Below are 57671 nucleotides of genomic sequence, written 5' to 3' on the forward strand. Positions count from 1 at the left end.
GAACACAAACCAGCAATCGCTAATCCGCTTGAGTTTCTTTAGAACGAAAGACTTCGTCGCCAGCAGCGCCGCCGCCCTCGTTCAGTGAGTGGGCTTATAGAACTAACCCTCCCAAACAGTCAACAGCCAGCCCGAAAGTTTTTTGACATTTTTGTAACAGGCTGAAAATGAAGGGCTTTTAGCGGCAGTCTCCCAAAACGACGAAATTCGCCGCCCCAAGGGGTGGTTTTTGAGATTCGTTTTCGCCGAATCCCGAAGAATGGCTTCGACGAGGGAGACAAGGCTCATATGGGAAGCCTGATGTGGAATTCCAGGTGCTTGCCTATAACGCGCCTCAGCCGCTAATTTGGCAGCGATAAAAGATCCGCGGAGTGAAGAATGCTTGTCCTCGACGAAGAACAGACGCGCGCGGCCCTGCCCTGGCCGGAACTGATCGAGGCGATCGCCCGCATGTTCCAGAGCGAATGCGTGATGCCGGTGCGCCATCACCATGAGATGGAGGTGCCGGGTGAAGAGAGCGCCACACTGCTTCTGATGCCGGCCTGGCTTCCCGGACATTATGCCGGGGTGAAGACCGTCTCGGTCTTTCCTGGCAATATGCGGCGCGGCCTGCCGGCGATCTTCGGAACCTATCTTCTTTCCTCCGGCGCTACCGGCGAGATGCTGGCTGCGATCGACGGCGGCGAACTGACTGCGCGGCGGACGGCGGCAGCATCGGCGCTGGCGTCCCGTTATCTCGCCCGTGCCGATGCGGAGGAGCTGCTCGTCTGCGGGACCGGTCGACTGTCGCTCAACCTGATGCTTGCTCACGGCACGACACGGCCGATCAAGAAGTACCGGGTCTGGGGCCGCAACCGGCATGCCGCGGAAACGATCGCCGCCGAAGCGCGGGCACTGGGGCTGGATGCCGAGGCGGTTGCAGATATTGAAGCCGCGGCGCGAACGGCCGATATCATTTCCTGTGCCACGCTTTCCGGCGAGCCGTTGATATCGGGCGAATGGTTGAAACCCGGCGCCCATCTCGATCTCGTCGGTGCCTTCAAACCAGATATGCGCGAAAGCGACGACGAGGCGATCCGCCGGGCTTCGGTCTATGTCGATACCCGCGCCGGCGCCGTCAGCGAGGCAGGCGATATCGTCCAGCCGCTGATAAGCGGCGTGCTTAGGGAAAGTGACATCAGAGCAGAGCTTGCGGAACTGGTCAGCGGTGCCCATGGCGGGCGAAGCCATGATGCGGAAATCACGTTATTCAAATCGGTCGGCGCCGCTTTGGAAGATCTCGCCGGAGCGATTCTTGCCTATGAGACAGTGACGGGCCGACAGTGACGATCAGTGCATCATTGCCGGAACTTCCGGTTTCACATTTCCTGCCGGCCGTCGGTGCGGCGTTGGCCAATGAGGGACGCGCCGTCCTTTCCGCGCCGCCCGGCGCCGGCAAGACGACGCTGGTGCCGCTTTACCTGCTTGACCAGGCCTGGTGCGGCGACGGCAAGATCATCCTGCTGGAACCGCGGCGGCTGGCGGCGCGGGCGGCGGCAAGCCGGATGGCGTCATTGATCGGCGAACAGGTCGGTGGCACGGTCGGCTACCGCATGCGCCTCGACAACAGGATATCGGCAGCGACACGGATCGAGGTGGTGACCGAGGGGGTTTTTGCCCGGATGATCCTCGATGATCCGGAACTGACCGGCGTCTCTGTCGTCATCTTCGACGAATTCCACGAGCGTTCGCTCGATGCCGATTTCGGGCTGGCGCTGGCGCTCGACGTCCAATCGGCCCTGCGCGAAGATCTGCGTATCCTGGTGATGTCGGCGACCCTCGACGTCGAACGTGTGGCGGCCCTGCTCGATCATCCGCCTGTCATCGAAAGCCTGGGGCGCAGCTTTCCGATCGATATCCGCTACCAGGATCGGCCGGGCGGCGAGCGCGTCGAGGATGCGGTCACCCGGGCGATACTCGATGCCCATGCCGATGAGACTGGCTCGATCCTCGCTTTCCTGCCCGGTCAGGCGGAAATCACCCGAACGGTGGAACGGCTGCAGGGACGATTCGGGCCCGAAACACTGATTGCGCCGCTCTATGGCAATCTCAGCCAGAAGGAGCAGGATGCGGCAATCCGGCCGACTTCCACGGGAACACGCAAGATCGTGCTTGCGACCTCGATCGCCGAAACCTCGATCACTATCGATGGGGTCAGGATCGTCATCGACAGCGGGCTGCAGCGTCTGCCGGTGTTCGAGGCGTCGACCGGGATCACCCGGTTGGAGACGGTGCGCGTGTCGCGGGCTTCCGCCGATCAGCGGGCGGGCCGCGCCGGGCGAACGGAACCGGGTATCGCCGTCAGGCTGTGGCACCAGGGACAGACCGCGGCCCTGCCGGCCTTCACGCCGCCGCAGATCCTTTCCAGCGACCTTTCCGGACTGGTGCTCGATCTCGCCCATTGGGGCGTTCAGGATCCGGCATCGCTTGCCTTTGTCGACCAGCCGCCGGAGACGACGCTCAGGGAAGCGCGGGGGCTGCTTGGCCAGCTCGGCGCGCTCGACAAGGATGGGGCGCTGACACTACGCGGCAAGGTGATGCGTGATCTCGCTTTGCCGCCGCGGCTTGCCGCCATGGTCGTTTCTGCAGGCGAATCAGGGCACGCCCGCGATGCGGCAATGATCGCCGTGCTTCTGACCGAACAGGGACTCGGCGGAACGAACCTCGATATCGAGGAACGGCTGCGACGCTTCAAGGCCGAGCGCGGCGAAAGAGCAGAAGCCTCGCGGCGACTGGCGGGGCGGCTGGCGAGCGGCCTCGACAGAGTTGCCGCAACGGCGCCGGCGCTTGCGGGGCAGCTCTTGCTGCATGCGTTCCCGGATCGGATCGCGCTTCAGCGCGGCGGGCGCGGCCGATTCGTGATGGCGAACGGGCGCGGCGCTGAGCTGCCGGAAACCGAGAGGCTGGCCGGCAGCCAGATGCTGGTTATCGCCGATCTCACCGGGCGGGCGGCGCGGGCGCGGGTATTGGCGGCCGCCGAAGTGACGCGCGGCGATATCGACGCCGAGCTGCCCGGCGAGATCAAAACCGGCGATCAGATTTTTTTCGACCGGCAAAGCCGGCAAATACGAGCGCGGCGGGCAACCCGGCTCGGTGCGATCGTCTTCGAAGAGACGCCCTTGCCGCGGCCTTCCGGCGCCGCGGTTACCCAGGCACTGGTGGAGGGCGTGCGCGAACTGGGGCTCGATCATCTCGCCTTCTCCAAGGAGGCCGTGCAACTTCGCGAGCGGATCGGTTTCCTTCACAGGACGATCGGCGCGCCCTGGCCCGATGTCAGCGACGATGCCCTGCTTTCGCGGCTGGACGATTGGTTCGGCCCCTTTCAAACGGAGGCTCGCGGCCTTTCCGAGATTTCCGCCGCCGGGCTTTCGAACGGGCTGATGTCGTTGGTGCCGCACGAGGTGCAACGCGACCTTAGCCGACTTGCGCCGACCCATTTCGAAGCGCCGACCGGCCAGAGGCACCCGATCCAATATGAGGGCGAGGAGCCGGTGTTGACGATCCGCGTGCAGGAGCTGTTCGGGCTGAAGCAGCACCCGGCCATTGCCGGCGGCCGTCTGCCGCTGCTGCTCGAACTGACCTCGCCGGCGCATCGGCCGATCCAGACGACCCGCGACCTGCCGGGCTTCTGGGCCGGTTCGTGGAGAGACGTGCGTGCCGATATGCGCGGACGTTATCCCCGGCATCCCTGGCCGGAGCGGCCGGAAGAGGCGTTGCCGACGACACGGGCAAAACCGCGTGGTACATGAGCGCCATCCAAGGAGACTCCGGCATGATCGACACGCCCGGCATGATTGACAAGACGCAAAGCCTTACACTGGAGGACCGGTACAGCAGCCGCAGGCTGCGTCTGCAGACGCTGGTGCGGCTGCGTTGGCTTGCCGTCTGCGGACAGGCGCTGACGGTGTTCATCGTGGCCTTCTGGCTGAAATTTTCCTTGCCTCTGATTGCCAGCTGTTCGCTGATCGCTGCCCTTGCCTGGGTGAATTTCTACCTGACGATCCGCTATCCGCCGACCCATCGGCTGGGACCGCCGGCCGCCTTTGCGCTGCTCGGCTTCGATCTTCTGCAGCTGTGCGCGCTGCTCTTCATCACCGGCGGCCTCGCCAACCCTTTCGCAGCCCTCGTCTGCGTGCCGGTCATCATTTCGTTTGCCTCGCAGCCGATCCGTTACAGCACGGCGCTGATCGGCTTTGCGATGGTGTGCATCACGGTGCTTGCCTTTTCGCCTTTTCCGCTGCCCTGGTTCGACGGTGTCGAGATCAATGTCCATAACGTCATGCAGTTCGGGGTCTGGTGCTCGATCGCCTCGACGATGGCCTTCGCCGCCTTCTATGCCTACCGTGTCTCGCTGGAAGCGAGCCAGCTTGCCGATGCGCTGGCTGCGACCGAACTGGTGCTGCAGCGGGAAAAACACCTTTCGCAGCTCGACGGGCTGGCGGCCGCCGCTGCCCACGAGCTAGGTACGCCGCTTGCGACGATCAGCGTCGTCGCCAAGGAAATGGAGCGGGAGCTCAAGGACGACGATCGTTTCCGCGAGGACGTGATGCTGTTGCGTAGCCAGAGCGAACGCTGCCGTGACATCCTGCGGCGGCTGACGACGCTTTCCTCCGAAGGCGAAGCGCATATGCGCCGCCTGCCGCTTTCCTCGATGATCGAGGAGGTCGTCGCGCCACACAGGGAATTCGGCATTATCTTGGAGCTGATCGAAAAGAGCCCGCGCAAGGACGAACCGGTCACCGATCGCAATGCCGGCATCATGTACGGGCTCGGCAACCTGATCGAAAACGCCGTCGATTATGCCCGGGAGAAAGTGATCGTCACCGTCGAGCATGATCACGACAAAGTGCTGATCGTCATCGAGGATGACGGCAACGGCTATGCGCCCGATATTCTGACCCGGATCGGCGAGCCATACATGACCAAGCGGCAGAAAGAGGATACGGCGGGCGGGCTCGGCCTTGGGCTTTTCATCGCCAAGACGCTGCTGGAGCGCTCGGGGGCATCACTGATTTTCGAGAATCGCGACCCCGAAAGTGTGGGCGCGCGCATCCGAATCGAATGGCCGCGCATGCTGATCGACGCAAATTCGACAAAGTGACTTTGTCGGCATAAGTAGGATATAAGCGGTTGACGCAGATCGGGCGTTCAAGCGCCAGGACGAAGACGATGACAGAACAAAATCACGAAAATTTCGCCGCGGCGGATGAAGACCATATCGGTCCCGATGCCAGCCTGCTGATCGTCGACGACGACGGGCCGTTCCTGCGCCGGCTGGCCCGGGCGATGGAGATGCGCGGCTTCCAGGTGGAGACGGCCGAATCAGTGGCGGAAGGCGTTGCGAAATCGAGAGGCAGGCCGCCGAAATATGCGGTGGTCGACCTTCGGCTTGGCGACGGCAATGGGCTCGACGTCATCGAGGCTATCCGCCAACGGCGCGACGATACCAGGATCATCGTGCTGACCGGCTACGGCAATATCGCAACGGCGGTCACCGCCGTGAAGCTCGGCGCCGTCGACTACCTGGCAAAACCCGCGGATGCCGACGACGTCTTTTCGGCGCTGACGCAGCGGCCGGGTGAAAAGGCCGACCTTCCCGAGAATCCAATGTCGGCCGACCGGGTGCGCTGGGAGCACATCCAGCGCGTCTATGAAATGTGCGAGCGCAACGTGTCGGAAACGGCGCGCCGCCTCAACATGCACCGGCGCACGCTGCAGCGTATCCTTGCCAAACGGGCGCCGAAATAGAAGAGACATCCGTCAAACATCATCGACGGTATACGGCTTTCCGTTGGCCCATTCGGCCATCATCAACCTCTGCGCGGCGGCACGTGAGAAATTGAGTGTGACGGATTTTCGCGTGGCCGGGGCCAAACGGTGTTCCGGCGCCTCGCGAATCATATGAGCGCCATAACCATCCGAGAGGAAAAGCCCGCACTCCTCGGGAAAGATGTCGAGCGGCACACCTTCGTGAGTCGCGAAGAACAGGCGGTCGCAATGCTGCCTGTATTCCGGCCATTTGCGATCCACCCTGAAATCCTCGATCGACGTCTTGATTTCGACAATCCAGACCTCGCCCTTTTCCGAAACCGTGATCAAATCGGCACGGCGGCCGCTGGCGAGCGGCAGTTCAGGCAGCACGGCGTGGCGCATTTCATGCAGTAAAATCTGCGTTCCGCGCCGCACCATCATGGCTCTGTCCGATTGCCGGCCATCGATTAACGGATTGTTATTGTAAACGCTCAAAATCGTCATGGATAACCCTAGCAGGGGCTGGCGTGTTGTTGCAAAAAAACCATGCGCTTCTAATTTGCGCCGCAGATGGATTTGTCGCGCAGCAGTAGCCTTGCAAAGCGCAAGTTAATCGAAAATAAACCATAATCAACGATGGTCGAAAGACTGTTCTCCTTGCCCCAAAACTTCAAGAGTCATCTATGCGCATCCGCAATGCATTCCCGGTATTTGGCCTGCTGACGACGCTGGCACTGGCCGGTTGCTCCTCGACATCAGACAGCGCATCCGTCGACGACAAGGGCGCAGGCCCGACGGTACAGACAGCCCAGATCTTCAATGACGCCTATGGCGTGACCAAGGATGCCGGATACTCTCTGCCGGCGATCCCGATCGACAGGGTCAAGCCGCAGTTCCGCCGCCAGGTCGTCAGCTACCAGACCACCGAGCGTCCCGGTACGATCATCGTCAACACGCGCGAGCGCTTCCTCTATTACATCCTGGCCAACGGCAAAGCGATGCGCTACGGCATCGGCGTCGGCAAGCAGGGCTTCGCCTGGGCCGGCACGGCTTACGTCGCCTGGAAGCAGGAATGGCCGACCTGGCACCCGCCGAAGGAAATGGCCGCTCGCCGGCCTGACGTCGCCAAGTATGTCGAAGACGGCATGGGCCCGGGTCTCAGCAATCCGCTCGGCGCGCGCGCCATGTATCTCTTCAACGATGACGGCAAGGACACGTTGTTCCGCCTGCACGGCACACCGGAATGGGCTTCGATCGGCACCGCCGCTTCCTCGGGCTGCATTCGCTTGATGAACCAGGACGTCATTGACCTCTATAGCCGCGTCCGTCCCGGCAAGGGCACGTCCAAGGTCGTCGTTATCCAGTAAGCTAGATATCGAATTCGGTATAAAAAAGGCCGCTGGACTGTCGTTCCGGCGGCCTTTTCGTATTCTCAGCTATGCTCTCACCCGGCCTGCTTCGCCTTGAGTTCAAGGCGGCGGCGGTGTAGCGCCGGCTCGGTATAGCCGTTCGGCTGCTCCCTGCCCTTCAGGACGAGATCGAGGGCGGCCTGGAAGGCGATCGAGCCGTCGAAATTGCCGGCCATCGGCTGATAGGCCGGGTCCTGCTCGTTCTGCCGGTCGACGACAGCGGCCATGCGCTGCATCGTCTCGACGATCTGAGCCTCGGTGACGACCTTGTGGTGCAGCCAGTTTGCCATGTGCTGGGCCGAGATGCGCAATGTCGCACGATCCTCCATCAGGCCGACATTGTTGATATCGGGCACCTTCGAACAACCAACGCCCTGATCGACCCAGCGCACGACATAGCCGAGGATGCCCTGGGCATTGTTGTCGAGCTCGCGCTGGATTTCCTCCGGCGTCCAGTTCGGCCGCACCGCAACCGGCACGGAAAGAATGTCGGAGAGCTTGGCGCGGGCACGGTCCTTCAGTCCCTGCTGAACCCTGGCAACATTGACCCGGTGATAATGGGTGGCATGCAGGGTGGCGGCCGTCGGCGACGGAACCCAGGCGGTGTTGGCGCCGGCCTTCGGATGGGCGATCTTCTGTTCCAGCATCGCCGCCATCAGATCCGGCATCGCCCACATGCCCTTGCCGATCTGCGCATGGCCGGCAAGACCGCATTCGAGGCCGATGTCGACGTTCCAGTTTTCATAGGCCGCGATCCAGGCCGCCTGGCGCATGTCGCCCTTGCGAATCATCGGGCCGGCTTCCATCGAGGTGTGGATCTCGTCGCCGGTGCGGTCGAGGAAACCGGTATTGATGAAGACGACACGCTCGCGGGCAGCACGGATGCATTCCTTGAGATTGATCGTCGTGCGGCGTTCCTCGTCCATGATGCCCATCTTGATGGTGTTGCGCGTCAGGCCGAGCGCCTCTTCGACCCGCGAGAAAATCTCGACGGCGAAGGCCACCTCTTCGGGCCCATGCATTTTCGGCTTGACCACATACATGGAACCGGCGCGGGAATTCTTCCTGCGGCCGGCCGGGCCGATATCGTAAAGCGCGATCAGGCCGGTGATGACGGCATCCATGATGCCCTCCGGCACTTCGGTGCCGTCGCGGTCGAGGATCGCCGGATTGGTCATGAGGTGGCCGACATTGCGCACCAGCATCAGCGAGCGACGATGCACCTCGAACGAAGCGCCGTCTGGGCCGGTATATTGCAGATCCGGATTGAGCTTGCGGGTGAAGCTCTTTCCGCCCTTTGCCACCTCTTCCTGCAGATCGCCCCTCATCAGGCCAAGCCAGTTGCTGTAGACGACGACCTTGTCCTCGGCGTCGACGGCGGCGATCGAATCCTCGCAGTCCATAATCGTCGTGATCGCCGACTCCAGCCAGACATCGGAGATATGAGCCGGATCGGTCTTGCCGATCGCCGTCGTCGCATCGATGACGATCTCGATATGGATGCCGTTGTTCTTCAGGAGAATATGCGTCGGTGCGGCCGCATCGCCGCGATAGCCGGCAAAATGCCCGCCATCCCCCAGCATCGCCTGCTCGCCATCGGTCGATCTGATCTCCAGCGCTCCATCCTTGACGGCGAAACTGCCGACATCCTTCCAGCTGCCATCTTGCAGCGGCGCTGCGATATCGAGGAAATCGCGCACCCAGGCGATGACCTTCTCGCCGCGCTTCGGATTGTAGCCCTTGCCCTTTTCAGCGCCGTCGGTCTCGGGAATGGCGTCCGTGCCATACAGCGCATCATAGAGCGAGCCCCAGCGGGCATTGGCGGCGTTGAGTGCATAACGGGCGTTCATGACGGGAACGACCAGTTGCGGGCCGGCGATCGAGGCGATCTCAGGATCGACGTTGTCGGTCGAAACCTGGAAATCCGAGCCCTCAGGCAGGAGATAGCCGATTTCGCGGAGGAAGGACTGGTATTCGTCCATATCCGCAGGCGAGCCATGCCGGCGATACCAGTCGTCGATCTTGACCTGCAGGTCGTCGCGTTTTGCCAGCAGCGCCCGATTGCTAGGGGCGAGATCGTGGACGATCGCCGAAAAATCGGCAAAGAACTTGTCCGCATCGATCGCCAGACCCGGCAGCACCTCCTTGACGAGGAAATCATGAAGGACGGCTTCGACGGCAAGACCGTTCTTATCAATGCGGCTCATGCGACATACTCCCTGGCAACGACTTTGATTGCTGCCACTTTGCCCGGCTTTCATTCACAGTCAATTCCGCAATAATTCGAAAGATTTATGCTTATCGGGAAATTATGCGCGGTGTTACCCGCATCGGCAGGCCGTTCTGCGGCTGCGTCGTCAGCTTCTGCACCGGCCAGGGATTGGTCTCATCGGTGGAATCGAAGCGATAGCGATGCATCAGCACGGCAAGGGCGATCACCGCCTCCTGAAGCGCAAAGGTTGCGCCGATGCAGACCCGCGGACCGGCGCCGAAAGGCAGGAACTGGAAGCGGCCGATAGAGCCGCGATTTTCCGGCAGGAAGCGCTCGGGCATGTAGGCGCGGGGCCTGTCCCAATAAAGTTCGTGGCGATGCAGCGTCCAGGGCATGATGAGCACCGTGATCCCGGCCTCAAGCTCGACCCGCTCGCCCTTGGGGCTTGTCCAGGAATCATCCGAGATGGCGGCGCGATTGATGGATGGCGCCGGCGGATAGAGACGCAACGTCTCCTCGAAGGCAGCGCGCGTGTGCGGCATCATATCCAGCCATTCCACAGGTTCGGCCTCGGTGGCGAGCACCGCGTCGATTTCTACCTCCATCGCCTCGCGGATATTCGGGCTGTTCGAGACGCAATAGAGCGTCCAGGCCAATGCCCGCGCCGTGGTCTCATGCCCGGCGCCGATAAAGGTCAGAATATTGTCTTCGATTTCTTCCTTCGTCAGCCCGTCAGGGCCGGCCTGTTCCAGCAGCAGGGTGAGGAAATCTTCGGGGGCCGTGGCGCGATCGGCCTTCATCTTTGCGGTTCGCATATCCATCGTGTCGCGCACGATGGCACGGAATTTCTCCAGCACTTTCTGACCGCCGATGCGTGTCACACGTGGAACCCAGGAGGGAGCGCGCATCAGATCCATCGGATCGACGCGGCCCATGCGATGCAGGAGAGCATTGACGTCATCGGCGAAATGGCCGCTCGAGGTGACGATTTCACCCGAAAATAACGTGTCGGCGAGAATCGCGAAGGTCAGCTCGGTCATGTCCGTGCTGATATCGAATATTGCCCCCGTCTCGCCCGCGCTCTGATATTTGCCGGCATAGTCTTCCGACTGGCGCAGCATCTGCCCGGCGAATCCTTGGGCATGGCGGGGCGTGAAAACAGGCGCCACCGCCTTGCGTGATCTTTTCCAGACCGAGCCTTCTGCCGTCAGCAGGCCGTCCCGCAAGATCGGGCGCAGCACCAGCTGGCGTATATCGGACATGCGGTAATTGCCAGCATTGTCGACCAGCACATGCTTGATCAAGCCGGGATCGTTGACGATCACCGTGTGCTGACCGAAGAAGCTCGTCTTGATCCAGGGCAGCGTATAGGAAGGCTCACCCCAGAGTTCGAGCGGATTGCGCAGGATGGTGCGGATGATTTCCAGCCGGCTCGGCGGCACGGTACGCGGCAACGGTGCCGGCGGAACGAAGGGTTCAGGACGCATGTCCATCAGAAAAGCCTTTTGGGGAAGATCAACGCTTCCCGTCAGGCTTGAAGCTAGAGCAGGCCCTTCAGTTCGTCCAGCTTGTCGTTGATCAGCCAGCCGTAATAATTCTCCTCCGGCCAGACAGTCGCACCCGAAGAGCGGTTTTTCGCAGCGAGTGCGGCGGCGCGCTGGCGTGAGTTGCCGACATTATAAAGCGTCGCCGTCAGGCCGGGATTGCCCGAGATGTCCATGCCGGCGATCTCCTTGTAATCGTCGATCGACCGGCGGATAGAGGCGGCGACAAAGGCGAGCGAGATATCGGGATCCATGATGGACTTGTAGACGGCGCCGGCATTCTTCTCGTTCAGCTTCGGATAACCGGAGACGCGGGTCACCAGATCGGAGAGCATCAGCGCCGTCAACGGATTGACCTGGCCGAGGCCGAAGGTCTGCCCGGCATAGAAGGGCTGGAAGAAGACCGCGCTGAAGCGGTTGTCGGGGAAGCTCTTGCCGCCCACGGTCTTGCCGCGGAAGTCACTTTCCCAGACATCTTCGCGGCAGGACCACAGTGTGTAGGCATCGCTCTTGCCTTTGCACTCGGTAAATTGCGGCCGCGCCACGAAGTCGTCGACGTTTTCGCCGTCATAAGCGAAGCGGAAGCTTTCTCCAGCGTAAGAAGCCGCCTTGACATAATAGGACTGCAGCCTGTCGTAGGCGTCGACATTATAGGTGTGTTCGCCAACGATCGCGCCGACGACATGGATGGGATTGATGCCGTAAGCGCTGGAGACCTTGCGGATCTTGCCCATCAGTTCACGATCGGTGGCCAGCAGCTCGTGGACCTTTTCATACTTCAGATCGAAGCTGCTCTTGGTTCCCTTGGTGCGCCTGACGGACGCGCCCGGAATATCCGGCTGCTCGGCATGGCGGTTGCCAGCCGGCACCGTCTGCATAGCGAAGGCGGGCGCCGAATTCACCAGGGCAACGGCAATCAAAAGGCTTGTCAAAAGGCGTCGCACGATTCGCTATCCCGTCCGGTTCCATCGTCCTGTTTGCGATGCGGCTGACTGGACCAGAATCTTGGCCGAATAAAGCCGCAGTGCTAAACAAAGCGGGCCTTCACTAAAAAGTAAAAGGCCCGCTGTCGAGAGTGGAGTTCGTCACAATCCGGCATTCACATCGGGAAAGACATGCACCGGTGCGCCGAAATCACAGAATGAAGCGCGAGAGGTCGGTATTCTGGGCGAGATCGCCGACATGTTCGCGCACATAGGCGGCATCGATCGTTACGGCCGTTCCGCCCCGGTCCGGCGCGTTGTAGGAGATCTCGTCCAGCACCCGCTCCATCACCGTCTGCAGACGGCGGGCGCCGATATTTTCGACTGAGGAGTTCAGATGCACGGCGACATCGGCAAGCGCGTCGATCGCGTCATCGGTGAATTCGAGGCTCAGGCTTTCGGTTTCCATCAGCGCGCGATACTGGCGGATGAGGCTTGCTTCCGTCTCGGTCAGGATCCGGCGGAAATCCTCCTTGTTCAGCGGCCGCAATTCGACACGGATCGGCAAGCGGCCCTGCAGCTCCGGCAGAAGATCCGAGGGTTTGGAGACATGGAAGGCGCCGGAGGCGATGAAGAGGATATGATCCGTCTTCACCGGCCCATATTTGGTCGAGACCGTTGTCCCTTCGACAAGCGGCAGGAGGTCGCGCTGAACGCCTTCGCGCGAAACGCCGGCGCCCATGCCGCCGTCACGGGCGGCGATCTTGTCGATTTCGTCGAGGAAGACGATGCCATCATTCTCGGTGGAGCGAACGGCCTCGCGCTGGATAACCTCATTGTCGACCAGCTTGTCGGATTCGTCGCGGATCAGGTCGCCGTATGAAGCCTTGACCGTGGTGCGGACCTTCTTGGTGCGTCCGCCCATCGCCTTGCCGAACATTTCCGACAGGTTGAGCACGCCGATATTGGCGCCCGGCATGCCGGGTATTTCGAAGCCGCCCATGCCGGAACCGGCATCGGCCACCTCGATATCGATTTCCTTGTCGTCGAGTTCGCCGTCCCTCAGCTTCTTGCGGAAGTTTTCGCGGGTGGCGGGCGACGCGGTGGTGCCGACCAGCGCATCGAGAACACGCTCCTCGGCGCTGACATGCGCCTTGGCCTGGACCTCGGCCCGCTTCTTCTCGCGCACCAGGCCGATGCCGACCTCGACCAGATCGCGGATGATCTGCTCGACATCGCGGCCGACATAGCCGACTTCGGTGAATTTGGTGGCTTCGACTTTGATGAAGGGCGCGCCGGCGAGTTTTGCCAGGCGGCGGGAGATTTCGGTCTTGCCGACGCCGGTCGGGCCGATCATCAGGATATTCTTCGGCATGACTTCGTCGCGCAGGCTCGGATCGAGCTGCTGACGACGCCAGCGGTTGCGCAGCGCAATCGCGACGGCGCGTTTGGCGTCATGCTGGCCGATAATGTAGCGGTCGAGTTCGGAAACGATCTCGCGGGGGGAAAAAGTCGTCATTGCGTGTCATTCTCCTGGCGGTCCGGGGCAATCAACAACGCCCGGCCGTAATTCGTCTTGCTCGCCGCCGCGGCGGCCGGGAGGCCCGAGGTTCAGCCTTCGACATCCAGCGATTCGACCACGATATTGTGGTTGGTGTAGACGCAGATGTCGGCGGCGATTTCGAGAGCGCGGCGCGCGATCTCTTCGGCCGATTTGTCGGTATCCATCAGCGCGCGGGCGGCGGCTAAGGCAAAATTGCCGCCCGAGCCGATCGCCGTCGTGCCATGCTCGGGCTCGAGCACGTCGCCATTGCCGGTGATCGCCAGCGTGATCGACTTGTCGGCGACGAGCATCATGGCTTCGAGATTACGCAGGTATTTGTCGGTGCGCCAGTCCTTGGCGAGCTCGACGGCGGCGCGCATCAGTTGTCCTGGATATTGCTCCAGCTTCTTTTCAAGCCTTTCGAGCAGGGTAAAGGCATCAGCCGTTGCGCCGGCGAAACCGGCGACGACTTCACCCTTGCCGATGCGGCGCACCTTGCGGGCATTGCCCTTCATGACGGTCTGGCCGAGGCTCACCTGGCCGTCGCCGGCCATCACCACTTTGCCGCCTTTTCGAACTGTAATGATCGTTGTCATCAAACACCTGTCTGCCCACGACGCGGGCGTTTACGCGAGACCACACATTGGCCCTGTTGAGCCCTATGTAAGAGGGCCGGCGCCGTTTGCAAATGGGCCGGCTTTTCTCTTGCCCGGCTTCTGGATATTTGCCGATGCGCCTGATAAGGAACGGCCTTATTCCGATGGAGGGCCATATGGCCGAGACCGCAACAAGCCGTACGGGCAGCGTTTCCCGCAAGACCAACGAAACCTCGATTTCCGTCTCCGTCAATCTCGACGGCACCGGCAAATCGAAGATTTCGACCGGCGTCGGCTTCTTCGACCATATGCTCGACCAGCTTTCGCGGCATTCCCTCATCGACATGGAGATCGAGGCCAAGGGCGACCTGCATATCGACGACCACCACACGGTCGAAGATACCGGCATCGCCATCGGCCAGGCGATCTCCAAGGCGCTCGGCGACCGGCGCGGCATCACGCGCTATGCTTCGATCGATCTCGCCATGGACGAGACGATGACCAAGGCCGCGGTCGATCTTTCCGGCCGGCCGTTCCTCGTCTGGAACGTTGCCTTCAGCGCCCCAAAGATCGGCACGTTCGACACCGAACTCGTGCGCGAATTCTTCCAGGCGCTTGCCCAGAATGCCGGCATCACCTTGCATATTCTCAATCATTATGGTGCCAACAACCACCATATTGCCGAGACGTGCTTCAAGGCCGTTGCCCGCGCATTGCGCACGGCGACAGAGATCGATCCGAGACAGGCGGGCCGTGTTCCCTCGACCAAGGGCACGCTCGTCTGAGCCCTTCAAGGGAGCGGCGACAATGACATCAAGCTATATTTTCCTGACACCGCCCGGCAGCGCGAGCGCCGCGGTCAACGAGACGCGAACCATCCGCGATGGCTTCACGCTGCTCGGCTTCTTCTTTCCCTGGCTGTGGCTGCTGGCCCATCGGCTTTGGCTGCCTGCGGCCGCGGCCTTTCTGCTGCAGGGCCTCGGTGGTGCGCTGATGGAAGAGCCGGGTCTCGGGCTGGCGGGAGCGGCCATGATGCTGGGCGTGAATGTGCTGGTCGGCCTCGAGGGTCAGAATTTGCGCATCCGCACGCTCGCCGCCAAAGGCTGGAACGAAGACGCACTGATATCAGCCGATACGATCGGCATTGCCGAGCAGGTCTATTTTTCAGACAGGCCGGCGACCGCAAACAGCGATGACACCGTGGCACCGGACTGGGACAACAAGACCCGGCCAAAAAGCCCACCTGGTCATGCCACATCGCTTGGTCTCTTTGGTTTTGATGGAGGACGCTGACGATGCGCGTCGCGATTATCGACTACGGCTCCGGTAACCTTCGCTCGGCGACCAAAGCGTTCGAGCGAGCCGCCCGCGAGGCAGGCATCGATGCGCATATCGATCTCACCGACAGGGCAGACGATGTTGCCGCGGCAGATCGTATCGTGCTTCCCGGCGTCGGCGCCTATGCCGATTGCCGGCGTGGCCTCGATGCCGTGCCCGGAATGGCCGAGGTGTTGATCGAGGCCGTCGAGAAGAAGGCGCGGCCGTTCCTCGGCATCTGCGTCGGCATGCAGCTGATGTCCTCGCGCGGCCTCGAGAAGACCGTAACGCACGGTTTCAACTGGATTTCCGGCGACGTCGTCGGGATGACGCCCGATGATCCGCAACTGAAGATCCCACAGATCGGCTGGAACACGCTCGACCTGAAGCGCGACCATCCACTCTTTGATGGCATCGCGACCGGCCCGGAAGGACTGCATGCCTATTTCGTGCACTCCTACCAGCTTGCCGCCGAAAACGACGACGACGTCATCGCGACCGTCGACTATGGCGGTGCGATGACTGCCGTCGTCGGGCGCGACAACATGGTGGGCGCCCAGTTTCACCCGGAAAAGAGCCAGAAGCTCGGGCTGGCGCTGATCACCAATTTCCTGCGCTGGAATCCGTGATACCTCCGCCTTATTTCCCCTTTAAGGAAACGGCGGAACAGGAGTGCGCTCGATGCCGGCTTCGCGGAAATCAGGCAAGGTAATCTACACATTGCGGCCTTCCAGAGAGGGCCTGCCTGCTTTTTCTGATATCAAGCTTCCCGGCGGCACGATCATTCGCCGTGTCGATGAGGCCCTTCACAGGAGGGCGCTTTCCAATGCGACCAAGGCGCTGAAAGAAAGGCTGGACCGATGATCCACGAATTCCTAGCCGGCAACGAAAATTCGCAGCTGCGCGCCAACGGGATTAATGCCGGCGACCTCGCCGAGGCCGTGCTGGAATTCTATATCGAGGGCGAGGACGATCTGATCGGCCTGCTAGCCTACGCCCTCTACGAGCGGCAGAAGCGCGATTTCGTTGTCAGCCATCGCAAGCGCAACGCCGGCCGTTCTCCCAATGAGGCCGAGCTTGCCGCCGTCACCGGCAATTATCTCTCGGCCGACCTGCGCAATACGCTGCGCGACCGGGCCTCGCAGATTCTTTCGAGCTATGCCGAAACCTATGTGGAGGCGATGGAGCCGGAAATCCGCTTCGCCGCCGTCAACAGCCAGGCGCTGCGAGAAATGCGTGACATCGAAAAATCGATGAAGCGGCGCCTCGGCTTCTGGCGCCAGGTCCGTGCCGGCTTTACCGTCGCCCTGCTGCTGCTTCTGCTTTTCGGCGCGGCCACCTTTGCCGCTGTCTTTTTCCACTCGGATATCGTAGATGCGTGGAATGCGCTGATGGTACCGCCCACTCTACGGACGTAAGACGACATGATCCTTTTTCCCGCAATCGATCTGAAGGGCGGCCAATGCGTCCGCCTGAAGCTCGGCGACATGCAGCAGGCGACGGTCTACAACACCGATCCGGCCGCCCAGGCGAAATCCTTCGAAGACCAGGGTTTTGAATGGCTGCATGTGGTCGATCTCGACGGCGCTTTTGCGGGACATTCGGCCAATGGCGATGCCGTCGAGGCGATCCTGAAGGCGACGAAAAATCCGGTGCAGCTCGGCGGCGGCATCCGCACGCTCGACCATATCGAAGCCTGGCTGTCGCGCGGGCTGCGGCGCGTCATTCTCGGTACCGTTGCCGTCAGAAATCCTGATCTGGTCATCGAGGCCTGCCGGAAATTCCCGGGCCATGTCGCTGTCGGCATCGATGCCAAGGGTGGCAAGGTCGCCGTCGAGGGCTGGGCTGAAGCTTCCAAACTTGGTATCATCGAGCTCGCCAGGAAATTCGAGGGCGCCGGTGTCGCCGCGATCATCTACACCGATATCGACCGGGATGGCATCCTTGCCGGCATCAACTGGAGTTCGACGCTGGAACTTGCCGACGCCGTCTCCATTCCGGTCATCGCCTCCGGCGGCCTTGCCTCTCTCGATGACGTCAGGCGCATGCTGGAGCCGGATGCGCAGAAGCTCGAAGGGGCAATTTCAGGCCGGGCGCTTTATGACGGCCGTATCGACCCCGCGGAAGCACTGGCGCTGATCAAGGCCAGTAGGGCAAAGGAGACTGCGTAGTGACCCTCAAGGCCCGTGTCATCCCCTGCCTCGACGTCAAGGACGGCCGCGTCGTCAAGGGCGTCAACTTTCTCAATCTCGTCGATGCCGGCGATCCGGTCGAAGCGGCGAAGGCCTATGATGCGGCCGGCGCCGACGAACTTTGCTTTCTCGACATCACTGCGTCCTCGGACAATCGCGAGACGATCTTCGATGTCGTATCGCGCACGGCCGACCAATGCTTTATGCCGCTGACGGTCGGCGGCGGGGTGCGCACCATCGCCGATATCCGCAAGCTCTTACTGTGCGGCGCCGACAAGGTCTCGATCAATTCGGCAGCCGTCAGCAATCCCGACTTCGTCGCTGAAGCGGCCGACAAGTTCGGCGACCAATGCATCGTCGTTTCGATCGACGCCAAGCGCAGGCGTAGCCAAGCGGTCGGCGGCGACAATCTCAGCGCCTGGGAAATCTATACACATGGCGGCCGCAACGCGACCGGCCTCGACGCCGTCGAATTCGCTCAGAAGATGGTAGAGCGCGGCGCCGGCGAGCTGCTGGTCACCTCGATGGACCGCGACGGCACCAAGGTCGGCTATGATCTGGAACTGACGCGGGCGATCGCCGATGCGGTGCGTGTGCCGGTCATCGCGTCGGGCGGCGTCGGCGACCTCGACGATCTCGTCGCCGGGGTGAAGGAAGGTCATGCCAACGCGGTGCTCGCCGCCTCAATCTTCCACTTCGGCACCTATACCGTCGGCGAGGCGAAACACTATATGTCGAAGTGCGGCATCGACATGCGTCTCGACTGAACCTTGAAAGCGGACATATGAGCGGATTTTCCCTTTCCGATCTCGAAAGCATCGTCGCAGAGCGGTCGAAAGTTTCGCCGGAGCAATCCTGGACAGCGAAGCTCGTGGCCGCCGGTCAACCGAAAGCGGCAAAGAAGCTCGGCGAAGAGGCGATCGAGGCCGTGATGGCGGCGGTGACCGGCGACCGCGACAATCTGACCTATGAAGCCGCCGATGTGCTCTATCACCTATTGGTCGTATTGAAGATTGCTGAAATACCGTTAGAAAATGTCATGGCCGAACTCGAGCGCAGAACCGCGCAGTCCGGCCTCAAGGAAAAGGCCGGCCGGCAGAGTTCATGAGTATCGCGACTGAGATCATCGGGGTGCCGGAAACGTTGGATCATTTCCAGTCGGACTCCTATTCGCCCTACCACTTCTTCTCTTCCGAACAATGGGCGAAATTCCGCGCCGATACGCCGTTGACGCTGACCAGCGACGAGGTCAAACGGCTGCGTTCGATGGGCGATCCGATCGATCTCGACGAGGTCCGGCGGATCTATCTGTCGCTGTCGCGGCTGCTGTCGGCGCATGTCGAATCTTCGCAGATGCTGTTCGAACAGCGCAACCGCTTCCTCAGCCTGTCCGATGTGACGAAGACGCCCTTCGTCATCGGCATCGCCGGCTCGGTCGCCGTGGGAAAATCGACCACGGCCCGTATCCTCAAGGAACTCCTGAGACGCTGGCCTTCCAGCCCCAAAGTCGATCTCGTTACGACCGACGGCTTCCTCCATCCGAACGCCGTGCTGCAGCGGAAAAAGCTGATGCAGCGCAAGGGTTTTCCGGAGAGTTACGACACGGCGGCGATCCTGCGCTTTCTCTCGGCGATCAAAGCCGGGCAGCCGGATGTGAAGGCGCCCAGCTATTCGCACCTCGTCTACGACGTGCTGCCGGACGAATACAAGATCGTCGACCGGCCCGACATCCTGATCTTCGAGGGCATCAACGTATTGCAATCGCGCGACCTGCCGGCCGGCGGCAAGATCGTGCCGATGGTCTCCGACTTCTTCGACTTCTCGATCTATATCGATGCCGCGGAAGACCAGATCCACAACTGGTATGTCGCCCGTTTCATGCGGCTGCGCGAGACCGCCTTCCGCGATCCGAACTCTTATTTCCATCGCTACGCCTCGATCAGCGACGCGGAAGCGCTCGAAATCGCCGGGGATTTGTGGGCGAACATAAACCTGAAAAACCTGCGGCAGAACATTCTGCCGACGCGGCCGCGTGCCGATCTCATCCTGAAAAAGGGCAAGGATCATCTGATCGAACAGGTCGCGCTGCGGAAACTATAGCAGGCGATTCTATTCCGGCGATCAGTCTTGGGGATTGACGCGGCGCAGCGTCAGATTGATACGGCCGCCATTCTTCAGCAGCGTCGAGGTCGCCGGATGAATGCGGTCGACGCCGTGGAAACACAGTCTCCCCTCCCCGCCCAGAACCACCAGATCGCCGCTTGAAAGCTTGAAGGATAGCGTGCGATCATTGCGGTTGACGCCACCGACGCGGAACAGGCAGCTGTTGCCGAGCGAGATCGACACGACCGGCGCCTGCAAATCCCTCTCGTCCTTGTCCTGATGCAGGCCCATGCGCGCGTCGTCGGCGTAAAAATTCACCAGACAGGCTTCGGGCGGCTTGTCGTAGCCGGCAACATCATTCCAGATATCGAGCAACTCCTGCGGCATATCAGGCCAAAGCCTGCCGGTTGCCGGATGCGTCGGCTGGTAGCGATAGCCACGCTCCTTGTCGGTCACCCAGCCGAGTGGCCCGCAATTGGTCATGCGCACCGACATCGGCTTGCCCGTGCCGGGCATGACGGGCACATAAAGCGGCGCCTCGGTGACAATCGTGCGGATCACCTCGACCAATGCCTCCTGACGCGCCCGGTCGAGGTAGCCGGGGAGATGGCGAATGCCGCTCAAGAGCCCCGGCATGTCATTCGCCTCCGCTGCCGCCAGGGCGGCCCCGCATTTTCTTGACTTCCGAGCGGCCGGATTTTTCCTTCAGGCGGCGCTCGACCGAACCCTTGGTCGGCCTGGTCTTTTTGCGCGGCGGCGGCGGCGGCTTGGCGGCCTCCAGAATCAGATCCTTCAGCCGTTCGCGTGCATCCTCGCGGTTGCGGTCCTGGCTGCGAAACCGGCTCGCCTCGATCATCAGCACGCCTTCCTTCGAAAGGCGGCGGCCGGCGAGTTTGACCGCATTGGTTTTGACGCGATCGTTGAGGGACGGCGAATTCAGAATATTGAAGAACAGCTGGACCGCGGTCGAAACCTTGTTGACGTTCTGCCCGCCGGGACCGCCCGCCAGAACGAACTGTTCCGTCAGCTCCCATCCGGCGATGGTGATTCTGTCGTCGATATAAAGTGCGTCGCTGGCCATACGCCGTTCTATCTCACATCGGCAGCCAGTTGAAAATATCGGCTGCAATCAAAGAAAACCCGGCAATCCTGCGATGCCGGGTTTCACGTGAGTCAGAGATTTTGTTGTTCTTACTCGGCGGCGACCTTTACGCCCGGAGCCGCATCGCGGACGCCACCGTCGACGTGACCTTCGAACTTGGCGAAGTTGGCGATGAACATCGAGACCAGCTTTCCGGCCTGCACGTCATAGGCCGATTTGTCGGCCCAGGTCGAGCGCGGGTCGAGAATGCTGCCGTCGACGCCATTGACGGAGACCGGCACGGCGAAGCCGAAGTTGGTATCCGCACGGAACTCCACCTGGCCGAGTTCGCCGGTGAGAGCCGCGGCGAGAAGCGCGCGCGTCGCCTTGATCGGCATGCGCTTGCCGGTGCCATAGGCGCCGCCGGTCCAGCCGGTATTCACCAGCCAGCACTGGACGCCATGGCGGCCGATCAATTCCTTGAGCAGATTGCCGTATTCGGCCGGATGCCGCGGCATGAACGGGGCTCCGAAGCAGGTGGAGAAGGTCGCTTCCGGCTCAACCACACCCTTTTCGGTGCCAGCCACCTTGGCGGTGTAGCCGGAGAGGAAGTGATACATCGCCTGATCGGGCGTCAAGCGGGCGATCGGCGGCATGACGCCGAAGGCATCGGCGGTCAGCATGATGATCGTCTTCGGATGCCCGGCCCGGCCGGTTTCCGAGGCGTTCGGGATGAAATTCATCGGATAGGCGCAACGGGTGTTCTCGGTCAGCGAGCCGTCATTGAAATCCGGCTCGCGGCCTTCGTTCAGAACGACGTTTTCGAGCACGGTCCCGAAGCGCTGGGTCGTGGCATAGATTTCCGGCTCGGCTTCGGCCGACAGGCGGATAGTTTTGGCGTAGCAGCCGCCTTCGAAGTTGAAGATGCCGTTTTCGCTCCAGCCGTGTTCGTCATCGCCGATCAGCGTGCGGGCCGGATCGGCCGACAGCGTCGTCTTGCCGGTGCCGGAAAGGCCGAAGAACACCGCCGCGTCACCGTCCGGACCGACATTGGCCGAGCAGTGCATCGGCATCACGCCCTTGGCCGGCAGCAGGTAGTTGAGAACGGTGAAGACCGATTTCTTCATTTCGCCGGCATAGGAAGTACCGCCGATGAGGACGAGACCGTTGGTCAGATCGCAGGCAATCACCGTTTCCGAACGGCAGCCGTGGCGGGACGGATCGGCCTTGAAGCTCGGCAGATCGATGATCGTCAGCTTCGGCGCGAAGCCGGGCAGCGCTGCGGCATCAGGGCGGATCAGCAGATTGCGGATGAACAGCGAATGCCAAGCAAATTCGGTGACGACGCGGGTCGGCAGCGCATGACCTTCCTCGGCACCGCCGACGAGATCCTGGACGAACAGGTCCTTGCCGGCGGCATGCGCCAGCATATCCTCACGCAGCAGCGCGAAATGTTCCGGCGAGAGCGGCTTATTGTTGTCCCACCAGATTTCGCCATCGGTATTGCTGTCGCGAACGACGAACTTGTCGCGCGGCGAACGGCCGGTGTGCTGGCCGGTGATAGCGCGCAGCGCACCCTGAGCAGTCAGTTCGGCTTCGCCCCGGCGGATCGCTTCTTCATAGAGCGCGGCGGCGGAAAAGTTGTAGCGAACGCTGGCTGCGCCGCCCAATCCAACCGTTGCCAGCTCTGTTGCCGGGTTATGAACTCCGAACATTTCCATGGCTAATTCCCTTCGCTCAGGCTCGATGCCGTTAAACTAAGCGCGAAAATACGGGCAGGATTTTTAAAACACAAGACGCTAAATTTGATAAAATGTAGTAATATCAGATATTTAATCGATTTAAATTTATTGCTTCTATTTTAAATCGTTTTAAATACCGCGTTGAAACATTTTGCCGCACTACTCCAGATTGCTGGAGAATTTCACGACAATCTTTCCCTTTATCTTTGCCACAATTTGTTCCACCTTTATCCTCCATAAGCGCATCCGGTCACTGAGACCGCCTGGGGAGAGCAAATCCGGGAGATTGCGCACTGATGACGGAGACCAACACCATGCCGACAATCGCGCTCGTTGATGACGACCGCAACATCCTCACCTCCGTGTCGATCGCGCTGGAGGCCGAAGGATACAAGGTCGAGACTTATACGGATGGAGCTTCGGCGCTCGACGGCCTTCTGGCGCGGCCACCGCAGCTGGCGATCTTCGACATCAAGATGCCGCGCATGGACGGCATGGAATTGCTGCGCCGTCTGCGGCAGAAGTCGGATATTCCCGTGATCTTCCTCACCTCCAAGGATGAGGAGATCGATGAACTCTTCGGCCTGAAGATGGGCGCCGACGACTTCATCACCAAGCCCTTTTCGCAGCGCCTGCTGGTCGAGCGCGTCCGCGCCGTGTTGCGCCGCGCCTCAAGCCGTGAAGCCGCCGCCGCCGGCACCAGCCCCGCCGGCGCGCCGAAGAACGGCGCTGTGCAGCAGGCCCGCTCGCTGGAGCGCGGGCAGCTGGTCATGGACCAGGAACGCCATACCTGCACCTGGAAGGGTGAGGCCGTAACCCTGACGGTCACCGAATTCCTGATCCTGCATTCGCTGGCGCAGCGCCCCGGCGTCGTCAAAAGCCGCGACGCGCTGATGGACGCCGCCTATGACGAACAGGTCTATGTCGACGACCGGACCATCGACAGCCACATCAAGCGGCTGCGCAAGAAATTCAAGATGGTCGACAACGACTTTGATATGATTGAAACGCTCTACGGAGTGGGATACCGCTTCCGCGAAGCGGCCTGAGCCCACGCGGCGCAGCGCGACTGCATAATTCCCTAGAGTGAGTTATGCAGCAGTTTAAAGTGTTACAGCCTCCTTTGCGCGTCTTTAAACGACGCGCGGCGCTGTCGGAATGGTTGAGGGCTGCGGGCCGATTTATCTGGCCCCGCCCTTCGAAAGGGCCTGTCGTTGGCACAGTTGGTGCAGGAAAGGGATCTCGACGATGCGGAGGGCGTGACCACCCGTCGCGTCAAAGGCCGCCGTTGGTCGCATCCCTTCACGCTGATCCGCCGTATCTTCGGCAATGCCGTGTTTTCGAGCCTGACGCGACGCATCCTGTTCTTCAATCTCGTCGCGCTGGTCGTGCTTGTCTGCGGTATCCTCTACCTCAACCAATTTCGCGAGGGACTGATCGACGCCCGCGCCGAGAGCCTGTTGACGCAGGGCGAAATCATCGCCGGCGCCATTTCGGCTTCCGCATCGGTCGATACCAACTCGATCACCATCGATCCGCAGAAGCTGCTGGAGCTGCAGGCCGGCCAGAGCATCACCCCGGTGCCGAACGACGAGGACCTCGAATTCCCGATCGATCCGGAGAAGGTCGCGCCGGTTCTGCGCCGGCTGATCTCTCCGACGCGCACACGCGCCCGCATCTTCGATGCCGACGCCAACCTGCTGCTCGATTCGCGCCATCTTTATTCGCGCGGCCAGGTGCTGCGTTTTGACCTGCCGCCGGTTGAAGAGGAGAAGCAGACCTGGAGCGAATGGTTCGCGACCCTGTTCAACAAGGCGCTGCAGCCCGGCAACCTGCCGCTCTACAAGGAAGCGCCGGGCGGTGACGGCTCGATCTATCCAGAGGTGATGAATGCACTCACCGGCGTACGCGGCGCCGTCGTGCGCACGACCGAAAAAGGTGAGCTCATCGTTTCCGTCGCCGTGCCGATCCAGCGTTTCCGTGCCGTGCTCGGGGTGCTGCTGCTGTCGACACAGGCCGGCGACATCGACAATATCGTTCATGCCGAGCGGCTTGCGATCATGCGCGTCTTCGGCGTCGCGACGCTTGTCAACGTGCTGCTTTCGCTGGTGCTCTCGTCGACGATCGCCAATCCGCTGCGCCGCCTTTCGGCCGCCGCCATCCGGGTGCGGCGCGGGGCCAAGGCGCGCGAGGAAATTCCCGACTTCTCCGCCCGCCAGGATGAAATCGGCAATCTTTCCATTGCATTGCGCGAGATGACGACAGCGCTCTACGACCGCATCGATGCGATCGAGAGTTTCGCGGCCGATGTCAGCCACGAGCTCAAGAACCCGCTGACTTCGCTGCGCAGCGCGGTGGAAACGCTGCCCCTTGCCAAATCCGACGATTCCAAGAAGCGGCTGATGGACGTCATCCAGCACGATGTCCGCCGCCTCGACCGGCTGATCAGCGATATCTCCGACGCCTCCCGCCTCGATGCCGAACTCGCTCGTGTCGATGCCGGTTCCGTCGACATGGAGGTGCTGTTGCGCGACCTCATCGAGGTTTCACGCCAGGTCAGGAGCACCAAGAAGCAGGTGGAGATCGAATATGCGATCGAACGCAAGCCGAACGTCAAGACGCGCTTCGTCGTCAACGGCCACGATCTGCGCATCGGCCAGATCATCGCCAACCTGATCGAGAACGCCCGCTCCTTCGTGCCGGAAAAGGGTGGCAAGATTACCGTGCGGCTGGTACGGACACGGTCACGCTGCGTCACCACGATCGAAGACAACGGTCCCGGCATCCAGGCGGAAAATATCGACCGCATCTTCGAGCGCTTCTATACGGATCGACCGGAATCGGAAGGTTTCGGACAGAATTCGGGGCTCGGCCTGTCGATCAGCCGCCAGATCGCCGAAGCCCATGGCGGCTCGCTGAGAGCAGAGAACATCACCGATGCCGAAGGCGGACAGGTGCTGGGTGCCCGCTTTATCCTCGCTTTGCCTGTCGGCGCCGCCGCATGACGACGGCTCCGAACATCCATGCGACGGCGATCATCGTCGGCAGAACGGGGCTGCTGTTCAGCGGACCTTCCGGCTGGGGAAAATCGATGCTGGCCTTCACCTGCATGACCGAGGCACGACGGCTCGGCCTGTTCACGGCGCTGGTTGCCGACGACCAGGTTCTTTTGTTTAAAGAGGCCGGCACGGTGATCGCGGCATGTCCGCCCTCGATTGCCGGGCTGATCGAACTTCGCGGCACCGGCATCGTCCAGCAGGATCACATTCCACGGGCGCCGATGCACTACGCCGTGCTTCCGGGCAGCGCCAGTGGTGAAGATCGCGTGCCCCCCGAAGGCGAAATCGTTAGCCTCGCGGCCGGTTTTTCGCTTCCCGCATTGCGGTTGCTCACTGGCGTTTCGTCACCCCTTGCAATCCTGATGGCGAAAGCAGCCGATATCGGGCATTGAAGCCTTCCGGATTGATCAATCTGCCTTATATATTCGCATTTTTATCTTGCACTTCGGCTTTTCATGGCCAAGATGTGCCCCCACCGGTGGACGTAATTGCTGCATTGCGATATTGGGGCCACCGTTGGCGTATATGGGAGCAGTAATATCATGATCGGACTTGTGCTTGTCACTCATGGCAAGCTGGCTGAAGAGTTTCGTCATGCTGTCGAGCACGTCGTCGGTCCTCAGAAATTCATCGAGACGGTCTGCATTGGCCCCGAAGACGACATGGATCAAAGACGGCAGGACATTCTCGAAGCTGTTTCCGGTGCCGATGATGGCCATGGCGTCGTCATTCTGACCGACATGTTCGGAGGCACGCCGTCCAATCTTGCCATTTCAGTCATGAGCAGCGGCCATACCGAGGTCATTGCCGGCGTCAACCTGCCGATGCTGATCAAGCTCGCCGGCGTGCGTGGCGAGAACAACATGGAGAAGGCGCTGGTGGAGGCTTCCGAAGCCGGGCGGAAATATATCAATGTCGCGAGCCGCGTGCTCAGCGGAAAATAACGGCCCTCCATGACATCGCTCTCCCGAGAACTCCTGATCATCAACAAGCGCGGTCTCCACGCCCGCGCCTCGGCCAAATTCGTGCAAATGGTCGAGACCTTCGATGCCGCCATCACCGTTTCCAAGGACGGAATGACGGTCGGCGGCACCTCTATCATGGGCCTGATGATGCTTGCGGCCAGCCCCGGCTCGAGCGTCGTCGTCTCGGCAAGCGGCAGCCAGGCCGAGCAAGCGCTGGAGGCCCTGGACCAACTGATCCAGAACCGGTTCGGCGAAGAGATGTGATCGCCAACAGCGATCATATAAACATATAAAGACTTCTTTATATCCTTATTGCCTTCGCATCCGAAGCCTGCTAAACGGCGGATATGCCGTGCGCTAAGGTGCGGTGCATCGAACTTGCTTCATGCGGACGCGCTTTAGCTCTCTGTCCTTGTGCATGTCGTTATCCCGGAGCCGCTGCACACGTCCGGGCGATATACATGAACACACGGCCCATCCGTCGCGCGGCTATCTTCGCGCCTGCACCAATTTTTGAGACGTTTTTCAGCCTGGAGACCCCTATGAGCACTGAAAAAGATTATGTCGTCGCCGATCTCGGGCTTGCGGATTTCGGCCGCAAGGAAATTACGATCGCCGAAACCGAAATGCCGGGGCTGATGTCCTGCCGCACCGAATTCGGCCAGGCAAAGCCGCTGAAGGGCGCGCGCATCACCGGCTCGCTGCACATGACCATCCAGACAGCCGTGCTCATCGAGACGCTGGTGGCGCTCGGCGCCGAAGTCCGCTGGGCCTCGTGCAACATCTTCTCGACGCAGGATCATGCCGCTGCCGCGATCGCCGCCGCCGGCGTGCCTGTCTTCGCCATTAAGGGCGAGTCGCTCGAGGATTACTGGGTCTACACCGACAAGATCTTCCAGTGGGCCGATGGCGGCCTTTCCAACATGATCCTCGATGACGGCGGCGACGCCACCATGTACATCCTGCTCGGCGCCCGCGCCGAAGCCGGTGAAGATGTGCTGTCGCATCCGCATTCCGAGGAAGAAGAAATCCTCTTCGCGCAGATCAAGAAGCGCCTTGCCGCATCGCCTGGCTGGTTCACCAAGCAGCGCGACGCGATCAAGGGCGTCACCGAGGAAACAACGACCGGCGTCAACCGCCTCTATCAGCTCAGCCAGAAGGGCCTGCTGCCCTTCCCGGCGATCAACGTCAACGACTCGGTCACCAAATCGAAGTTCGACAACAAATACGGCTGCAAGGAATCGCTGGTCGACGGCATCCGCCGCGGCACCGACGTGATGATGGCCGGCAAGGTTGCCGTGGTCTGCGGCTACGGCGACGTCGGCAAGGGTTCTGCCGCTTCGCTTTCCGGCGCCGGCGCCCGCGTCAAGGTGACCGAAGCCGATCCGATCTGCGCATTGCAGGCTGCAATGGACGGTTATGAAGTCGTGCTGCTCGAGGACGTCGTTTCCTCTGCCGATCTCTTCATCACCACCACGGGCAACAAGGACGTCATCCGCATCGACCACATGCGTCAGATGAAGGACATGGCGATCGTCGGCAATATCGGCCACTTCGACAACGAAATCGAAGTTGCAGCACTTCGCAATCTCAAGTGGACCAACGTCAAGCCGCAGGTCGACCTGATCGAATTCCCCAAGGGCAATCGCATCATCCTTCTTTCCGAAGGCCGCCTGCTCAACCTTGGCAACGCCACGGGCCACCCGTCCTTCGTGATGTCGGCTTCCTTCACCAACCAGACACTGGCGCAGATCGAGCTCTTCACCAAGCCCGGCCAGTATTCCAACCAGGTCTATATCCTGCCGAAGCATCTCGATGAGAAGGTCGCACGCCTGCATCTCGACAAGCTCGGCGTGAAGCTCACCGAGCTTTCCGAGGAACAGGCTGCCTATATCGGCGTCTCGCCCAAGGGTCCGTTCAAGGCCGACCACTACAGATATTGATCTTATCGTTAATATCCACAAGATGTAGAAGCCGCGGCATTGACAAGTGCCGCGGCTTATTTTTTGGGCGCTCCCTTCCCGCCGATTCCCATCCGAAGTATTGTTTTAAGACTTGATTCGGGACGCCGGACCCTGTCCGGCCGCCCCGAAAATGGGATGTCTTGTCGTAATGCGGCACATTGAAGGACGGAGACATACCGCGGATGTCGGAAAGAAAAAGCAGCCTGCCCGGTCAGGCGGATGACGGCGTTCGCGCCGGTCGCCGCCCGCTGATGGCGGGCCAAAAGCACAAATCTGCAGCGGCACACGAGGCCGCCAAGCAAGAGCATGGATCATTGGCGCGCTTCCTGAAGGCTTGCGCGGCCGGCACGGCGCTGGCGGCGCTGGCGCAGCCGGTTCTGGCACAGACGGAGCAGCGGGCGGCAGCTTCGGCTCACCTCTTCACATCCTCGCAGGTCGTCGGCGTTTCCGTCGTCATCGGCGTCATATCGGCAGCACTGCTTTCGACGCTGTGGCTGGTGCGCCAGCGCGGCAATCTGGAAAGCGAGAGCCGGGAAATCCGCTCGGCGCTCTCCGATGCCCAGCAGCGCATTTCGCAATACCAGGCGTTGATCGCCGACAAGAATCGGCGGATCGTCATCTGGGACGGTAATGCGCGCCCCGAACTGCTCGGCCAGCTTCCGCCCGAAACCGGCGCACCGCAGGACGGCGAATTCCTGGCCTTCGGCCTCTGGCTGAAGTCCCGCTCGGCCTCCGAGCTGGAAAAGGCCATCGACTGCTTACGCGACGGAGCGCAGAGTTTCGACATGGTGGTCGAAACCATCCGCGACGAAATCCTCGAGGCGCAAGGCCGGGTGTCCGGCGGGCGCGCCTTCGTCCGTTTCGTGGCGCTCAACAATCTACGCGCCGAGCTGGCAGAGATCAGGATCGAGCGCGACCGGCTGATGACCTCGATCTCGGCCTTCCAGACCATGCTCGACGCGATCGACATGCCGGCCTGGCAACGCGACCCGGCGGGCCGTCTCACCTGGGTCAACCAGGCTTATGGCGAGGCAGTCGAAGCGCGATCGCCGCAGCAGGCGATCAATGAAGGCCGCGAAATGCTGACCACCGTGGCGCGCGAACGCATTCGCGCGACGACGACGCCGGAATCGCCCTTCCACGACACGATCTCGACGGTCGTGCGCGGCAACCGCACATTCTTCGACGTCGTCGACGTCAGGCTGCCCAGCGGCTCGGCCGGTATCGCGATCGACGTGTCCGACATCGAGGCGGTGCGTGCCGAGCTGGAACGGACGCTGAAGAGCCACGCCGAAACCCTCGACCATCTCGCCACGCCCGTTGCCATCTTCGACGGCGACCGCCGCCTGCAATTCTACAACCAGGCTTTCGTCGCGCTCTGGGAGCTGGATATCGCCTTCCTCGAAGGCCGGCCGGACAATAGCGAGCTGCTCGAGCGGCTACGGGCTGCCAAGAAGCTGCCGGACCAGCTCAACTGGAAAAGCTGGAAGGAAGCAGCCCTTTCGGTCTATCGCGCGCTCGACACCCAATCCGATCTCTGGCACCTGCCGAACGGACAGACATTGCGCGTCTTCGCGACTGCCCATCCGCAGGGGGGCGCCACCTGGGTATTCGAAAACCTGACCGAGCAGGTCGATCTCGAAACGCGCTACAACACGCTGGTCAAGGTGCAGGGCGAAACGATCGACCATCTTTCCGAAGGTGTGGCGGTGTTCGGCCCGGATGGACGCATCCGTCTGTCAAACCCGGCCTTCCGCGCACTCTGGGGGATCACCGAAACCGAAGCCAAGCCGGGCACCCATATCCGCGGACTGGGCGAGGCCTGCGCGCCGTCCTATGACCGGCCGGACGGCTGGAAGGCGTTCGCGGAACTGATCACCAGCTTCGACGACGAACGCCGCTCGGGCCAGGGAACGCTGGAACTCTTCTCCGGGCTCGTGCTCGACTATGCCGTCATCCCGCTGCCGAATGCGCAGACCATGCTGACCTTCGTCAATATGACGGACAGCGTGCGGGCCGAGCGGGCGCTGACCGAGAAGAACGAAGCGCTGCGCAAGGCCGACGAGCTGAAGAACGACTTCGTCCAGCATGTGTCCTACGAGCTGCGCTCGCCGCTGACCAATATCATCGGCTTCACCGATCTTCTGCGCACGCAGGGCGTCGGGCCGCTGAACGAACGGCAGGCCGAATATATCGACCACATCTCGACCTCGTCCTCCGTTCTGTTGACGCTCGTCAACGATATTCTCGACCTTGCGACCGTCGATGCCGGCATCATGCGCCTCAACTATGCCGATATTGATCTCAACGACCTGCTCGACGACGTCTCGATGCAGATCGCCGATCGCCTGCACGAAAGCGGCGTCGCGCTCGAAATCACCGCGCCGGCCTACCTCGGCTCGATCGTCGCCGATCCGCAGCGGCTGAAGCAGATCCTGCTGAAGCTGCTTTCCAATGCGGCGAATTTTTCGCCGGAAGGCACCTCGATCGCGCTTGAGTGCCATCGCGAAGGCACGGATTTCGTTTTCTCCGTCAGCGATCGCGGCCCCGGCATCTCGCCTGACATGATCGCCACTGTCTTCGACCGCTTTGCGACGGGTGCGAAAAGCGGCAAACGCGGCGGCGCCGGTCTCGGCCTGTCGATCGTCGACAGCTTCGTCAGTCTGCATCACGGCGACGTGACGATCGACAGCGAGCCGGGCAAGGGCACAACCGTCGTCTGCCGTATCCCCTCGATCAATGTCCCGCATACCGCGGCCGCCGAATGACGACCAGCGATACCATCTCGCTTTTCCTGAAAGACGAGGCGGATACATCTCGACTGGGCGAAGACCTGGCGTTGGCCTTGAAGGCCGGCGATTGCCTCGCCCTTTCCGGCGATCTCGGCGCGGGGAAATCCTCGCTGGCACGGGCGATCCTGCGCGCCATCGCCGACGACGAGGAGCTCGAGGTCCCGAGCCCGACCTTCACCCTGGTGCAATCCTACGATCTGCGCTTGCCCGTTTCACACTTCGATCTCTACCGGCTCGGCCATCCCGGCGAACTGACCGAACTCGGCTTCGACGAGGCTTTGGAGAACGGCATCTGTCTCGTCGAATGGCCTGAGATGGCCGATGGCGAACTGCCGGCCGAGCGCATCACGCTGCGGCTCGCACATGAAGGCAGCGGCCGCCGGGCAACGATCGATGCCGCCGGCGCACAGGCCTTGCGCATCCATCGTGTCCTGGCGATCCGCGATTTCCTCGACAAAGCCGGCTATCCCGAGGTTAAGCGCCGCTTCCTGACCGGCGATGCGTCGTTGCGCGCCTATGAAGCGATCTATCCGAACGCTGCTCCGCGAAAAATACTGATGGATTGGCGCCCGCATCCCGAGGGACCGCCGGTCTATGACGGCAAGCCCTATCCCAAGGTCGCGCATCTGGCGCAAAACGCCTATCCTTTCGTTGCGATTGCCGATGCCTTGCGCGAGCGGGGTTTTGCGACGCCGGAGATTTATAAGGTCGATTATGAGCAGGGCATCCTGCTGATCGAGGATCTCGGCACCGAAGGCGTGCTCGATGACGACGGGCGGCCGATCGCCGAACGTTACCGGCAAAGCGTCGCCTGCCTCGCCCATCTTCATTCCATGCAGATTCCGCAGGATATCCCGGTTTCGACAGCGCATACGCATCACATTCCGGACTTCGATCGCATGGCGATGAAGATGGAAGTGCAGCTTGTGCTCGATTGGCATATTGCCTGGAAGCGCGGGACGCCGCCCACAGATGCCGAACGTGCGGAGTATCTGGCGATCTGGGACTCGCTGATCGACGCGCTCGCGACAGCTGAGAAAAACCTGCTCCTGCGCGACTTCCATTCGCCGAACATCATCTGGCGCGAAGAGGAAAGCGGTATCGGCAAGGTCGGCATCATCGATTTCCAGGACGCGATGATCGGCCCGACCGCCTATGATCTCGCCTCCATCGTCCAGGATGCACGGGTGACGATCGAACCGGATCTCTTCCGGCAGTTGATGGACGATTATCTCAGCCTTCGCCGGGCGCAAGGCGGCTTCGACGAAGCCGGATTCATGAAGGCCTGGGCGATCATGTCGGCGCAGCGCAATTGCAAGCTTGCCGGCCTTTGGGTGCGGCTGCTGCAGCGCGACGGCAAGCCCGGCTATCTCAAACATATGCTCCGAACACTCACCTATCTCCAGGTCGCACTTGAGCACGAATCGCTTGCCCCCTTGCGCGATTGGTGCGCAAGGGCTGGAATAGGCCAAAGCGAATCATAAGTTCCGGATCAGCATGAGCATCAGACAAGCCATGGTACTGGCCGCGGGTCTCGGGACCCGTATGCGCCCGATCACCGAGACGATCCCGAAGCCGCTGGTGAAAATCGACGGCAAGCCGATGATCGACTACACGCTGGATTCGCTGGTGGCGGCCGGCATCGAACGAGCCGCCGTCAACGTTCATCACCACGCCGACCAGATGCTCGATCATCTGAAGAATTATCCTGGCCTCGACATCGTCATCTCCGACGAGCGGGAGGCGCTGATGAACTCCGGTGGCGGACTGGCGAAGGGGCTGAGGCTGCTGACCCGCGACGATATCTTCGTCATGAATGCCGACCTGTTCTGGATCGGCGAACAGCCGGGGCGGCCGACAAACCTGCAACGCTTAGCCGGATTCTTCGATGCCGAGCGCATGGACATGGCGCTGCTCTGTGTGATGATCGAGGATACGACGGGGCACAACGGCAAGAACGATTTCAGCCTCGCAGCCGATGGCCGGCTGACGCGTTATCGCGACGATCCGTCCAATCCCGTCGTTTACGCCGGAGCGATCGCCATGAACCCGTCGCTGTTCGACGACGCGCCGCAGGATGCCTTCAACCTCAATATCTATTTCGACAAGGCGATCGCACGCGGCCGACTTTTTGGCGTGGTGCTCGACGGCCACTGGCTGACAGTGGGAACGCCGGAGGCGATCGGCGAGGCGGAGGAAACGATCCGTCGGTTGCGGGCGTTTGCGTGAGATATGGCGGAGCGGCACCAGCCACGTATTCTGACGATCCCGGCAGGCCTCTCCTTCCTGAAAACGCTGGCGACGACGCTTTGCGACGGCCGGCTGACGCCGCGCTTCCGGCATGAGGCGGATGATCCGCTGTCGCTCGCCAAGGTGACGATCTATCTGCCGACGCGGCGCGCCGTGCGCGTGCTGCGTTCGGAATTCGTCGACCTGCTCGGCGGCCGCTCGGCGATCCTGCCGGTCATCCGTCCTCTCGGCGAAACCGATGACGACAGCGGCTATTTCGACGAGGCGCTGCCGGCGACGATCGATCTCGCCCAGCCGCTGTCGAATACCGCCCGCCTGCTGGAACTGGCGCGTCTGATCCTCGCCTGGCGAAACAAACTGCCGGAGATCGTCCGCCACATTCATTCGGATTCGCCGCTGGTGGCACCGGCAAGCCCGGCGGATGCGATCTGGCTCGCCCGCAACCTCGCGGAACTGATCGATTCCATCGAAACCGAAGACCTCGACTGGTCGGAACTGTCGAAACTCGACACCGGCGACTATGCCGCCTGGTGGCAGCTGACGGCGGAGTTTCTGCAGATCGCCAGCGCCTTCTGGCCGGAGCGGCTTTCCGAAGTCGGCAAATCCTCGCCGGCGCGGCACCGAAACGCCATCCTGCGGGCCGAAGCGACAAGGCTTTCCGCGACGAAACCGATTGGGCCGATCATCATTGCCGGTTCGACGGGTTCGGTCCCCGCCACCGCCGATCTCATCGCCGCCGTCGCCAATCTGCCCGAGGGTGTGATTGTGCTTCCGGGTCTCGATCTCTCCATGCCGGAGAAACACTGGCAGATGGTGGCGCCGGAACCGGCACCCGGCCAACATGCCAACCCTGCAAGCCGGAGCCATCCGCAGTATGGCCTGTCGTTGCTGCTCAAGCGGCTGAAGCTGACGCGTGCCGCCGTGACCCTTCTTGAACGGCCTGCGGCCGATCTTGAGCGGCGCGCCGAAATCCTGTCCCGGGCGCTCGTCCCCGCGGAGGCCACCAGCGATTGGGGCGCCTGGAAGAGCGACCTGCCCGAGGGCAGCCTGTCTTCCTCCTTCGCCGATGTTTCGCTGATCGAAGCCGCCAATGAACGCGAGGAAGCCACCGCGATTGCAATTGCGCTGCGGCTGGCCCTGGAAAAGCCGGGGCAGGACGGCGAAAGCCGGGCGGCCCTCATCACCCCGGACCGCAATCTCGCCCGCCGGGTGATGGCGGAACTGTCCCGCTTCGGCATCCTCGCCGACGATTCGGCCGGCACACCGCTTGCCGCCATGCCGCAGGGCACGCTGCTGCAATTGCTGCTGGAGGCAGCGCTACGCCCCGGCGATCCGGTGGCGATCGTCTCGCTGCTCAAACATCCGCTGGCCCGTTTCGGCCTGGAACGCGACGCATTGATTTCCGCTACCGAGGCGCTCGAGCTGCTGGCACTGCGCGGCGGTGTGGCGGAGGTCAATATCAGCAGGCTCGAGCCGTTGCTGACCCAGCAGCTTGCCGAACAGGCACAGGATAGGCACGCGCCGCAATGGCGAAAGGCGCTTTCGCCCGACGCTGCCGATGCCGCGTACGATCTTGCCCGGCGGGTCACACAAGCGACCGAGCCGCTGGCTTCGGCCTTGATCCGGCACCGGCCGGAAGATCGCGGAAGGATGGTAAGCTTCACTTTGTCCGAATGGGCGGAGCGTACCGGTCGTTCGCTCGAAGCAGTCGCGGCCGATCCGCGCGGCAATCTCGCCGATCTCTGGTCTGGTGAAGCGGGAGATGCGCTCGCAGCCCTGCTCGGCGAGGTCATCGGTACGGACGGCCAGATGGAAGCCGACGGGCCGCAATGGATCGACATCATGGCAGCGCTTGCCGCCGGTCATGCGGTGAAGCCACGGGCACTCAGTCATCCTCGCCTCTTCATCTTCGGCACACTGGAAGCCCGCCTGCAGAGCGTCGATACGCTGATCCTCGGCGGCCTGAACGAGGGCACCTGGCCAGGGCAGACCGCCAACAATCCCTTCATTCCGCGTATGATGAAGACCGAGATCGGCCTCGAGCCGCCGGAACGGCGTATCGGCCAGCTGGCGCATGACTTCGAGATGGCGAACGGCACGCGCCATCTGATCTATTCGCGCGCGCTGCGCCAAGGCTCGACACCGACGGTCGCCTCTCGTTGGCTGCAGCGGCTGCTGGCGCTCGCCGGAGAGGCGTTCGAAGCGGAATTGAAGGGACGTGGCAACCGGTTCCTGCAATGGGCCGGCCTGATCGATCGCGGAGAAGCCCAGGTACCAGCACAGCGACCCTCGCCGAAGCCACCGCTGGCACTGCAGCCGAAATCCTATTCCTTCAGCGAAGTCGGGCGGCTGCGCCGGGATCCCTATGCCATCTATGCCCGCCGCATCCTGCGCCTCGATCCCGTCGATACGTTCAACCGCGATCCAGGAGCGGCCGAACGCGGAACGCTCTACCACAAGATCATCGACCGGTTCATTCGCGAAGCCCATGTCGCCGGCACCCCGGATGCGGCAGCGGCGATGGAGCGCATCCTTTCCGAGCTTTTCGACATGGAGCAGCTACCGCCGCATATCGATGCCGTGTGGCGGCCACGCTTCCGCGCGGTATCCCGTGCCTTCCTCGAATGGGAAACCGGACGGCGGCCCGGCATCCGCAAAACGCTGACCGAGGTGCGTGGCGGCTTCGAATTGGAGCCGATCAACATCCGCCTTAACGGCGTTGCCGACCGGATCGACATCAGCGGACCGAATGCCGCCGATATCATCGACTATAAAACCGGCTACAATCCGTCGCCGGCGCAGGCCCGCGTGCTTCTCGATCCGCAGCTTGCGCTCGAAGCGGCAGCCTTGAGCGCCGGCGCCTTCCGTGATGCCGGCAGTCTCGTGCCGCAGGACCTGCTCTATGTCCGCCTGCGGCCGGGACGCCGTTTTCAGGTCGACACCGTCAACAACGAGAGTTCGGCGCGCAGCGACAAGGCGAAATCGGCGATGGATCTCGCCGAGGAATCGATCGACCAGCTGGTCAAGTTCGTCGGATTGCTGCAGTCCGGCGAGAAAGGCTTCACCTCGCGGCTCATCCCGGCGCAGCAATTCGATTTCGGCGGCGACTATGATCACCTCGCCCGCGTCTCCGAATGGTCGACAGCCGAAACCGAGGAAGGCGGCAGCGATGAGTGATGTAACGCCTCTTCCCAACGACGATGATCCCGGCGCCTGGATCGGCTGGACGACGATCCAGCAGGCGATTGCCTCGGATCCTCTGCGTTCGGCATGGGTCTCTGCCAATGCCGGCTCCGGCAAGACGCATGTGCTGACACAGCGCGTCATCCGTCTTCTGCTGGCCGGGGCGCGGCCTTCCGCCATTTTATGCCTGACCTATACCAAGGCTGCAGCTTCCGAAATGTCGAACCGCGTCTTCGAACGGCTGGCGGACTGGGTGGTGCTTGACGATGAGGACCTTAGCCGGCGGATCACCCAGATCGAGGGGACGGCTCCCGATGGACTGAAGCTTGCCGAGGCGCGCCGGCTGTTTGCGAAGGCGCTAGAGACACCCGGCGGGCTGAAGATCCAGACGATCCATGCCTTTTGCGAGGCGCTGCTGCACCAGTTTCCACTGGAGGCCAACGTCGCCGGGCATTTCTCGGTTCTCGACGACCGCGCGGCGGTGGCGCTGCTTTCCGATGCGCGCCGGGCGCTGCTGACGGCAACCGCGCCTGAGGGAGACAGCACACTGGCCGAGGCGTTCGCCTATGTGCTCGATCTCGGGGACGAATCCGGACTGGAGAACCTGCTCGGCGACATCGTCGCCCATCGCAACGCCATCCGCCGTTTCACGGCAACCGCCGAACGGCAGGGCGGCGTGGAGAGGGTCCTGCGCGAAAGGCTTGGCCTTGCCGCCGGCGACACGGAAAGCCGGGTCGCGGCGCAATATTGGCCGTTGCCGGAGCTTTCGGGCGGCATGCTGGAGCTTTATCTGTCGCTTGCCGACCAGAAAGGCGGCGCGAAGGCGCAGGAGGTTGCCTATGGCCTCAGGCTTGCCGGGCGGGAGCGCGATGACGCAAGGCGCGCTGATTTTCTCGAGAAAATCTTTCTGACAGCCAAGGGCGAGCCCAAGGCGGACTCGCAATTCACGGTCAAGGCGATGCTGGCCGACGCACCGCAGCTGGCGGGCGCCATCGCCGCTGCCCGCGCCCATGTCGCCGAAAGCCGCGACCGGCTGAAACTGATGCGAATGTACGGCGCCACACATGCAGCGCTCGTGCTCGCCGGGCGGCTTAATCACGACTACGAGGAATTGAAAAAGCAGCGCAGCCAGCTCGATTTCGAGGATCTGATCACCCGCAGCGCCGACCTGCTGACGAAAAGCGGCGTCGGCCCCTGGATCCACTACAAGCTCGATCGCGGCATCGACCATATCCTCGTCGACGAGGCGCAGGATACCAGCCCGATCCAATGGAGCGTCATCCAATCGCTTGCCGAGGATTTCTTCTCCGGCGAAAGCGCCCGGCCGATCGTGCGCACGCTGTTTGCCGTCGGCGACGAGAAACAGTCGATCTATTCCTTTCAAGGAGCGCGGCCTGAGCGTTTTTCGGAGGAAAGCGACCGAACGCGGCGGCGGGTTTCCGACAGCGGGCAGAGCTTTTCCTCCGTCCGGCTGCCGCTTTCCTTCCGCTCGACCGCCGATGTGCTTGAGGCCGTCGACCATATTTTCCGGGAACCAAACAATGCGCGCGGCCTCAGCGCTCTCGGCGAACCGGTGGTGCATCGCTCCAGCCGCATCGGACATCCCGGCGCCGTCGATCTCTGGGAGATGGTCGCGCCGGAAGCGGTGGTAAAGGAGGAGGACTGGACGGCGCCTTTCGACGCGACGCCGGAAAGCGCGCCGGCTGCAATCCTGGCGCGGCGGATCGCCCATTCGATCGGCACACTGGTCGGCCGCGAGACGATCGTCGACAAAGGCAAGGAGCGCCTGATCGAAGCCGGCGACATCCTCGTGCTGGTGCGCAAGCGCGACGCCTTCGTCAATGCGTTGACGCGCGCGTTGAAGCGCCGCGGCGACATTCCGGTCGCCGGCGCCGACAGACTGGTGCTGACTAGTCATATCGCCGTGCAGGATCTGCTGGCGCTCGGCCGTTTCCTGCTGCTGCCGGAAGACGATCTTTCGCTCGCCGCCGTGCTCAAGAGCCCGCTGTTTAATCTTTCCGAAGACGACATCTTTGCGATTGCCGCGCTGCGCGGCGATAATGAGAGCGTCTGGCACCATCTCAAAAGCTTCGCCGCCGATGGCACCGAGCGTTTCAGCGCAGCCGTCGAGAGGCTTGAATTGTTCCTTCGTCAATCCAGGAGCCTGTCGGTCCACGATTTTTATGCGCGTGTGCTCGGCAGCCATGGTGGGCGGCGGCAATTCCTTGCCCGGCTCGGCACCGAGGTCAGCGATATCCTCGACGAATTCCTGACCTTCACCCTCGACCACGAGAACTCCGGTCTCCCCGGGCTGCAGTCCTTCATCTCGACGCTGGAGCTCGAAGCCCCCGTGGTCAAGCGCGAGCAGGACAAGGGGCGCAATGAAGTGCGGATCATGACGGTGCATGCCTCCAAGGGTCTTGAGGCACCGATCGTTTTCCTCGTCGACGGCGGTTCGAAGGCTTTTACCCATACTCATCTGCCGAAGCTCCGCCTGATCGAGACCGACGCCGACGAGCCGCCGATGCCCGTCTGGGTTCCTGTCTCCGATCTCGCCAATTCGCTGACCCAAGACGATGCCGCGCGGATCCAGATGCTGGCGGAGGAAGAATATCGCCGATTGCTCTATGTCGCCATGACGCGCGCCGCCGACCGGCTGGTCGTCTGCGGCTATCGCGGCGTGCGTGTGAACAACGACACCTGGCATCTGATGATTTCGACGGCACTGCGCGACGATCATCCGCTGGTGGAGACGACCACATTTTCCAGTCCCGATGGGGAATGGCCGGGTATCAAATGGCGCGTGCCGCGGGTGAAACGACGCTTCGAACGCACCGACCGCAGCCAGGAGCGCGACAGCGAGGAGAGGCTGCCGGATGGTCTGTTGCGACCGTTGCCGCCGCAGGCAGGGCTGCCCCGGCCGCTCAGCCCCTCCGGCGCCGGGACGATCATCGATGAAGACGAGGGTGGTTTGCTCGTCGTTTCGCCACTGTTTAGCGAGAGGCAGCGCAGCGATCGTTCGATGGAGAAGGGCAGGCTCATCCACCGTATGCTGCAGGCGCTTCCGGAAATTCCGCCTGCCGAACGGCCTGATGCCGCAGGCCGCTATGCCGAACGAGCGGCGCGGTTCTGGCCGGAAGCCGAACGGCGCAAACTTGTCGATTCGGTTCTGAAACTATTGGACGAAGAGGGTCTGCAGTCCGTCCTCGGTGCGCAGGCCCAGCCCGAGGTCTCGATCATGGGAACGCTAACGCTCGAAGACAGGCGCTATACCGTCTCCGGCCGCATCGACCGGCTTGCCGTCCTTGCCGATCGCGTCGTCATTCTGGACTACAAGACCAATCGGGTGCCGCCGGCAACAGAGGAGGCTATCCCCTTCGCGCACCGGGCGCAGCTGGCGATCTATCGAGAGATCCTGGCGCCGCTCTATCCCGGCAAGCGTATCGATTGCATGCTTGTCTATACCGAGAACGCCTCGCTCTACACGCTGAGCGAAAAGGCGCTCGGTTTGGCGCTTGCAGCAGTCAAGACAAAGTGAAATACCGGACATTGAAAATTCGGCACCGCAGCATCACATGTGGTTCAACACCGAGACAAAGGAGCAGCCCATGGCTACCGTGAAAGTCGATATCAACAACTTCCAGTCGGAAGTTCTGGAATCCGCAGAGCCCGTCGTCGTCGATTTCTGGGCTGAATGGTGCGGCCCGTGCAAGATGATTGCGCCGAGCCTCGAAGAAATCGCCGTCGAGATGGAAGGCAAGGTCAAGGTGGCCAAGCTGAATATCGATGAGAACCCGGAACTCGCCGCCCAGTTCGGTGTGCGCTCTATTCCGACCCTGGCGATCTTCAAGGGCGGCGAAGTCGCCGATATCTCCGTCGGCGCCAAGCCGAAGACCGCGCTTTCGAACTGGATTTCGAGCGCTGCGTGACTGATATCGCTTAAATTAAATCGCATTGACGAAAAAGCCCGGCATCGACCGGGCTTTTTCAATTGCCTTCATTTCGGCGGCGTGCCGTTGTCGGAAAGCACATCGCCGACGAGATAGAGGGAGCCGCCGATGAGGATGCGCGGGGGTAGACCCTCCGGATCGAGGACGGCTTTTATGGCTTCCAGCGCATCGCCGACCGTCGACATCGGTTCGGCAACCAGGCCGGCATCATAGGCGGCGTTCGACAATATCACCGGGTCGATCATCGCATCGCTGTTGCGGATCGGCACGCAGAAGACTTTCTCGACCAAGCCGGCGAAGGCCTTGAAATAGCCGACCGGATCCTTGGTGTTGATCATGCCGGTAATGAGGAAAAGCGGCCGGGACTGGCGTTCCTCGAAATTGGCCATGGCTTCGGCGATCACTTCGCCGGCCCCGGGATTGTGCCCGCCGTCGATCCAGATCTCGGCGCCGGCGGGTGCATGCTGAAGCAGCCGGCCTTCGCTCAGACGCTGGAGCCGGCCGGGCCATTCCACAGAATTCATCGCCTTTTCCATCATCGCCTCGGTGACGGGGAAACCCGCCGCCTTGACGGCGCGAATGGCGGCGGCGGCATTGGCATATTGGTGGCGGCCGGGAAGCCGCGGCAGCGGCAGGTCGGCAAGACCGAATTCGTCCTGATAGACGAGCCGGCCATATTCCTCATGCGCCATGAAATCCTGGCCGAAGACGGCACTGGGACAATGCAGCCGTTCGGCCGTCGCCATCAGCACGTCGAGCGCGGCGTCATATTCCTGATGACCGATGACAACGGGATATCCCGGCTTCATGATGCCGGCCTTTTCGGCGGCGATCAGCTCGACCCTGTCGCCGAGATAGGGCTGGTGATCGAGCGAGATCGGCATGATCACCGAAACCGCCGGATCGGAAATGACATTGGTGGCATCGAACCGACCGCCGAGTCCGACTTCGATGATCGCGGCATCGGCCGGCTGTTCGGAAAACAGAATGAAGGTGACCGCCGTCAGGATTTCGAAGACGGTGATGTGCTGTCCGGCATTGGCATCTGCCACACGACGCAGGGCCTCGGCGAAGACGGCGTCATCGACAAGCTGCCCGCGCCCGCCCGCCACACCAATGCGGTAACGCTCGTGCCAATTGACGAGATGCGGCGAGGTGTGAACATGAGCGCTGTAGCCGCCGGCTTCGAGCAGAGCGCGGCAGAAGGCGGTGACAGAGCCTTTGCCGTTGGTGCCGGCGACATGGATCACCGGCGGCAGATTCCGGTGTGGATTGCCGAGCCCGTCGAGAAGACGGGTGATGCGATCGAGAGACAGATCAAAACCCTTGGGATGCAATCCCATGAGCTTGTCGATCTCCTGTGCTGCCTCACTCACCGCGGTTTGGCCTCTGGGTATCAATTCGGCACCCCGCTTGCTTGTCGGTTATCAGGCGCTCGCCGCCAGAGCGATCGCACCGCTATTCATGTCGTTCGCCGCCGAAACCGGCTTCTTCGTCAGGATCTTCAGGACGCGCGCCAGCGTTTCCGGGATATCGTGACGTTTGACGACCATATCGACCATACCATGCTCCAGCAGGTATTCGGAGGTCTGGAAGCCTTCGGGCAGTTTTTCACGCAGCGTCTGCTCGATGACGCGCTTGCCGGCAAAGCCGATCTCGGCGCCCGGCTCGGCCAGATGGATATCGCCCAGCATGGCATAGGAGGCTGTGACGCCGCCTGTGGTCGGGTTGGTCAGCACGACGATATAGGGCTGGCCGGATTCCTTCAGCAGGTCGAGGGCAACCGTCGTGCGCGGCAGCTGCATCAGCGACAGGATGCCTTCCTGCATGCGCGCGCCGCCGGAAGCGGGGAACATCACCAGCGGGCACTTTTCGGAGGTCGCACGCTCGAAAGCCTTGACGATCGCCTCGCCGGCGGCCATGCCGAGCGAACCGCCGATGAAGTTGAATTCGTGCACCACCGCCACGAGTTTCAATCCCTGCACCTTTCCGACGCCGGCGAGGATCGTATCCTCCTGCTCGGTCTTCAGGCGGCTGTCGCGCAGACGATCGCTATATTTTTTCGAATCGCGGAACTTCAGTGGGTCCTGGGCGACCTTCGGCTGCGGCAGCGATTCGAACTCGCCATTGTCGAACAGATCGATCAGGCGGGCCTTGGCCGGCATCTTCATGTGATAGCCGGAGGCTGGAATGACCCATTTGTTGCCTTCCAGATCCTTGTGGAAGACCATCTCGCCGGTTTCCGGGCACTTGATCCAGAGGTTTTCCGGCACTTCGCGACGGCCCAGCATGGAATTGATCCGCGGGCGAACGTAGTTGGTGATCCAGTTCAACTCGAATACTCCTGATTGACGAAAGCGTGTCGCGATCGTTCAGATCGTTTGCCACACTTTGAGGTCTTCGGTTTCCCGCATGTCGTTCCCGCAAGACCGCTGCACATTTTGCGCGACATTGCTTTGCTCCAATGTGGGCAAACTATTCGGCAGCAACAAGGCGCGCCGAACGTGTTCCCGTGGAAAGGCCGCGGACCAGTGTAGCAACAGCCTGAACGGTATCGGCCGTTGCCTTGCCGTCGCTCGTCAGACTGGTCGCGACCTGATTGACGATGGCGGTGCCGACGACGACGCCGTCGGCCGAACCGCCGATGACCTTTGCATGTTCCGCCGTCTTGACGCCAAAGCCGACGCAGACGGGCAGCTTGGTGTGCTGCTTGATGCGTTCGACCGCGCCCGACACCAGCGACGGATCCGGCAGCGCCGAACCGGTGATGCCGTTCATCGAGACGTAATAGACGAAGCCGGAGGTGTTCTTCAAAACCTTCGGCAGGCGCTTCTCATCCGTCGTCGGCGTCGCCAGGCGGATGAAATTGATGCCTTTGCGGATCGCCGGGATGCAGAGTTCGTCATCCATCTCAGGCGGCAGATCGACGACGATCAGACCGTCGATGCCGGCAGCAATCGCGTCGTCGAGAAATTTTTCGACGCCATAAATATAGATCGGGTTGTAATAGCCCATCATCACGATCGGCGTCGCGTCATCGGATTTGCGGAAATCGGCCGCCAGCTGCAACGTCTTCTTCAGCGTCTGGCCGCCTTTCAGCGCACGCTGGCCGGCGAGCTGGATCGCCGGGCCGTCGGCCATCGGATCGGAAAAGGGCATGCCGAGCTCGATGATGTCGGAGCCGGCCTCCGGCAGCGCCTTCATGATGCCGAGAGAGGTATCGTAATCAGGATCGCCGCCCATGAAATAGGTCACAAGCGCCGGACGGCCCTCGGCCTTCAGCTCGGCAAAGCGTTTGTCCATGCGTGCGGTCATGTCTTACAGTCCCATTCCCAGAATCTTGCCGACGGTGAAGATATCCTTGTCGCCGCGGCCGGAGAGGTTCATCAGGATGATCTCGTCCTTGCCCATCTTCGGCGCGCGCTTGATCACCTCGGCAATCGCATGCGAGGGCTCGAGCGCCGGGATGATGCCTTCGAGGCGGGTCAGGGTCTGGAAAGCCTCCAGCGCTTCGTGATCCATGATCGGCACATAGTCGACGCGGCCGGTATCGTTCAGCCAGGAATGTTCGGGGCCGATGCCGGGATAATCGAGACCCGCCGAAATCGAATGGCCTTCCTTGATCTGGCCATCGCCATCCTGCAGCAGATAGGTGCGGTTGCCGTGCAGCACCCCCGGCGAACCGGCGGTGATCGACGCGCAATGTTCGTCGCCCTGCAGGCCCTTGCCGCCGGCTTCGACGCCGACGATCTTGACTGTGGGATCATCCAGGAAAGGATGGAAAATGCCGATCGCGTTCGACCCGCCGCCAACGGCAGCGATGACGAGATCCGGCAGGCGGCCTTCGGCTGCCAGCATCTGCTCTTTCGCTTCGGTGCCGATCACCGACTGGAAATCGCGGACCATCTCCGGATAGGGATGCGGACCGGCCGCCGTTCCGATCAGGTAATAGGTATCCTCGACATTGGTCACCCAGTCGCGAAGCGCCTCGTTCATGGCGTCCTTCAGCGTGCCGCTCCCCGCGGTGACCGGTTTGACTTCGGCGCCGAGCAGCTTCATGCGGAAAACGTTCGGTGCCTGACGCTCGACGTCGGTCGCGCCCATATAGACGACGCAGGGAAGGCCGAAGCGGGCGGCAACCGTGGCGGAGGCAACGCCGTGCTGGCCGGCCCCGGTTTCGGCGATGATCCGGGTCTTACCCATGCGCTTGGCGAGCAGGATCTGGCCGATGCAGTTGTTGATCTTGTGCGAACCGGTGTGGTTCAGCTCCTCGCGCTTGAAATAGATCTTCGCGCCGCCGAGTTCGGCGGTCAGCCGCTCGGCGAAATAGAGCGGGCTCGGCCGACCGATATAATGGGCGCCGAGATGCTTCAATTCGGCCTGGAATGCCGGATCGTTCTTGGCCCTGTCCCACTCGTCCTGCAGATCGAGGATCAGCGGCATCAACGTTTCGGCAACGAAACGACCGCCATAAATGCCGAAACGGCCATCTTCATCGGGTCCGGAGCGGAAGGAATTCGGTTTAGGCGTCTCGTTCACTCTCAACTCCCTGAGGCCATGACAGGCGCATCCGCCTCTTCGACCGCATCGAAAAATTCATCGATCATTGCGACGCTCTTCACGCCAGGCGCGGTTTCGACACCCGATGAGACGTCGATACCACGGGCATTGGTGTTGGCCAGCGCATCCGCGACATTGTTCTTGTTCAGCCCGCCAGAAAGCATGTAGTCGATGCTGCCGTCGAGCCAGCTAAGAAGGCTCCAGTCGAAGGAAACGCCGTTACCACCCGGCAATTCGGAACCCTTCGGCGCTTTTGCATCGAAGAGAAAACGATCGGCGATGCCGATATAGGCCTCGACCCGTTTCAGATCATCGGCGGTGCGCACCGAAAATACCTTCATGACAGGCAGAGCATAAAGCGCCTTTATGGTCAGCACATGTTCGGGACTCTCGTTGCCGTGCAGCTGCAGAATATCCGGCTTCAACAGCGAGACGATCTCGTCCAAATCGTCGTTGCTGGGATCGACGACGACGGCGACGATCTTCGCCTTGCCGCGCGCCGGTTCGGCAAGTATTGCCGCCAGGTCCGGCTCGATGTAGCGCGGGCTCTTTTCGAAGAAAATAAAACCGATATGGGTCGCGCCGCGTTTCAGCGCGCGATCGACAGCCTCGGGCGTCGTCAAGCCGCAGATTTTGATATCCGGTTTCATGGCAGCGAAGTGACACGAAATGCGTCGAGAGTCGAGCCAATTTGCGTTGAAAGCTGCATTTAGAGCGGCTTTCGGCTAAAGCGCGTCTCGATCTTTCAGATTCGCTCCTCGCGCTTTAGCCCTTTATTTTACGCATGTCGTGGCGGCAAAAGCGCTAGCGCTTTGACATGCTCTAGTCGAAATCGATGGCGTGCAGCTGGCTGCCGTGCCGCTTCAGCCAGGATTTTGCCTCCTCCATGCCCGGGCAAAGCTTGCGGCAGAGCGCCCAGAAGTGCGGGCCATGATTCATTTCCTTGAGGTGGGCAACCTCGTGGGCGGCGAGATAGTCGATCACCGAAGGTGGCGCCATGACGATGCGCCAGGAAAAGCTCAGATTTCCCTCCGACGAGCACGAGCCCCAGCGGCTGCGGGTATCCTTCATCGAGATCGAGCGGATCGGCGCCCGGATCGTTCCGGCATGCATCGTCGCCAGCCTTACAAGATCGGCACGCGCCTCTTTCTTGAGAAAGGCCGCGATGCGCCGCCCAACATGTTCCGCCATTCCGCTGACGCGCAGCACCGGTCTGTCGTCAATCAAAACCGCTTCCGTCAGGCCGCGCAAGCTGCCGGTATGCTGGATGCGATGGGACACGCCGCGAAAGAGAATTTCGCCGCCGTCGCGAAGGCCGGCATCGGTCGAAAACTTGGCAAGTTTGGTGAGTAGCCACCCCTGGTGCCGATCGAGAAATGCATTGACCTCGCGCGCCGCAAGGCCTTTCGGCACCGTCATCTTCAAGGCCCGGCCGCCCGGCTCTATGCGCAAGGTGATGCGCGTCGCCCGGTCATGCTGCTTGATGGTCAGCGGCATGAGCCGGCCGGCCACATCAAGCGTCCGCGTTTCGGGCGGAGCCGGTTTCCGGGCTTTCGGCCTTGTCTTCAGAAGCGAGAACATGGTTGTTTTCTATCCGATTCGCCGGGGGAGCGGACATAGAAAAACCGGCATCGGAAGATGCCGGTCATCAATTCAGCGTTCAGGCCTTCATGGCGTCTGGTATTCGGCAACCGGGCCGTTGTCGTCACGCTTGGCGTTCCTGCGGTCACGCATGAAGCGATCGAACTCTTCCTGGTCCTTGGCGCGGCGAAGTTCGCGCATGTAGGCGTCGAATTCCTCACGCATTTCGTCGAGCTTGCGGCGCTCTTCCTCGATCCGGTCGATCTCGGCCTTGCGCCAGTCGTCGAAGGCGACATTGCCGGTCGAGAAGTGCGGGCGGTGACGGCCGTGCGGACGGCGGCAGGAGGCAAAAAAGCCATCGGTCGCCTGGTTGACGTCACGCTTGAAGCCGCGCAGACGGTCGCCGAAGATGATGTAGGCAAGCATGGCAAGACCCAGAGGCCAGAAAACCATGAAGCCGAGAATCATCAGGGCAATGGTAGCCGGAGTCCAATCCGGTCGAAGCAATGCTGACTGGTTCATCGTGCGGGTATCCTCGCTTTCCGCGCCCGGCAGAATACCGAGTGCTGAAATCGATGTGGTTACCGCAACAACGGCCTTCAAGACGATTGCCCGCGAAATCGGACAAAGCCTTGAATCCGTTTTGCTAATTCAGCCGTCGCTGATTCAGGCGGTGCGGCCGCCCTTGATCACCCGCGGGACCCGAGGCTTGACGACGGAACGGGAATGCTCCCGGACAAAATTGATGATGCGCGGCGCGATTTCGCGGCGGAACCGCGAGCCGTTGAAAACACCATAATGGCCGACATCCGGCTGCAGATAATGCATGCGCATCTCTTCGGGAATGTTCACGCAGATGGTCTGCGCCGCCTTTGTCTGGCCGACCCCTGAGATATCGTCGTTCTCACCTTCGACGGTCAGAAGCGCCACCTTGCGAATTGCCGCCGGATCGACGCGTTTGCCGCGATGCATCAATTCACCCTTCGGCAGGGAATGCTTGATGAACACCTGCTCGACCGTCTGCAGGTAGAATTCGGCGGTCAGATCCATGACGGCAAGATATTCGTCGTAGAAATCCCGATGTCTTTCCGGTTCGCCGTCGTTCTTCACCAGATGTATGAAGAATTCCTTGTGGGCGACGAGATGACGGTCGAGGTTCATCGACATAAAGCCTGAAAGCTGCAGAAATCCTGGATAGACCGGGCGCATGAAACCCGGCTGCGGCCAGGGCACGTTCATGATGACATTGTCGGAGAACCACTGCAGCGACCGCTCTTGGGCGAGCTTGTTGACCGCCGTCGGGTTGATGCGTGTGTCGATCGGGCCGCCCATCAGCGTCATCGACGCCGGCGACAGCGGATCATTGGCTTCCTCCATCACCGCAGCAGCGGCCAGCACCGGAACGGAAGGCTGACAGACGGCGATCACATGCGTGTCGTGACCGAGGAAATGCAGCATCTCGATGACATAGTCGACATAATCGTCGAAATCGAACGTGCCTTCGCTCATCGGCACCATGCGAGCGTCGATCCAGTCGGTGATATAGACATCGGCGCTGGGCAGCAGCGCCTCCACCGTGCCGCGCAGCAGCGTGGCGTAGTGGCCGGACATCGGCGCGACGATCAGGATGCGCGGATCATTGCCGCGGGCGCGCGGATCGTTGCGGGCGAAATGCAGGAGATTGCAGAAGGGCCGCGACCAGACGATCTCTTCGCGGACGGAAACCGTCTGATCAGCGATCGCCGTCTGCTTCAGCCCGAATTCCGGTTTGCCATAGCGGCGCGTCGTGCGTTCGAACATTTCGAGACTTGCCGCCATCGTCCGGCCGAGCGGCGTATTCGCAAACGGGTTCAGCGGATTGGCATAGGCAAACCGCATGATATCGGCCGCGGCGCGAAACGGCGCCATAGCGGCATGGTTCAATTCATAAAGCTGATAAAACATTGGAAGGCGCCACCTTTCTCTATCGAAAAGATGACGCCGATTGAGCGGCATCGGATCTTTCCGTCACGCGGGCACGTAACGCAGACTAACAGTTTTTTGTTGCACAGCAACATGGACGGACCAGACCCGCACAAGAAATGCCGGAGAATTGATCCCCGGCATGATAATCGACCCGAAAACTTAAGTTTTACAGCACGAAGCGTCGTTAACGATCCGCTACAAAGGTCTGCTTTTGCGTGCCGAGACCTTCGATGCCGAGTTCGACCACGTCGCCAGCCTTGAGATAACGCGGCGGCTTGAGGCCCATGCCGACGCCGGGAGGCGTGCCGGTCGAGATCACGTCACCGGGATGCAGCGACATGAACTGGCTGAGGTAGGAGACGAGGAAAGCGACGCCGTACACCATCGTCTTCGATGAGCCGTTCTGCATCTTCTGGCCATTGACCGTCAGCCACATGCCGAGGTTCTGCGGCTGCGGAATTTCGTCCTTGGTGACGAGCCATGGGCCGATCGGGCCAAAGGTGTCGCAGGATTTGCCCTTCGTCCATTGCCCGGACCGCTCGGTCTGGAAAGCGCGCTCGGACACGTCATTGGAGACGCAATAACCGGCGACATGATCCAGGGCTTCGGCTTCCGTTACATATTTGGCGGTCTTGCCGATGACGACGCCCAACTCGACTTCCCAATCGGTCTTTTCCGAGCCGCGGGGAATGACGACATCGTCGTTCGGTCCGACGATGGCCGATGTTGCTTTCATGAAGATAATCGGCTCGGGCGGAACGGTGGCGCCGGTTTCGGCGGCATGATCCGAATAATTCAAACCGATGCAGATGAATTTGCCGGTGCCGGCGACGCAGGCGCCGATGCGGCCAGGCTCAAGTTCCGGTAGGCTCTTCGGATCGATTGCCGCTATCTTCGCCAGACCCGCCGGCGTGATCGCCTCGCCACCGATATCGGCGACGTGACCGGACAGATCGCGGATCTTGCCATCGGCATCGAGAAGCGCGGGTTTTTCATTGCCTGCTTGGCCAACACGCATCAGCTTCATGGAAATTCCTCCTCATCGAAAAACGAATTTGCAGCCACCTATGAACGAATTATTCACCGGTGTCATTACGGCTTTGCCGCGAAGCGGTACGGCTTACCTTGAATTCGGATCGATTTCGGCGCAAACCGCATGAATTGCGGCCTTATGCTTTGAAAATTTCTGCAAGATCGGGACCGACGGGAACGATCCTTGTCGGGTTGAGACTTTCGATCGAGTAGTAGCCGCGCTTGATGTGGTCGAGGTTGACCGTTTCCGCGATGCCCGGCCAATCCAGCATGCGGCGGCAAAAGGCGCTGAGGTTGGCATAGTCGAAAAGCCGGCGCAGATTGCATTTGAAGAGCCCGTGATAAGCGACATCGAAGCGCACGAGGGTGACGAAGAGCCGGATATCGCTTTCGGTCGGATGCTCGGCGAAAAGAAAAGACCGATCCTGGAACTGCGGCTCGACCCAGTCGAGGCAGGCAAAGACCTCGGCGAAGGCTTCTTCATAGGCAGGCTGCGTGGTGGCGAAACCAGAGCGATAGACGCCGTTGTTCAGGGCCGGATAGATGCGGTCGTTGAAAGCATCGATCTCGCGACGCTTCTCCATGGGATAGAGATCAATCGGATTTTTCGCCAGGTCGCCGAAGCCGCAGTTCAGCATGCGCAGGATATCGGCGGATTCATTGTTGACGATGGTCTTTCTCTGCTTGTCCCAGAGAACCGGCACGGTGGCCCGCCCGGTGAAGTCCGGCGCCGCCCGCGTGTAGATTTCGTGCATATAGGTCGTGCCGTTGACGTGATCCTGCGTCGCACCGGGATAGTCGCCGAAGCGCCAGCCCTGTTTTGTCAGCATCGGCTCGACGATGGAAACGGAAATGGCGTCTTCCAGCCCCTTGAGCGTCCAGCCGATCAGAGTGCGCGAGGCCCAGGGACAGATATAGGCGACATAGAGATGGTAACGGCCGGCTTCGGCTTTGAAGCCATCTTCGCCGGTCGGCCCGGCGGCGCCATCCGGCGTCACCCAGTTGCGAAAGCTCGAGGTCTGCCTGACGAAGCCGCCCTTCTCGTCCTTCGCCTGGACGGGCTGCCAGTCTTCCGTCCATTTTCCGTTCACCAACATGCGCAACTCCGATGCATTAACTGAAAGGTTCTTTATCCTACTTCGCCGGCGGCGTGAGGCCGCTTTTATGAAGACAGTCTGTCCACCCCGACTGCGACGACGCTGCGCTTGCCAAGACCGCGAAGCGGGAAATATGACTGGCTGCAGTCCAAGATGAGATGGAGTTCGAAAATGCACCTCTCCCAAACCGTCGTGCGCACCGAACATGCAAGCCGCTACCTGCAGCAGCTCTGCAAACATTGGAGCCATAAATTCAGTGTCGATTTCGATCCGCACAAAGGCCGGGTGCCGTTCAGCGATACGGCCGAGGTGACGTTTGCCGCCGACGATGCGGGCCTGACCATGACGCTTTCCGTCGCCGATCCTTCGCAGCAGCAGAGGATGCAAGATGTCGTCGCCGATCATCTGAAGCGCTTTGCCTTCCGTGAAGAACTCGACATCGTCTGGATCGATTGAGTCGAGCCCCGATCCTAATTTTCTTCCCCAAACTCTGGAACAAGCATGACGAAGAGCAATAGCCGCGAAACCCAATATCCGATCGACCCGATGTTTCTCGACCGCTGGTCGCCGCGCGCCTTCACCGGCGAAAGCATTGAAGAGGCGCAACTGCTCAGCCTGCTCGACGCCGCCCATTGGGCGCCGTCTTCGTCCAATCACCAGCCCTGGCGTTTTATCTATGCGCTCAAGGGTTCGGAACATTGGGAGAAATTCCTGGCATTGCTCGTCGATGCCAATCAGGAATGGGCTAGGAATGCGTCGGCGCTGATCTTCGTCGTGTCGCGCGGCTTCACCGGCGCTGCCGGCTCTGCCGAGGAAAAACCGAGCTACACCCACTCCTTCGATGCAGGGGCCGCATGGGGGCATCTGGCACTCCAGGCGCGGCTATCCGGTTTCTATGCCCATGCCATGGGCGGCATCAAACATGAAGAGATCAGGCAGACTTTCGCCATTCCCGAGGGATACCGGGTCGAAGCCGGCGTCGCCGTCGGCCGTCTGGCCGACAAAAGCGTTCTCTCCGAACGCAATCAGGCGCGCGAATTTCCCAGCCAACGCAAGCCGCTGTCCGAAGTTGCCTTTAACGGCCGTTTCATCGCGAGCTGAACAAGCAAACCCCGCCGTTTTGGGACGGCGGGGTTTGCTTGTAAAAAATAATAATCAGATATCGAGGTTTGCGACGCTCAGCGCGTTTTCCTGGATGAATTCGCGCCGTGGCTCGACTTCGTCACCCATCAAACGGGCGAAGAGGCCGTCGGCATCGGTGGCGTCGGGGACCTTGACCTGCAGCAGCGAGCGCACATTCGGATCAAGCGTCGTTTCCCAGAGCTGTTCGGCGTTCATCTCGCCAAGACCCTTATAACGCTGCATGGTAAGACCCTTGCGGCCGGTGGCAAAGATCGCGTCGAGCAACGCACGTGGGCCTGAAATCTCGATGTCGCCTTCGCGTCGATGCAGCGACGGCGGCGTCTGATAGATATCCTTGAGACGTGACGTCAGCTGGTCGATGTGACGGGCGTCCGAAGAGCCGATCAACGCCATATCGAGCACGACGATTTCCTTGACGCCGCGGACCATGCGTTCGAGGCGCAGACCGCCATCGCTGGCCAGATCGCCCTGCCAGCCGCGTTCGGTTTCCTCGGCGATGATGTCGAGACGGCTTGCGACCTCGCTCGTCAATGCCTGCGCTCGTGCCCGGTCGCTGACGAGTTCCGCATTGAGGGCACCGGCGATCGCTGCCTGTTCGACAACGGAACGATTGTAGCGCGAGTGGAGATTGTCGAGCAAAGCGCGCATACGCAGCGCATCAAGGATGACCTCGCGCAGATCCTGGCCGGTGCGAACCTCGCCGCTCCCAAGTTTCAGCGCGGCATCTTCCAGGCCTTGGCTGATGAGGTATTCCTCCAGCGCCTTTTCATCCTTCAGATACTGCACCGACTTGCCGCGCGAGACCTTATAGAGCGGCGGCTGGGCGATATAGAGATGGCCGCGCTCGATCAGTTCCGGCATCTGGCGGAAGAAGAAGGTCAGCAGCAGGGTACGGATATGGGCGCCGTCGACGTCGGCATCCGTCATGATGATGATCTTGTGGTAGCGCAACTTTTCGACGTTGAACTCGTCCTTGCCGATGCCGGTGCCGAGCGCGGTGATCAGCGTGCCGATTTCCTGGCTCGACAGCATCTTGTCGAAACGCGCACGTTCGACATTGAGGATCTTGCCGCGCAACGGCAGGATCGCCTGGTTTTCGCGCGAGCGGCCCTGCTTGGCCGAGCCGCCGGCGGAATCGCCCTCGACGAGGAAGACTTCCGATTTTGTCGGATCGCGCTCTGAGCAGTCGGCGAGCTTGCCGGGCAGCGAAGCGATGTCGAGCGCGCCCTTTCGGCGGGTCAATTCGCGGGCTTTGCGGGCTGCTTCGCGGGCGGCGGCTGCCTCGACGACCTTGCCGACGAGAATCTTGGCTTCGCTCGGATGCTCCTCGAACCAGGTGCTTAGCGCCTCGTTGACAAGACTTTCGACAACAGGGCGGACTTCCGAGGAAACCAGCTTATCCTTGGTCTGCGACGAGAATTTCGGATCGGGAACCTTGACCGACAGGACCGCGGTCAGGCCTTCGCGGCAATCCTCGCCCTGCAGCGTCACCTTTTCCCTTTTGGTGATACCGGAACTGTCGGCGTAAGATACCACCTGGCGCGTCAAGGCTGCCCGGAAACCGGCCATATGCGTGCCGCCATCGCGCTGCGGAATGTTGTTGGTGAAGCAGAGCACGTTCTCGTGATAGCTGTCGTTCCACCACATCGCGACTTCGACGGTGATGCCGTCCTTTTCGCCATGGATGGAAACCGGCTTGTCGACCAGCGACTTCTTGGCGCGGTCGAGATAGGCAACGAAAGCCTCGAGGCCGCCGTCATAGCGCAGCTCTTCCTGCTTGATATCGGAATGGCGTTTGTCGGTCAGCAGGATACGCACGCCTGAATTCAGGAAGGCGAGCTCACGCAGGCGATGCTCCAGCGTGCCGTAGTCGAACTCCGTCATGGTAAAGGTGCCGGTGCTCGGCATGAAGCTCACTTCCGTGCCGGTCTCATTGGGCGCTTCGCCGGTAACCTTGAGCGGAGCATCGGCCACGCCATGGGTGAAGCTCATTTCATGGATCTTGTCGTGGCGGCGGATTTTCAGCTTCAGCCAGACGGACAGCGCGTTGACGACCGAGACGCCGACGCCGTGCAGGCCGCCGGAGACCTTGTAGGAATTCTGGTCGAACTTGCCGCCGGCATGGAGCTGCGTCATGATGACTTCAGCGGCCGATACGCCTTCGCCGGTATGAATGTCCGTCGGGATGCCGCGGCCGTTATCAGTGACGGTCACCGAGCCATCCGGATTGAGCGTGACGGTGACGATGTCGGCATGGCCGGCAAGCGCTTCGTCGATCGCGTTGTCGACGACCTCATAGACCATGTGATGAAGGCCGGAGCCATCGTCGGTATCGCCGATATACATGCCGGGACGTTTGCGCACGGCATCGAGGCCCTTCAGAACCTTGATGGAATCTGCGCCATATTCGGTGCTTACGCCGTTGTCCGTCGCCGATGTATCGCTCATTCTGTCGAGATTTTCCCTGTTGTCGTAAAGCTGCGGCGGGCCTTGCGAATCACCGGCTTTCTTCACTCTCGTATATAGGTTTTTTGAACCCACTTCCCAATGGCAAGCCCCCTGAACAAGGCATAAAACAGGGGATTATGACGCTTTTCCGTCGCCTTTGCCGTCATTTTCGAGAAGAGCCGATAGCCGGCCTATCTCTGCACTGTCAAGGTTGCGAATCCGCCGCGCCAGTCGGTTGGCAAATTCGGTATATTCCTGAGGCAGGCCGGAGGTGTCGATCACGACGCGCGGGTCGGACGAGCGGGCGAGCAGAAACAGTTCCTCGGCCTCATCCCAGATGATGTTGAAATAGCCGGCGATGCGCTGCAGCAGATCGAATGTCGGTAAACCACGCTTTCCATGTTCGAGCGCCGAGAGATAGGCGGGCGAGACATTCAACGCTTCCGCCATCTCCTTTTGCGAGACACCCTTGCGCCCTCTCAGCCGGCGAACCGCCTCTCCAAAGGGAGTCATGATCTTTCCCCATGCCGCCGCGACAGGCGAATATAGAGCGCGCCCTCACCGCCATGATGCTGTGCGGCCGACTCATAGGACGAGATCAGGTAACGGAATTCCGGCTTTGCGAACCAGAGGGGAACGGCCCGCTTCAGCGCGCCGGCACTGCCCATGGAACTGCCTTTACCGGTGATGACTAAGACATGACGCATGCCGCGCTCGTGAGCGCGGATCAGGAAATCGAGAAGGATGACGTGAGCCTCGCTCTGCACCAGCCCATGCAGGTCGATCCGCGCTTCGAGCGCCAGCCGGCCCTTGGCGATCTTGCGCTTGACCGGTTTTTCCAGCGGATGATGCACCCCGGCCGGCGGTTTCGATGTTAGGGGTACTGTTGGCTGCGGCGGCATGGCCGGGGTGGGTGTCTGCTTTTGCTGCTCCCTTTCAGAGGCCGCTTCGGCTTCGGCAAGAAACGCATCGAGCTCGGTCAAATCACCCGCCTTGCCGGGCATCGGTCGCGTGCTGCGCGCAACCTTGCCCCAGAGGATCCTCTCATCCGCACTGAGTTTGCGATCCTTGACCATCAGTCGAATCTTCCGGCGGCGGCCCTGGGAACAAGGATGGTGAAATCAGCGTCGTTGCGGACGGTGCCGGCCCTTTCTCCTGCCATATCCCCCGAGCCGGTGAAGATATCGCCGCGTGCCGGCCCGACGATTGCCGAGCCGGTATCCAGCGCCAGCATCAGCCGGCGGAACGGCCGACCCTGGTCGAGATGGGTCAAGCTTTCGGCGCGGATGAAAAAAGGAAAGCCGAACGTATGGATCATCCGGTCGACGGCAAGCGAACGCCCGGCGAGAAGCGGCACCTTGGCGGCGGCGATCGGACCTGCCTCAGGATAACCAACCGGCGTTGCGCGGAAGAAGATATAAGAGCGGTTATGCCACAGCACTTCGTCGACTCGATCGGGATTGCGCGCCAGCCAGGCACGGATCGTCTGCATCGAGATGTCGGCGCGATCGATCTCGCCTCGGTCGGTCAACAGCTTGCCGACCGCCGAGAAGGGATGGCCGGCCTTCGCCGCGTAGGTGATGCGGCCGATACGGCCATCGCTGTAACGCAAGCGGGCCGCACCCTGCACATGCACGAAGAAGACATCGACCTTCGACTTCGCCCAGGCGATTTCGAGGCCCCGGCCTTCCAGGAAACCTTGATCGATGGCGCGGCGGTCCGGATAGGCAGCGATGCGGCCGTCCTGCAGACGGCCGAAAACATGGGACCTGTCGAACCCGGCGGGGCGATTGCTGTCGTCGAGATCGATCAGATCGTCCGGGCGCCGGTAGAAAGGGAAACGGAAAACCTCGTCCGGCCGCTCCGACACCTCGATATCAGGTTCGTAGAACGCGGTGACGAAGCCGGAATTGCCATCGCTGCGGCGGATCAGGAAGGGCCGACAGTGCGCCTCGAAAAAGGCGCGCGCCGATGATGGCGACGACGGCGTGAAATCTTCGGCGGCGACCAGCAGCGGAAGCAGGTCTTCCGAGCTCAGGCCGAGCGATCCGCTGCGGTAGGGTTTGACATCGGTAATCTGCCGCCGGCAGCTTCGCATGACTTCAAAAAGGCCGGAGGGATCATCATCCTTCCAGCCTTCCAAATTATCGAAGCTTATGGCCTGCAGGACGAAGTCCGATGCGCGGTCACTCATGTTCCGATTCGGTCGCCACGAGTTTCCAGTTCGGATCGCGCGAGCGGGTGTCGCGGGCGAAGGTCCAGAGGTCGTTGACCTCGGCGACGTTTTCGGCGTCGCCTTCGATCAGCACATCCGCCTTGTCGTAGGTGGCCGATATCAGCTGGCTGATGATACGAACGGTGATCTGTGCTTCGCTGCCCTTCGTCTCCGCATGGGTGAGTTCGGCCTTGTCGATGCCGACGAAGGTGGACTTGACCTTCTCGCCCCGCGCTTCACGCTCGCCGATCGCCGCATCGAACCCGTCATAGACTTCGCGGGACAATAAGTTCTTCAGCGTTTTCCGGTCGCCATCCGCATAGGCCATGACGATCATCTCGTAAGCCATGCGGGCGCCGTTAAGAAATTCCTTCGGGCTGAAGGCGGGATCGGCCTTGTTCAGCGCGCGCAGCGATTCGTTGAGCGGCGTTCCGGGTGCGGCAAAGGCATCGATGGCGGCGAAGCGATCCTCATCCTCCGTCGTCGTGTCGCGGCGCGGCAGCGTCACGACCTTGCCGGCATCGGCGGCTTCTGCCGGAGCCGCATCCCGCGGCGTATAGAGATCGCGCGGCGGCTTCTCATTTCCTGTGCGGCGCCCGAGCACGGCGCGGAGCTGAAAGAAAATCAGCACAGCCGCCACCAGGAAAAATAATGTGATGAAGTCGTTCGAACTCATATCGTATCGCAGCCACCGTTAACATCTCTGATTTGTACTCCCATATAGTCTGCCTATACAGATGATTCAAATGATGGCTGGCATCTTCGCCAGCGCCAAGAGGAGACCGGCAAGCCCGGGACATGACGACCATGCGTTTTTCGATCCTGCCAGCTTTCATTCTGCTGCTGCCACTCGCCGAAATTGCCGGTTTTGTCGTCGTCGGCCGGGCAATCGGATTGTGGCTGACGCTCGCGCTGGTAATGCTCGGCGTCGTTCTCGGGATGGTTCTGCTGCGCCGGCAGGGCATCGGTATTTTGCGCCGCATGTCGAGCGAAGGACGAAATGGGGTGATGCCGG

54 protein-coding genes (1 of these 54 running past the window's edge) are annotated in these 57671 nt (G+C 61.4%); 29 read left to right on the forward strand and 25 right to left on the reverse strand.

Annotation, left to right across the window (positions count from 1 at the left end; genetic code table 11):
• Positions 1-378: 378 nt before the first annotated feature.
• The 4 genes from GR197_RS27770 (at position 379) to GR197_RS27785 (ending at position 5787) form a co-directional block, all read left to right on the forward strand.
• A complete protein-coding gene (locus GR197_RS27770; RefSeq protein WP_164015451.1) occupies positions 379-1326 on the forward strand; it encodes an ornithine cyclodeaminase family protein in 948 nt (315 codons plus the stop codon).
• Positions 1323-3788 (forward strand): ATP-dependent helicase HrpB, encoded by a 2466-nt coding sequence (gene hrpB / locus GR197_RS27775; protein ID WP_164015454.1) that lies wholly within the window; start codon positions 1323-1325, stop codon positions 3786-3788. Before GR197_RS27770 ends, hrpB begins: the two co-directional genes overlap by 4 nt.
• A gap of 23 nt (positions 3789-3811) precedes the next feature.
• Positions 3812-5140 carry an ActS/PrrB/RegB family redox-sensitive histidine kinase gene (locus GR197_RS27780; protein ID WP_204330426.1) on the forward strand — a complete coding sequence of 443 codons (1329 nt, stop codon included), beginning with the start codon at positions 3812-3814 and terminating at the stop codon, positions 5138-5140.
• Positions 5141-5208: 68 nt separating this feature from the next.
• Positions 5209-5787, forward strand: coding sequence for an ActR/PrrA/RegA family redox response regulator transcription factor (locus tag GR197_RS27785; protein WP_164015455.1), 579 nt, complete (start codon positions 5209-5211; stop codon positions 5785-5787).
• A 12-nt stretch (positions 5788-5799) separates the two neighbouring features.
• Here GR197_RS27785 and GR197_RS27790 read toward each other — a convergent pair whose 3' ends face one another.
• Positions 5800-6294, reverse strand: coding sequence for an MmcB family DNA repair protein (locus GR197_RS27790; protein WP_164015457.1), 495 nt, complete (start codon positions 6292-6294; stop codon positions 5800-5802).
• A gap of 179 nt (positions 6295-6473) precedes the next feature.
• Between GR197_RS27790 and GR197_RS27795 the strand changes: the two genes are divergently transcribed.
• Complete coding sequence (locus tag GR197_RS27795; RefSeq protein ID WP_164015458.1) at positions 6474-7157, forward strand: L,D-transpeptidase; 684 nt, start codon at positions 6474-6476, stop codon at positions 7155-7157.
• Between the two features lie 77 nt (positions 7158-7234).
• Here the strand turns inward: GR197_RS27795 and GR197_RS27800 are convergent, their stop codons facing one another.
• The 5 genes from GR197_RS27800 to hslV form a co-directional block, all read right to left on the reverse strand.
• On the reverse strand, positions 7235-9406 hold the full coding sequence (locus tag GR197_RS27800) for a malate synthase G (RefSeq protein ID WP_164015459.1): 2172 nt from the start codon (positions 9404-9406) through the stop codon (positions 7235-7237).
• Between the two features lie 91 nt (positions 9407-9497).
• Positions 9498-10904: a cytochrome P450 gene (locus GR197_RS27805; protein ID WP_164015460.1), complete on the reverse strand. Its 1407-nt coding sequence runs from the start codon at positions 10902-10904 to the stop codon at positions 9498-9500.
• A gap of 47 nt (positions 10905-10951) precedes the next feature.
• Entirely contained in the window at positions 10952-11899 is a 948-nt protein-coding gene (locus tag GR197_RS27810) for a DUF1402 family protein (RefSeq protein ID WP_164015461.1), read from the reverse strand.
• 190 nt (positions 11900-12089) lie between these two features.
• Positions 12090-13397 (reverse strand): ATP-dependent protease ATPase subunit HslU, encoded by a 1308-nt coding sequence (hslU, locus tag GR197_RS27815; RefSeq protein WP_164015462.1) that lies wholly within the window; start codon positions 13395-13397, stop codon positions 12090-12092.
• 92 nt (positions 13398-13489) lie between these two features.
• Complete coding sequence (gene hslV / locus GR197_RS27820; protein ID WP_164015464.1) at positions 13490-14017, reverse strand: ATP-dependent protease subunit HslV; 528 nt, start codon at positions 14015-14017, stop codon at positions 13490-13492.
• A gap of 176 nt (positions 14018-14193) precedes the next feature.
• Here hslV and hisB point away from each other — a divergent pair, with 176 nt between their 5' ends.
• Genes hisB through coaA form a run of 9 tightly spaced genes read left to right on the forward strand, consistent with a single transcriptional unit; the run spans position 14194 to position 19626 of the window.
• Positions 14194-14802: an imidazoleglycerol-phosphate dehydratase HisB gene (gene hisB / locus GR197_RS27825; RefSeq protein WP_164015466.1), complete on the forward strand. Its 609-nt coding sequence runs from the start codon at positions 14194-14196 to the stop codon at positions 14800-14802.
• A gap of 22 nt (positions 14803-14824) precedes the next feature.
• Positions 14825-15310: a DUF2628 domain-containing protein gene (locus GR197_RS27830; RefSeq protein ID WP_164015468.1), complete on the forward strand. Its 486-nt coding sequence runs from the start codon at positions 14825-14827 to the stop codon at positions 15308-15310.
• Positions 15311-15312: 2 nt separating this feature from the next.
• Positions 15313-15963, forward strand: a complete 651-nt coding sequence (gene hisH / locus GR197_RS27835; protein ID WP_164015470.1) for an imidazole glycerol phosphate synthase subunit HisH — start codon at positions 15313-15315, stop codon at positions 15961-15963.
• 52 nt (positions 15964-16015) lie between these two features.
• Positions 16016-16198 carry a hypothetical protein gene (locus GR197_RS27840; RefSeq protein WP_164015472.1) on the forward strand — a complete coding sequence of 61 codons (183 nt, stop codon included), beginning with the start codon at positions 16016-16018 and terminating at the stop codon, positions 16196-16198.
• Entirely contained in the window at positions 16195-16752 is a 558-nt protein-coding gene (locus GR197_RS27845) for a hypothetical protein (protein ID WP_164015474.1), read from the forward strand. The genes GR197_RS27840 and GR197_RS27845 overlap by 4 nt, the downstream gene beginning before the upstream one ends.
• 6 nt (positions 16753-16758) lie before the next feature.
• Complete coding sequence (hisA, locus tag GR197_RS27850) at positions 16759-17505, forward strand: 1-(5-phosphoribosyl)-5-[(5-phosphoribosylamino)methylideneamino]imidazole-4-carboxamide isomerase (protein ID WP_164015476.1); 747 nt, start codon at positions 16759-16761, stop codon at positions 17503-17505.
• Positions 17505-18293 carry an imidazole glycerol phosphate synthase subunit HisF gene (hisF, locus tag GR197_RS27855; protein WP_164015478.1) on the forward strand — a complete coding sequence of 263 codons (789 nt, stop codon included), beginning with the start codon at positions 17505-17507 and terminating at the stop codon, positions 18291-18293. The genes hisA and hisF overlap by 1 nt, the downstream gene beginning before the upstream one ends.
• A gap of 17 nt (positions 18294-18310) precedes the next feature.
• Entirely contained in the window at positions 18311-18634 is a 324-nt protein-coding gene (locus GR197_RS27860) for a phosphoribosyl-ATP diphosphatase (RefSeq protein ID WP_164015480.1), read from the forward strand.
• Positions 18631-19626: a type I pantothenate kinase gene (coaA, locus tag GR197_RS27865; protein ID WP_164015482.1), complete on the forward strand. Its 996-nt coding sequence runs from the start codon at positions 18631-18633 to the stop codon at positions 19624-19626. The genes GR197_RS27860 and coaA overlap by 4 nt, the downstream gene beginning before the upstream one ends.
• Before the next feature lie 21 nt (positions 19627-19647).
• On the opposite strand, the gene GR197_RS27870 is transcribed toward coaA, so the two are convergent.
• The 4 genes from GR197_RS27870 to GR197_RS27885 form a co-directional block, all read right to left on the reverse strand.
• On the reverse strand, positions 19648-20265 hold the full coding sequence (locus GR197_RS27870) for an alpha-ketoglutarate-dependent dioxygenase AlkB family protein (RefSeq protein ID WP_164015484.1): 618 nt from the start codon (positions 20263-20265) through the stop codon (positions 19648-19650).
• Between the two features lies 1 nt (position 20266).
• The gene (gene arfB, locus GR197_RS27875) at positions 20267-20710 is read right to left on the reverse strand and encodes an alternative ribosome rescue aminoacyl-tRNA hydrolase ArfB (RefSeq protein ID WP_164015486.1); all 444 of its coding nucleotides are present in this window, start codon (positions 20708-20710) and stop codon (positions 20267-20269) included.
• Positions 20711-20820: 110 nt separating this feature from the next.
• On the reverse strand, positions 20821-22431 hold the full coding sequence (locus GR197_RS27880; RefSeq protein ID WP_164015488.1) for a phosphoenolpyruvate carboxykinase: 1611 nt from the start codon (positions 22429-22431) through the stop codon (positions 20821-20823).
• A gap of 103 nt (positions 22432-22534) precedes the next feature.
• On the reverse strand, positions 22535-22690 hold the full coding sequence (locus GR197_RS27885) for a hypothetical protein (protein ID WP_164015489.1): 156 nt from the start codon (positions 22688-22690) through the stop codon (positions 22535-22537).
• A 76-nt stretch (positions 22691-22766) separates the two neighbouring features.
• On the opposite strand from GR197_RS27885, the gene GR197_RS27890 reads away from it, so the two are divergent.
• The 12 genes from GR197_RS27890 (at position 22767) to trxA (ending at position 40594) form a co-directional block, all read left to right on the forward strand.
• Positions 22767-23501: a response regulator transcription factor gene (locus GR197_RS27890; RefSeq protein WP_007632058.1), complete on the forward strand. Its 735-nt coding sequence runs from the start codon at positions 22767-22769 to the stop codon at positions 23499-23501.
• A gap of 165 nt (positions 23502-23666) precedes the next feature.
• The gene (locus GR197_RS27895) at positions 23667-25457 is read left to right on the forward strand and encodes a sensor histidine kinase (protein WP_164015491.1); all 1791 of its coding nucleotides are present in this window, start codon (positions 23667-23669) and stop codon (positions 25455-25457) included.
• Complete coding sequence (locus GR197_RS27900; protein ID WP_164015493.1) at positions 25454-25903, forward strand: HPr kinase/phosphorylase; 450 nt, start codon at positions 25454-25456, stop codon at positions 25901-25903. The genes GR197_RS27895 and GR197_RS27900 overlap by 4 nt, the downstream gene beginning before the upstream one ends.
• A 150-nt stretch (positions 25904-26053) precedes the next feature.
• Positions 26054-26455, forward strand: a complete 402-nt coding sequence (locus GR197_RS27905) for a PTS sugar transporter subunit IIA (RefSeq protein ID WP_003544139.1) — start codon at positions 26054-26056, stop codon at positions 26453-26455.
• 9 nt (positions 26456-26464) lie between these two features.
• Positions 26465-26740 carry an HPr family phosphocarrier protein gene (locus GR197_RS27910; RefSeq protein ID WP_164015495.1) on the forward strand — a complete coding sequence of 92 codons (276 nt, stop codon included), beginning with the start codon at positions 26465-26467 and terminating at the stop codon, positions 26738-26740.
• Between the two features lie 278 nt (positions 26741-27018).
• On the forward strand, positions 27019-28419 hold the full coding sequence (gene ahcY, locus GR197_RS27915; protein WP_164015497.1) for an adenosylhomocysteinase: 1401 nt from the start codon (positions 27019-27021) through the stop codon (positions 28417-28419).
• A 203-nt stretch (positions 28420-28622) separates the two neighbouring features.
• Entirely contained in the window at positions 28623-31208 is a 2586-nt protein-coding gene (locus GR197_RS27920; protein ID WP_164015499.1) for a sensor histidine kinase, read from the forward strand.
• Positions 31205-32716, forward strand: a complete 1512-nt coding sequence (tsaE, locus tag GR197_RS27925) for a tRNA (adenosine(37)-N6)-threonylcarbamoyltransferase complex ATPase subunit type 1 TsaE (RefSeq protein ID WP_164015501.1) — start codon at positions 31205-31207, stop codon at positions 32714-32716. The genes GR197_RS27920 and tsaE overlap by 4 nt, the downstream gene beginning before the upstream one ends.
• Positions 32717-32729: 13 nt before the next feature.
• A complete protein-coding gene (locus GR197_RS27930; RefSeq protein WP_164015503.1) occupies positions 32730-33461 on the forward strand; it encodes a nucleotidyltransferase family protein in 732 nt (243 codons plus the stop codon).
• A gap of 3 nt (positions 33462-33464) precedes the next feature.
• Positions 33465-36659, forward strand: coding sequence for a double-strand break repair protein AddB (addB, locus tag GR197_RS27935; protein WP_164015505.1), 3195 nt, complete (start codon positions 33465-33467; stop codon positions 36657-36659).
• A complete protein-coding gene (gene addA / locus GR197_RS27940) occupies positions 36652-40203 on the forward strand; it encodes a double-strand break repair helicase AddA (RefSeq protein WP_164015507.1) in 3552 nt (1183 codons plus the stop codon). The genes addB and addA overlap by 8 nt, the downstream gene beginning before the upstream one ends.
• A 70-nt stretch (positions 40204-40273) precedes the next feature.
• Positions 40274-40594: a thioredoxin gene (gene trxA / locus GR197_RS27945; RefSeq protein WP_003544118.1), complete on the forward strand. Its 321-nt coding sequence runs from the start codon at positions 40274-40276 to the stop codon at positions 40592-40594.
• Positions 40595-40662: 68 nt separating this feature from the next.
• Here the strand turns inward: trxA and GR197_RS27950 are convergent, their stop codons facing one another.
• The 10 genes from GR197_RS27950 to GR197_RS27995 all read right to left on the reverse strand — a co-directional run bounded on the left by GR197_RS27950 (position 40663) and on the right by GR197_RS27995 (position 50850).
• Positions 40663-42015 (reverse strand): bifunctional folylpolyglutamate synthase/dihydrofolate synthase, encoded by a 1353-nt coding sequence (locus GR197_RS27950; RefSeq protein WP_204330427.1) that lies wholly within the window; start codon positions 42013-42015, stop codon positions 40663-40665.
• Positions 42016-42042: 27 nt separating this feature from the next.
• Entirely contained in the window at positions 42043-42948 is a 906-nt protein-coding gene (gene accD, locus GR197_RS27955) for an acetyl-CoA carboxylase, carboxyltransferase subunit beta (protein ID WP_164015509.1), read from the reverse strand.
• Positions 42949-43090: 142 nt separating this feature from the next.
• Positions 43091-43930, reverse strand: coding sequence for a tryptophan synthase subunit alpha (trpA, locus tag GR197_RS27960; RefSeq protein ID WP_164015510.1), 840 nt, complete (start codon positions 43928-43930; stop codon positions 43091-43093).
• A gap of 3 nt (positions 43931-43933) precedes the next feature.
• Positions 43934-45154 (reverse strand): tryptophan synthase subunit beta, encoded by a 1221-nt coding sequence (gene trpB, locus GR197_RS27965; protein WP_007632086.1) that lies wholly within the window; start codon positions 45152-45154, stop codon positions 43934-43936.
• A gap of 2 nt (positions 45155-45156) precedes the next feature.
• A complete protein-coding gene (locus GR197_RS27970) occupies positions 45157-45825 on the reverse strand; it encodes a phosphoribosylanthranilate isomerase (RefSeq protein ID WP_164015512.1) in 669 nt (222 codons plus the stop codon).
• Positions 45826-45997: 172 nt separating this feature from the next.
• Positions 45998-46756: a M48 family metallopeptidase gene (locus tag GR197_RS27975; RefSeq protein WP_164015515.1), complete on the reverse strand. Its 759-nt coding sequence runs from the start codon at positions 46754-46756 to the stop codon at positions 45998-46000.
• A gap of 87 nt (positions 46757-46843) precedes the next feature.
• On the reverse strand, positions 46844-47278 hold the full coding sequence (locus GR197_RS27980) for a DUF2852 domain-containing protein (RefSeq protein WP_164015576.1): 435 nt from the start codon (positions 47276-47278) through the stop codon (positions 46844-46846).
• Positions 47279-47422: 144 nt separating this feature from the next.
• Positions 47423-48700, reverse strand: coding sequence for a polyhydroxyalkanoate depolymerase (locus tag GR197_RS27985; RefSeq protein WP_164015517.1), 1278 nt, complete (start codon positions 48698-48700; stop codon positions 47423-47425).
• 205 nt (positions 48701-48905) lie between these two features.
• A complete protein-coding gene (locus GR197_RS27990; protein ID WP_164015519.1) occupies positions 48906-49748 on the reverse strand; it encodes a fumarylacetoacetate hydrolase family protein in 843 nt (280 codons plus the stop codon).
• 142 nt (positions 49749-49890) lie between these two features.
• The gene (locus GR197_RS27995; protein WP_164015521.1) at positions 49891-50850 is read right to left on the reverse strand and encodes a glutathione S-transferase family protein; all 960 of its coding nucleotides are present in this window, start codon (positions 50848-50850) and stop codon (positions 49891-49893) included.
• Positions 50851-51021: 171 nt separating this feature from the next.
• Here GR197_RS27995 and GR197_RS28000 point away from each other — a divergent pair, with 171 nt between their 5' ends.
• Together GR197_RS28000 and GR197_RS28005 are read left to right on the forward strand one after the other, a co-directional pair.
• The gene (locus GR197_RS28000; protein ID WP_164015523.1) at positions 51022-51306 is read left to right on the forward strand and encodes a DUF2218 domain-containing protein; all 285 of its coding nucleotides are present in this window, start codon (positions 51022-51024) and stop codon (positions 51304-51306) included.
• 45 nt (positions 51307-51351) lie between these two features.
• The gene (locus GR197_RS28005) at positions 51352-51951 is read left to right on the forward strand and encodes a nitroreductase family protein (protein WP_164015525.1); all 600 of its coding nucleotides are present in this window, start codon (positions 51352-51354) and stop codon (positions 51949-51951) included.
• Between the two features lie 54 nt (positions 51952-52005).
• Here GR197_RS28005 and gyrB read toward each other — a convergent pair whose 3' ends face one another.
• The 5 genes from gyrB to GR197_RS28030 all read right to left on the reverse strand — a co-directional run bounded on the left by gyrB (position 52006) and on the right by GR197_RS28030 (position 57332).
• A complete protein-coding gene (gene gyrB / locus GR197_RS28010; protein ID WP_164015527.1) occupies positions 52006-54441 on the reverse strand; it encodes a DNA topoisomerase (ATP-hydrolyzing) subunit B in 2436 nt (811 codons plus the stop codon).
• A gap of 135 nt (positions 54442-54576) precedes the next feature.
• On the reverse strand, positions 54577-54954 hold the full coding sequence (locus tag GR197_RS28015) for a helix-turn-helix domain-containing protein (protein WP_164015529.1): 378 nt from the start codon (positions 54952-54954) through the stop codon (positions 54577-54579).
• Positions 54951-55517 (reverse strand): Smr/MutS family protein, encoded by a 567-nt coding sequence (locus GR197_RS28020; RefSeq protein ID WP_164015531.1) that lies wholly within the window; start codon positions 55515-55517, stop codon positions 54951-54953. The genes GR197_RS28015 and GR197_RS28020 overlap by 4 nt, the downstream gene beginning before the upstream one ends.
• Positions 55517-56635: a murein transglycosylase A gene (gene mltA / locus GR197_RS28025; RefSeq protein WP_164015534.1), complete on the reverse strand. Its 1119-nt coding sequence runs from the start codon at positions 56633-56635 to the stop codon at positions 55517-55519. The genes GR197_RS28020 and mltA overlap by 1 nt, the downstream gene beginning before the upstream one ends.
• A complete protein-coding gene (locus GR197_RS28030) occupies positions 56628-57332 on the reverse strand; it encodes a Tim44/TimA family putative adaptor protein (protein ID WP_164015537.1) in 705 nt (234 codons plus the stop codon). The genes mltA and GR197_RS28030 overlap by 8 nt, the downstream gene beginning before the upstream one ends.
• Positions 57333-57463: 131 nt before the next feature.
• On the opposite strand from GR197_RS28030, the gene GR197_RS28035 reads away from it, so the two are divergent.
• On the forward strand, positions 57464-57671 hold the 5' portion of the coding sequence (locus GR197_RS28035; protein ID WP_164015578.1) for an FxsA family protein. Its footprint extends 299 nt past the window's final position; 208 of the gene's 507 nt are visible here — the first part of the coding sequence; its start codon is at positions 57464-57466; the stop codon falls past the right edge of the window.

The sequence above is a fragment of the Rhizobium phaseoli genome, from assembly GCF_010668805.1.
In the GTDB taxonomy this organism is placed as follows: Bacteria; Pseudomonadota; Alphaproteobacteria; order Rhizobiales; family Rhizobiaceae; genus Rhizobium; species Rhizobium phaseoli_A.

Bases quoted from the DNA above. Each gene is read 5' to 3' on its own strand.
- GR197_RS27770 (WP_164015451.1), top strand. From the start codon at position 379: ATGCTTGTCCTCGACGAAGAACAGACGCGCGCGGCCCTGCCCTGGCCG.
- GR197_RS27780 (WP_204330426.1), top strand. From the start codon at position 3,812: ATGATCGACACGCCCGGCATGATTGACAAGACGCAAAGCCTTACACTG.
- GR197_RS27785 (WP_164015455.1), top strand. From the start codon at position 5,209: ATGACAGAACAAAATCACGAAAATTTCGCCGCGGCGGATGAAGACCAT.
- GR197_RS27790 (WP_164015457.1), bottom strand. From the start codon at position 6,294: ATGACGATTTTGAGCGTTTACAATAACAATCCGTTAATCGATGGCCGG.
- GR197_RS27795 (WP_164015458.1), top strand. From the start codon at position 6,474: ATGCGCATCCGCAATGCATTCCCGGTATTTGGCCTGCTGACGACGCTG.
- GR197_RS27800 (WP_164015459.1), bottom strand. From the start codon at position 9,406: ATGAGCCGCATTGATAAGAACGGTCTTGCCGTCGAAGCCGTCCTTCAT.
- GR197_RS27805 (WP_164015460.1), bottom strand. From the start codon at position 10,904: ATGGACATGCGTCCTGAACCCTTCGTTCCGCCGGCACCGTTGCCGCGT.
- hslU (WP_164015462.1), bottom strand. From the start codon at position 13,397: ATGACGACTTTTTCCCCCCGCGAGATCGTTTCCGAACTCGACCGCTAC.
- hslV (WP_164015464.1), bottom strand. From the start codon at position 14,017: ATGACAACGATCATTACAGTTCGAAAAGGCGGCAAAGTGGTGATGGCC.
- hisB (WP_164015466.1), top strand. From the start codon at position 14,194: ATGGCCGAGACCGCAACAAGCCGTACGGGCAGCGTTTCCCGCAAGACC.
- GR197_RS27830 (WP_164015468.1), top strand. From the start codon at position 14,825: ATGACATCAAGCTATATTTTCCTGACACCGCCCGGCAGCGCGAGCGCC.
- hisH (WP_164015470.1), top strand. From the start codon at position 15,313: ATGCGCGTCGCGATTATCGACTACGGCTCCGGTAACCTTCGCTCGGCG.
- GR197_RS27840 (WP_164015472.1), top strand. From the start codon at position 16,016: ATGCCGGCTTCGCGGAAATCAGGCAAGGTAATCTACACATTGCGGCCT.
- GR197_RS27845 (WP_164015474.1), top strand. From the start codon at position 16,195: ATGATCCACGAATTCCTAGCCGGCAACGAAAATTCGCAGCTGCGCGCC.
- hisA (WP_164015476.1), top strand. From the start codon at position 16,759: ATGATCCTTTTTCCCGCAATCGATCTGAAGGGCGGCCAATGCGTCCGC.
- GR197_RS27860 (WP_164015480.1), top strand. From the start codon at position 18,311: ATGAGCGGATTTTCCCTTTCCGATCTCGAAAGCATCGTCGCAGAGCGG.
- coaA (WP_164015482.1), top strand. From the start codon at position 18,631: ATGAGTATCGCGACTGAGATCATCGGGGTGCCGGAAACGTTGGATCAT.
- GR197_RS27870 (WP_164015484.1), bottom strand. From the start codon at position 20,265: ATGCCGGGGCTCTTGAGCGGCATTCGCCATCTCCCCGGCTACCTCGAC.
- arfB (WP_164015486.1), bottom strand. From the start codon at position 20,710: ATGGCCAGCGACGCACTTTATATCGACGACAGAATCACCATCGCCGGA.
- GR197_RS27880 (WP_164015488.1), bottom strand. From the start codon at position 22,431: ATGGAAATGTTCGGAGTTCATAACCCGGCAACAGAGCTGGCAACGGTT.
- GR197_RS27885 (WP_164015489.1), bottom strand. From the start codon at position 22,690: ATGGAGGATAAAGGTGGAACAAATTGTGGCAAAGATAAAGGGAAAGAT.
- GR197_RS27890 (WP_007632058.1), top strand. From the start codon at position 22,767: ATGCCGACAATCGCGCTCGTTGATGACGACCGCAACATCCTCACCTCC.
- GR197_RS27900 (WP_164015493.1), top strand. From the start codon at position 25,454: ATGACGACGGCTCCGAACATCCATGCGACGGCGATCATCGTCGGCAGA.
- GR197_RS27905 (WP_003544139.1), top strand. From the start codon at position 26,054: ATGATCGGACTTGTGCTTGTCACTCATGGCAAGCTGGCTGAAGAGTTT.
- GR197_RS27910 (WP_164015495.1), top strand. From the start codon at position 26,465: ATGACATCGCTCTCCCGAGAACTCCTGATCATCAACAAGCGCGGTCTC.
- ahcY (WP_164015497.1), top strand. From the start codon at position 27,019: ATGAGCACTGAAAAAGATTATGTCGTCGCCGATCTCGGGCTTGCGGAT.
- GR197_RS27920 (WP_164015499.1), top strand. From the start codon at position 28,623: ATGTCGGAAAGAAAAAGCAGCCTGCCCGGTCAGGCGGATGACGGCGTT.
- tsaE (WP_164015501.1), top strand. From the start codon at position 31,205: ATGACGACCAGCGATACCATCTCGCTTTTCCTGAAAGACGAGGCGGAT.
- GR197_RS27930 (WP_164015503.1), top strand. From the start codon at position 32,730: ATGAGCATCAGACAAGCCATGGTACTGGCCGCGGGTCTCGGGACCCGT.
- addB (WP_164015505.1), top strand. From the start codon at position 33,465: ATGGCGGAGCGGCACCAGCCACGTATTCTGACGATCCCGGCAGGCCTC.
- addA (WP_164015507.1), top strand. From the start codon at position 36,652: ATGAGTGATGTAACGCCTCTTCCCAACGACGATGATCCCGGCGCCTGG.
- trxA (WP_003544118.1), top strand. From the start codon at position 40,274: ATGGCTACCGTGAAAGTCGATATCAACAACTTCCAGTCGGAAGTTCTG.
- trpA (WP_164015510.1), bottom strand. From the start codon at position 43,930: ATGACCGCACGCATGGACAAACGCTTTGCCGAGCTGAAGGCCGAGGGC.
- GR197_RS27970 (WP_164015512.1), bottom strand. From the start codon at position 45,825: ATGAAACCGGATATCAAAATCTGCGGCTTGACGACGCCCGAGGCTGTC.
- GR197_RS27975 (WP_164015515.1), bottom strand. From the start codon at position 46,756: ATGTTCTCGCTTCTGAAGACAAGGCCGAAAGCCCGGAAACCGGCTCCG.
- GR197_RS27980 (WP_164015576.1), bottom strand. From the start codon at position 47,278: ATGAACCAGTCAGCATTGCTTCGACCGGATTGGACTCCGGCTACCATT.
- GR197_RS27985 (WP_164015517.1), bottom strand. From the start codon at position 48,700: ATGTTTTATCAGCTTTATGAATTGAACCATGCCGCTATGGCGCCGTTT.
- GR197_RS27990 (WP_164015519.1), bottom strand. From the start codon at position 49,748: ATGAAGCTGATGCGTGTTGGCCAAGCAGGCAATGAAAAACCCGCGCTT.
- GR197_RS27995 (WP_164015521.1), bottom strand. From the start codon at position 50,850: ATGTTGGTGAACGGAAAATGGACGGAAGACTGGCAGCCCGTCCAGGCG.
- GR197_RS28000 (WP_164015523.1), top strand. From the start codon at position 51,022: ATGCACCTCTCCCAAACCGTCGTGCGCACCGAACATGCAAGCCGCTAC.
- GR197_RS28005 (WP_164015525.1), top strand. From the start codon at position 51,352: ATGACGAAGAGCAATAGCCGCGAAACCCAATATCCGATCGACCCGATG.
- gyrB (WP_164015527.1), bottom strand. From the start codon at position 54,441: ATGAGCGATACATCGGCGACGGACAACGGCGTAAGCACCGAATATGGC.
- GR197_RS28015 (WP_164015529.1), bottom strand. From the start codon at position 54,954: ATGACTCCCTTTGGAGAGGCGGTTCGCCGGCTGAGAGGGCGCAAGGGT.
- GR197_RS28020 (WP_164015531.1), bottom strand. From the start codon at position 55,517: ATGGTCAAGGATCGCAAACTCAGTGCGGATGAGAGGATCCTCTGGGGC.
- mltA (WP_164015534.1), bottom strand. From the start codon at position 56,635: ATGAGTGACCGCGCATCGGACTTCGTCCTGCAGGCCATAAGCTTCGAT.
- GR197_RS28030 (WP_164015537.1), bottom strand. From the start codon at position 57,332: ATGAGTTCGAACGACTTCATCACATTATTTTTCCTGGTGGCGGCTGTG.